Origin of the sequence: Bacillus litorisediminis, assembly GCF_022808645.1 — a bacterium.
Classification (GTDB): Bacteria; Bacillota; Bacilli; order Bacillales; family JC228; genus Bacillus_BF; species Bacillus_BF litorisediminis.
Genome location: NZ_JAKZKT010000023.1, coordinates 1 through 57,504 on the forward strand (window position 1 = coordinate 1; position 57,504 = coordinate 57,504).

Genomic DNA, 57,504 nt, shown 5'->3' on the forward strand with positions numbered 1-57,504 from the left:
TGGTCTCTTTCAATATTATTGTTTCTCGTCATCATAATCCATCACCTCTAGATATCTCATTATAAATATTGTAAATCAAAAAAGACTGTAGGCAAACTCGATATTATCGAGTTTGTCTACAGTCTGATAGGAAGACCTTTTTATTCAAGAAAGGTCTTCCTATTTTTTATTCTGCTGGAACAATAGTTTTTGCCATTTCCAGAAAAGCGTCCCTGTAGTCAGATGAAGGTGTTGTAAACATGGTAATCTTCCATTGGAAGTCTCCCTTTTTAATATAAGAAGTTACCGTTTGTTCGTTGTTACTGGCTTCTAGTTTGATCGCATCTGGAAGTTCCACATTTTCACTTGATTCATCGTGATTCACAACATCTGTAACAACAGCCAGCTGATCAGTAGTAGTTTGTATTAATTGCTCTATATTGACGGTTTTGTCAATCAGCTCTATTCTCATAAAAATAGAAGAATCGTCATTCAGGTATAAAACATCTTTTCCTGGTTCTTCCGAATCCAGCGTAAATCCAGGCAAAACTGATAAAGAGTAAGGCTGTTCAGGACTGCTGATTAAGGAAGCAGTTTCAGAGACCTCACTGCCATTAAATGTATAAGTAAGAGTTTTAGAATTCTCTTCTTCATTTGTATCAGCATCCGGCTCTTCAGCTGCATCAGTTTCTTCAGGATTTTGGGCAGTATTCTCATTTGCTGATGGATTTGTTGTATTTGCAGGCTCTTCCTCAGGTGCAGTACTGCTTGTCCCACATGCAGTGAGTATAACAGATGTTAGAAATAATACCCCAAAAATGTGATTGAATGGTTTCATGCAAGTTCCTCCTGCTGATAATATCTTTCTTTCTCTATTGTAGAACAAAACGATGCAAATGGGGATGCTCGTTTTAACTTTTGATTGTATTGACCTATAAATTAGTAAAATATGTTAAATTTTTCAGTGGTCAAAATTATACAGGAAGATACCAAAAAAGCAGGAGATCGAAAGTCAGATGTGACACTATAAGCAGCGGCATACTTTTTTTCCAATGGTATAGGATATTCCAATATATTCCTGCTCCAATGGCAGCCACTACTAGTATCCATGCTTCTGCATAAATTTGAACAGATGCATAGAGCAGACTTGAAGCCATTATACTATAAATGAGATTGGATTGTTTTTTTAGCTTGGAAAAGACATAGCCTCTCCAAAATATTTCTTCACCTGGCACTACAAATAGGATTAAAGCTAAATACTGCCAGATATTGTTTGGGGCATAATCCCGATAAAGCTTTGCCACATCACGTACGCTTGCTGAATCCAAAGCCTCTAATACAAAATAACCCAAGTAAAATACTCCAAATAGGAGCAGACCTGAAGCCACTCCATATGCTAAAAATAAAGCTGGTGAAAGCTTATCTTCAACCCGGCTATTCAATATCGCATAACTAATCAGGACAAGGGAGCTGGCTGTAAACATGTACCAAAAAACATCCTCATCTTTATAGGTAAAATTTAATAGAAGATGAGCACTGATGACACCGATAAATAGTTTAATTAGTTCCCTTCTTTCTATCTGCATTGAATCCTCATCCTTTCTACAAATACAAAAGGGTTCTATCTATTGAATGTTTTTGTCGATTATGTAAACGATACATAGTGGAGGTGAACCTCCTGTTAACATATAAACGAAACAAATCCCATTGTACCATAAAATCGGGTGGCATCAGGGAATTTTGATGAAGGGAGAAAAATATGACATTTCAAAAGAATGAAAAAGAGAGAATGTGGAATGTGAGAAAGCAATCACAAAACCCACATGGAAAAGTGAAATCATTTAAAGAGCTCGGAAAAGACACGTCAAAATAACTCGGGATATTTTCATGTTCCAGACAATAATGATAAAGGTAAGATAGCCTAGAAAAAGAGGAGAGAACATCATCTCTCCTCTTTTCCATTGTTATCAAAGACTTTCTTTTAGAACTTTATAATTTTTATGATTAACCACGGTTTTTTGTTCTAACTCCAAATCTCTATAGTTACCCATATAGGTTAAATCGACAATTACTGAGTTTTCATTTACTTTCTCTACAATTCCTCTTAAACCGTTCCGAAATTCTATTAAGTTCCCTACTTCAGCTTTTTTCAATAAAAATCTCTCCCTTTTATCTTCTATATCAATAGACCATCTTATTTACACATTAAGGCATAAAGTTATACAGTAATTAGGGGACCCCCTTATAGAAGGTGGGTAAGAAGTCTTATCCATATTTTGCATGATTTTATATCATACGTAAAGGATTTTTCTGAAATTTTCCTAAAATAAAAAACAACTATTGAGAGGATGAGAGAGATGGATCCAAAACAGGTGAATAATTTACTTGAAGAATTAAAAGCGGGAGAGAGAAATGAAATAAGGGTGGAGAAAGACGATTTCATGTCTTTTCGGGAGGTATTGGTAAAAAGAGAGGATTTTAAACATTTTAGAGGAGTGGCTCTGCGAGGTGGAGGGGTTATATATTACTATACCCAGGAACCAAGGAGCTAGGGTAGGAAGAATAAGCAAAATATCGGAATCTAGCAATTTACATAGTGCTGTAATATAAATTTAATAGTTTGTCTTTTTGTTGAAACATTGACAAAAAAGCCGGAACATACAGGGTACATCTATACTTTGGCGTTATAGATCTGGCTTATCCAAGGAAGAAATTACTGACAAAGCCAACTTTTAGTTAATGAATCGACTCTATGAAACTGGTAGCCTATCATTGTAAGAATATTCTGTGGAGGAGAAACATCATGAGAAAGCTTGGATTAACCCTACTTCTTTTAGGAGCTGCAGTGCTGGGATTTAACACCAGTGCATCTGCTCAAAGTAATATTCATGTAGTTCAAAAGGGAGATACACTTTGGAAAATAAGTAATACATATGGTGTATCTTTATTACAAACTATGAAACTCAATCATATTACGTCACCTTTGATTTATCCTGGTCAGAGAGTAACTCTTCCAACCGGAATTACAAGGGAAGAATTAGATTTATTAGCAAGATTAGTTCATGCGGAAGCAAAAGGCGAACCATATGCGGGAAAAGTTGCTGTTGCAACAGTTGTATTAAACCGTGTTGATCACCCTGATTTTCCGAATACAATAAAGGGTGTTATTTATGAAAAGTCGAATGGTTATTATGCCTTTTCACCTGTAGCAAACGGGCAAATCAATATTCCGGCTGATGCTGATGCTTATCGTGCAGTTAAAGAAGCGTTAGCCTTTAGAGGACAAGGAAGCGGATCACTTTTCTTTTATAATCCTGACAAAACTACGAGTCAATGGATCCGTTCAAGAGAAGTAACGGTGACAATAGGAAATCATGTTTTTGCCAGATAAATGAGGACTGCAGCCCGCACATACATAGATGTGCGGGTTTTTTAACGAATGTTATTGAACAGAGCATCATTAAAAGATGTGGTTGAATCAAGAAATAGAATAATTTTTTGATGCGTATACTATTTACGAATCTACATAAAAAATATTCAGAAAAGCAACAAAATAAGACATTAGTTGACTAACGTATAAAAGTTGTATAATTTAAGGGCATGATACTTTTTAAAGGAGAATGATGAAAGATGGTAGAAAAAACATTTACTATTACAGCAGATACTGGGCTGCATGCAAGACCAGCAACCCTTTTAGTTCAAGCAGCAAGTAAATTTGATTCTGAAATTCAGCTTGAGTATAAAGGCAAAAAAGTGAACTTAAAATCAATCATGGGTGTTATGTCACTAGGTGTAGGTAAAGGTGCGTCTATTACCATTAGTGCTGAAGGAAGTGACGAACAAGAGGCGATTAATTCTCTTGAAGATACTCTCAAAAAAGAGGGCCTTGCCGAATAATGCCAAATATTTTAAAAGGGATTGCAGCATCAAGCGGCATCGCAATTGCGAAAGCATACAGATTAGTTGAACCAAATCTGGATGTCTCCAAGAAAACAATTGAAAACACCCATGATGAAATTGAACGCTTTCAAAATGCTATTAGCCAATCCACTACAGAACTTGAAGCACTTAGAGACAATACGAAAAAGAAGTTAGGTGCAGATAAGGCTGCTATTTTTGAAGCACATCTTTTGGTTGCGAATGACCCTGAATTTTTGGGACCAGTAAAAGAAAAGATAGATGCAGAAAAGGTAAATGCTGAATTTGCACTGCAAGAAGTTTCCGCTATGTTTGTTTCCATGTTTGAACAAATGGAAAACGAATATATGAGAGAGAGGGCAAGTGACATCAAAGATGTTACGAAAAGGATTCTTGCACACTTGCTCGGAGTAAAACTGCCTACCCCAAGTTTAATCGCTGAAGAGGTTATTGTGATTGCGGAAGACTTAACTCCGTCAGATACGGCGCAGTTAAATAAAGATTTTGTAAAGGGATTTGCCACCGATATCGGCGGGCGCACATCACACTCTGCAATTATGGCCCGTTCGTTAGAAATTCCGGCAGTCGTCGGGACAAAGGAAGTTTCCAAAACTGTTGAGAATGGAACCATAATAATCGTTGATGGCTTAAATGGTGAAGTCTACATAGATCCGACACCAGAAGTTATTGAAAAGTATAAACGCGATCAAGATGCCTATGAAAAGCAGAAGCAAGAATGGGCCAAGCTTGTTAACGAAAAAACCGTTACAGCAGATGGACATCATGTTGAACTAGCTGCCAATATTGGAACGCCAGCTGACCTAAAGGGTGCCCATGCAAATGGGGCGGAAGGAATTGGTTTGTATCGTACTGAGTTTCTATATATGGGACGGGATGAACTGCCAAGTGAAGAGGAACAATTCGAAGCCTACAAAACGGTTTTAGAAGGTATGGAAGGCAAGCCGGTTGTTGTACGAACCCTTGATATTGGCGGGGATAAAGAGCTGCCTTATTTGAATCTGCCAAAAGAAATGAACCCTTTCCTTGGTTTTAGAGCAATCCGGCTCTGCCTCGAAGAACAGGATCTATTCAGGACTCAACTTAGGGCTTTATTAAAAGCTAGCCCATACGGCAATTTGAAAATCATGTTTCCAATGATTGCAACAATTGATGAATTCCGCCAGGCGAAGTCAATCTTGGAAGATGAAAGTAAGAAACTTATTCAAGAGGGTATTGAAGTATCTGACAATATTGAAATAGGAATCATGGTAGAAATCCCATCTACTGCGGTATTAGCTGATCAGTTTGCGAAAGAAGTAGATTTCTTCAGTATTGGTACTAATGATTTAATTCAATATACTATGGCGGCTGACCGTATGAATGAGCGGGTTTCCTATCTGTATCAGCCGTATAATCCTTCTATTCTTAGATTGATTAAAATGGTGATTGATGCTGCTCATGCAAATGGAAAATGGGCAGGCATGTGTGGAGAGATGGCTGGAGATGAAAAGGCGATTCTCATTTTGCTTGGTTTAGGATTAGACGAATTTTCTATGAGTGCTACCTCCATACTGAAGGCACGTTCATTAATTAAAAAACTATCTTTAGCAGATATGAAGCAATTAGCTGATAAAGTTCTCCAAATGTCATCTTATGAAGAAGTAAAGCATGAAATTGAGCGAGCTATCAGTTTGTAATCAAAATGTAATCAGAAAAGGGTTTCCTTTGTAACAATTGGGGAATAGAATAATAAACACAAGGATAAAGTTGCTTAATATTTTCTCATTCCCCCCTTTTTTGAAAGCCGGCTGTTTAGCCGGCTTTTGTTTTTCTATTCATTACTCAGAATAAAATGGATTCTTCCATTCCATCAATAATCCATAGTTATGGGACTCTTCGTCCTCCAAATAGTTTTTAACGATATGAATCGGCATCCTGCCACACCGGAGTAAGAAGGATATAACAGGATCAAAAATTTCTCCTGCCACAACCTTTTCTACATATTGTTCAATCGTTAGCTTATCCGCATAACGGTAAAAATAAGGAAGCCGCCCTCCTCCGAGTAAACGTTCAAGATTTAACTGTATCACCGTTTCATACATAGCATGCATAAGCCATTTTCCAAGTCCAAATTTACGGTAGGAAGGGCGAACGCAGATATCTACTACATATAGGGTTTTTCCATTTGGATTATGATTTGAAATATATCCATTATCGGTTGCTTCTGCCCAAGTATGATTAGGATGGGATGGATCAAAATCGGTGAGAAGACCTGTCATCGAACCTACAATCATTCCATCCATTTCTACGCATAGGGCACCGTCAGGAAATAAATGAGTATGGTTGTGCAATTGATCAAGATTCCACCAGAGTTCAGATGGAAAGGGTGGAGGAAAAGCTTCTCTTTGTACATCGATTAAGCCATCAAAATCTTTTTTCTGATAGGTTCTAATCACAGCTTTCTTATTTTCCTTACCATTCCAAACGTAAAGTTCTTTTCTGTAAGCCATCTTAAAAAAACACCTCCAAAACTAATAACTAAACAGAACCTGATATGATAAGATAAAGTTGTCTTACCATATTTTCGCAAAATTTTTCTCGATTCACCAGAAAAATATGAAAAGAGGGATCAGATGAGAAGGATTGGATTTATAGGGTTAGGAGTTATGGGGCAAAGCATGGCCAACCGTTTGCTAAATGAATACGGAGAACTATTTATTTATACAAGATCAAAAAATAAAGCGGAGACATTAATTGAAAAAGGTGCTTCATGGTGTTCTTCACCTAAAGAAGTGGCGGGTCAAAGTCAACTTATCATTACGATGGTAGGATACCCTAAAGATGTAGAGGAATTATACTTGGGTGAAGAAGGTCTAATCAAACATGCCCAGCCTGGAACTATTTTTATTGATATGACCACATCAAAGCCCGAACTAGCCGAGCGAATTTATCAGGCTGCGAAAAATTCCGGTCATTCCTCACTAGATGCACCGGTTTCCGGCGGAGATATTGGGGCTAGAGAAGGCACTCTTTCGATAATGGCAGGCGGAGATAAAGCTACTTTTGAGGAGGCTTTGCCAGTTTTACAAATTATGGGCAAAAATATCATGTATCAAGGGGAAGCAGGAAGCGGACAGCATACTAAAATGTGTAATCAAATTGCAATAGCCACCAATATGATCGGGGTTTGTGAGGCATTGGTTTACGGTCAAAAAGCTGGGCTAGACCTAGAGCAAGTATTGAAAAGTATCTCAGGAGGGGCAGCGGGAAGCTGGTCTTTATCAAACCTCGCACCGAGAATTTTATCCAATAATTTTGAACCGGGTTTTTATATCAAACATTTTATTAAGGACATGGGCATTGCACTTGAGGAAGCAAGGCGGATGGAACTGAACTTGCCAGGGCTTTCCTTAAGCTTAGATATGTATCAATCGTTAGCAGAAAAGGGCTACGGTGAAAAGGGAACTCAAGCCTTATACAAATATTGGGATATGTAGAAGGCTATACATTAGATAGGTGTATGCATAAGGGCAAAATCTCTCCGCAAACTAAAACTTGAGGAGGGATTACGTAAATGGCCAAACGAAATAAGAAAGATGATCCAGAGCAAAAAAATAAGCAGGGATTTGATTCAGCAGTCAGCGATGTTGAATTTGGCAAAGAAATGGGTAGTGCAGAGGCAAATAGACTGCACAAAGAAAAAGCTAAACAGGTAAGAGAAGCTGAACGAAGAAATGGCGATTTATCATAATAAAAGGAGCAGCAATTAGCTGTCCCTTTTATTTTTTGATAAGGAAGAGTAAAATTTTGAGGTTGCACGTGATAAGCTTTTTTCGGACATTGGATCCTTTATTTTTGAATAAAAGTTTGGCGGATCCTCATTCCGTTATTAGAACGAAAACCTGCACTTTAGGGGCGGAAGCGGATTCTGATTCCGCTATTCGTACAAAATCGATCAAATATGACATGAAAATAGGCAAATAACGGAACCAGGAACCGGAATCATGGTCCAAACAAAGAATTTTGAAATAATAGCGGAATGAGGATCCGTAAAAAAAGTTTGCGCGGATCCTCATTCCGTTATTAGAACGAAAACCTGCACTTTAGGGGCGGAAGCGGATTCTGATTCTGCTATTCGTACAAAATCAATCAAATATGACGGGAAAAAAGACAAATAACGGAACCAGGAACCGGAATCATGGTGCAAACAAAGAATTTTGAAATAATAGCGGAATGAGGATCCGTAAAATAAGTTTGGCGGATCCTCATTCCGTTATTAGTACAAAAACCTGCACTTTAGGGGCGGAAGCGGATTCTGATTCCGCTATTCGTACAAAATCGATCAAATATGACAGGAAAATAGGCAAATAACGGAACCAGGAACCGGAATCATGGTCCAAACAAAGAATTTTGAAATAATAGCGGAATGAGGATCCGTAAAAAAAGTTTGCGCGGATCCTCATTCCGTTATTAGAACGAAAACCTGCACTTTAGGGGCGGAAGCGGATTCAATGTCCGCCAAACATACATAAAAAACCGAGTTATTTTACTCGGTTTTTTATACAAATATTAGCGTGCACGTGCTCCCGCCAAATATGCCTTAATGCCATTTAATCCTTTTTTAAGCTGAGCCATCGAACAGGCGTATGACATTCGAAAATACCCTTCCCCAAGAGGTGAGAAGGCATCCCCAGGTACGACGGCAACCTTTTGTTCACGAAGGAGGTTGGCAGCAAATTGAAATGAAGGCTCGCCATTTGGAATCGGAACAAAAAAATAAAAAGCTCCGTCTGGCAGCACAACCTCAATCCCCATTTGGCTTAACTCCTGATAGCAATAATCTCTTCTTTTTTGATATTCCTCCCGCATTGGCAGTGCATCATCTATGCCGTTTGTTAATGCCTCTAAAGCTGCCATTTGGGAGATTGAGGTGGCACAGCTTACATTATATTGATGGACTTTTAGTATATGCTGTACGATCTGTTCCGGGCCAAACAATAGGCCAATCCTCCAGCCAGTCATGGCATGGGATTTAGACAGTCCATTAATCAGGATTGTTTGATCTTTCAGAAATTGTGAGATCGAAACATGGGTTCGTCCGTAGGTTAGCTCGCTATATATCTCGTCAGCGATTACGAATATATTTTTCCCCTTTAATAATGAAGCAATAGCTCTTAATTCATTTTCATCTAAACTGACTCCAGTCGGATTGGACGGGTAAGGCAAGATAATACATTTTGTTTGATCCGTTATGTATGTTTCAATAATATCCGCAGTAAGCTTGAAACCATTTTGTCTTACGTCCGCATATATGGGCTGACCGCCGCTTAATTGGACGAGCGGTTCATAACCGGGATATACAGGTCCAGGTAAAATAACCTCGTCCCCTTTATTTAAGATTGTTCGCAAAGCGATATCAATAGCTTCACTAGCGCCGACCGTTACAATTACTTCGTTTTCATTATAATCAAGCTTGTATTTTTGTTTTACAAATTGACAGGCTGCTTTTCTAACATCTAATCTTCCTGCATTGTAGGTATAGGTTGTGATATTCTCCTCAATTGCCCTGATTGCTGCCTTTTTGACGTGATCTGGCGTTGGAAAGTCAGGTACACCAATTGTTAAAGAAACAACATCCTCATATTCAGTAACTAAATTAAAAAACTTTCGGATCCCAGAAATTTGTATATTCTTTACATTCTCATTGATAAGTGTTTCCAAAGATGAACATCCTTCCATATGGATCTTTTGTTATTTCATTTTACTTAATTTAAGACTCCTTGTCATTGTTTTGGGTGAACCGTTTTTTCCGATTCCTTATTGAAAAATTGGATAATTCTCTTTAATGAGGAAATGATAGTTTTTACATAATAAAAAGGAGTGGGATATATGAGTAATCGAAAAGAAGGAGATTTTCAATTGAGTTACGAATCTGATGGTAAAATGGGGAAACAGCAAAAATTAAAAAGAGAGTCAAAAGTAGAAAATAAAAACAAAGAAGAGGAATTTTATTTTAATGTAACGCAAAATAGTGAATGATTTCTATGTTCTCCTCCCATTTCGTGATATAGTAAAGGTAATAAATGGGGAGGAAAGAAAAGAATGGCACAATTGATTCCGACTAGTGAGGCTGTTAAAACTATAGAAATCGTAGAATTTACAGTTGGGAATAAAACATTAGGTGTTATGATAGACGCTGTTCAAGAAATTATTCATTATAGCCCCGTTACACCTATTCCTTTAGCACATCCTTTTATAAAAGGGCTGGTGGCGGTTCGCGGAGATGTACTGAGTGTTTTAAATCTAGAAGTAATTTTGAATGAATCTTCCACATTCAATTCTAAACAGGAAAAAATGATTGTTCTTCAATGTTTAAATCATAAATTAGTGATTCACGTTGACCAGGTGACAGAAATTAAAATTTTGAATAAGACTGATCTGAACAAATCACAATCTCCATATATGAACTATGAAATTGAAACAAATACTGGACCGCTCTATATTTTAGATGTTGAAGATATTCTAACAGAGATTAGGTAAGAATAGGGCAAATGGCTGTAAAGGTAAAACAACCGGAAAAGACAGTAGTCCTTTCCGGTTTATTTTTTTCTTGATATGGGGCCATACGATTCGCCAAGTCTTTTAAAAACAGGCTTTTGGTAACCCTTTCTTGCTTTTTGGTACAGTACATCCAGATTTTCCTTAATGCCTGTATAGGATTGGAGAACCTTTTTAGCCGTGTTGAGTGACATATGAACTTTAGGATTTCTTATAGAGGAATTTAACTCACCTAAATGAGGTAAAGTTTGAAAGTCTTCTTTGGATGGAGGTATATGAAAAGTAAATTCATTACATTCAACGAGGACATCCGATTGCTGCTGACTGTATTTTGGATTATTTGAAAAATGTAATCCTATTTTCTGAGCTTTCCCTTCTTTTATTAATTTGATTAAGGCTTCTTGTTTTAATTTGTATAAATATTTATTATTAGTAGCTGTTTTTGCATGCCGGTTCACGGTAAAAATAGCCTTGGCTATCGTATGGGGTGTCAGCGTGAACGGCTTCGAGTCTGTTGACCTTTGCAAGCGATTAATCTCCTTTCTTATATTTAAACATTGTTTTCTATCCTAATAAATAGATAACATCTGATTTTTATTATACCGTGATTCTTCTTTTATGCAAAGGCAGTTTACAGTTATTTATTTTATAATAAATAGAGGCCATCCCATTGGAAATTCAAATGGAGATGGTCCCTATAAAATAGATTTTCTACTGTATAATCATTAATCTTTAAGAATAGATATTGATTGTTTCTTGAACGGGATAGCCTCCGCCCCCGCCGTAGTATGGCCCATAGGCAGGGTAGGCAGGAGGATATACTGGCGGATACGGATAAGGCGGATAATATGGCCGATAGAAAAAAGGGGCAACCGCTAATCCGGCCAGACCGCCTAAAACAAATGGGAAAAATGGAAAAAAACGAGTGTCATGCTGGCTTCGGCGGAATGATGGATAAACAAATTGAGGATGCATATATCTGTAAACGGAATGCATGTATTCTACCTCCTCTCTTTTCAGACGAATCTTACTTTAGTGTATGGAATAAGGTTAGTCTCGCGCCTGTCCCCTATGAATACGGGCAATCTGCCTAAAGAGGTGAATTCTATTGGTTCGCATAATTGCTGTTGGTGTTGGCGGTGGGATTGGAGCATTAACACGGTTTTGGATATTAGATCCATCAGCCATATTTCCGTTTTCTACCTTACTAATCAATATAATTGGGTCCTTTTTAATTACCTTTTTTACATATGTATGGCTTGACCGCGAAATCATTAAAGCCCTATTGACAACTGGATTTTGTGGGGGATTTACAACTATGTCTGCCTTTTCGGGGGAAGTGTACGCTCTCTTCAGCATTGATATTTGGATCGCTTGGCTCTATATTTTATTGTCTGTAGGATTGGGCATAGCAGCTGCAGTAGCTGGAGAGAAAGCAGCTCGCCTTGTGAAAAAACAATTCAGGGGCAGTCCTCATGTCTCTTAGTCTATTACTTCTCATCTTTATAGGCGGGTTTGTTGGAGCTGTTGCTAGAGATAGAATCATTCAATGGATGCAAAATCTGAAAAACCGCTTTGCGGGAACAGTGTTTGTTAATAGTACTGGCTCTTTTTTATTAGGTGTATTCAGTCATTTAATGGATTCATCCGGTTCGATTTGGGGAGTAGTGATCAGTACTGGAATAATTGGTTCGTATACGACATTTTCCACATATAGCCATGATGCTTACAGCTTGTGGAAGGGAAGAAAAAGTGTTTTTTGGATGTATGCAGCAGGAACGATCATTTTGAGTGTAGCCTTTTTTGGGGTTGGACGATTCATTGCAAGTAGCTTATAGAAAAAAGAGCAATGGATTAGCTGCTTGGCCATTCATTGCTCTTTTGATTATTCGCTTTCAAGCTGGAATACTGTAATCTCTGGTCTGGATAAAAAGCGGAAAGGAAGTCTTGTTGTTCCTAAACCCCGATTTACATAAAGCGTTAGATTCTGATTTTTGTTAATCTCATAAAATCCATCATAATATTCTTCCCCAAAAGGGGGTTTTACCAGCGCACCTATGAAAGGGATTTGTACCTGGCCGCCATGACTATGTCCGCTTAATTGAAAGTGAAATCCAAATGTCGAGGCTGTATCGGCTAAATCAGGTGCATGTGATAAGAGCAGTTTAAACGTATCTGCACCCATTTTATCGGTAATAGCCTGGAAGTCAGGTGTTCCTAACATTGGATCGTCAAGTCCTGCCAGATAAAAAAAATCTGAATTTTTAGCGATCGTAACAACTTCATTTTGTAATAGGGTAAAACCGGATCGTTTCATAATTTGACCATATAGGTTTGTCCCATATCCGCCATGGTCGTGGTTTCCGTACACAGCATACTTACCTAGCGGAGCGGTTAATGATTGAAGTATGGGGATGATTTGTTCTGAATAAGGATAGTTTTGGGGCTCGTCCATCAGATCGCCGGTAAACACAATAATATCCGGCTTTAAAGCCATTATTTTATCCGCAGCTAATGTAAGGTCTTGCAGTTCATAGTGAAAACCTAGATGAGTATCGCTAAATTGCACGATTTTAGTTCCTGTAAATCCCTGCGGAATTGATTGTTTTTTAATGGAATATGAATTTATTTCTAGCCAATAGGGTTCCAAATGTTTGGCATAATAATAACCTCCTGAAATGGAGGCAATCGAAGCACCTACGGTTTTAAATCCGTTTTTTAAAAAGCTCCTTCTCGAAATCTTTTTTTTCATGATAAATCCCAACCTGAAATTCTTTTATTATGAATCTGTTACAAATTACATCAAAGCCGACAATTAAATTGAAACGAACACTTGAAAGTTGTCTTGCTTATATTTCTTAATACTATCAGAGTCTAATGAAAATGGAAATTGTCATTATTATCCTCTTGTTAAAATAAAATTGCTATTACTTAAACTTTGACAAAAAGACCAATTGTCCTTTAAAGTTTGTATAACTGCTATTTTAATAGCTTTAGGGGGAGCCAAAATGAAATCTCAAGCTAAAATGGAAGTACTCGTTTTGCCAACTGTTAATGGTACTGTTAAAGTATGGGTTTATGGCTACCAAAGAGCTGGTGATTTTGGGAAAGCAATTGCTGTTTATGGCAGTACTGCGGTAACGGCAAAAGGATATAACCGAAAAAAAACGATTATCAGATCCTTAACAAAGTTAAATCAATTGCTGATCGATCAGGAAAACGGTCTATAATAAAGCCGTCAGCTACTTCTTGTAACTGACGGCTCTTTTTTCTAAAGCTTCCCAGGATTGAATAAATTGCTCCTTATTTACTTTTGCTTGTTTTACTCCACTTAGAGGGTCGTTAAGGTAAACATTTTCTTGATCATACCCGACTAATACTACAACATGAAGATCCAAGGGTGTTTTGATAGTTTTTCCCTGATGGTCCCAGGATTCCCATCTGTTTGGCAGTTTGTAATCACCTGTTGTCCAAATCACAATAGGAAAACCTTTCCCTACATGAGTTAATAAAGAGGAAAAGGGCATGTTCGTAAGATTAATGGCTTTTCCTTCTAAATATTGGTTAATCAAATCTTCAATAGGCTCATCAAACACCGCATATCCCATTTTCTTTCCAGTCATATCTCCAACAAAACCTTCTGCAGGATTTCCCCAGCTGACAATATCTTTGCTATTCATTACAATCGGGTCAGGATCTTTACTTACTTGCTTGTATAGCTCCATTTTATTAACAGGAACCCCTGCATATTGAAGTATCATCGCAGTACTGGTTACTTCACATCCGTATTTTAATTCTGGGTTTTGTTTAATTAATGGAACATCCAGCATAATCTCTTTTTTAACTTCTTCTTGTTGGACTAATTTTTTTGGTTCATAATTTATTGTATAGGATGTAGCAACATCATGATTGGCGAGATGTTGCTGGCATCCAATGAGCGGAATAAAAATAAATAAGAAGATCAACCACTTCATAAGGTAAGACCTCCCCTAAACTACCGCTTATATATAGAGTGGTCTGATCGAAAGAAATCCATGATGAATAAGTTTTGGAAGAAAAGGGTGGAAATCAGATGAATATTGACCCTCTTGATATAATTTCAAATTTGGATCATTTAGTTCCTTTTTATGAACCATTCTTTAGCGCTGAAGACCTTCAAATTGTCGGATATGAGGCAGTTGGAAAATTTATAAAAGATGATACTGCTTTTGAAATGGATTCCTTTTTTATGGATCAGCAAATACCGGAGGAGTACCGTCTCGAGGCTTATATTCATTTAATGAATCGGGCTATGGATCATTTAATCCAGGAAAAACAATCCGGATTTTTGGCTTTTAGAATGGATCCTGCTATCCTGCTTTATGATGTGGAAGAATCCATTATTAAAACAGTTCTTTCTAAGCAACACGAGGGCTTTTTTCCATCTCAAATTATTTTTGTTTTGCCGGAGGAAAGTCTAAAAGGGATTGAAGGTTCAATTGAACACTCGGTTCAATTTTTCAAAACCTTTGGATTCCGGATTGCGATTGAAAATGCAGAATCCAGCGGCGTGAGGCTAGAGAGGATTGCACCTTTATCACCCCATTTTATTCGGGTTCATCTTTCATCATTAAAGTCACAGACAGGCACGATTGGAATCGATGAAACAATCTATGCGCTTAGTTCATTTGCCCGAAAAATAGGGGCTACCTTAATGTTTGACAAGATTGAAATGGAGCATCAATTAATGTTTGCCTGGAAAAATGGAGGCAGGTATTATCAGGGGCCATTATTGGCAAGGGCCTCTTCCGCATTTGAGAAGAAAGATAAAAGTAAAGAGCTTCTTAAGAAGGAATTATCCAGGTTTATGTCATTTGAAAAGAAAAAACTCGAGGCTTTAAAAGCACTGGAAACAAAGCTTTATGAAGAATTAAACGGTTTATTGGACAAATACAAAAATAATCATGACTTTGAAGAGCTGATCCAAGAAGCAGCTGCTCTTCTAAAGGAACGTGCATTTAGGGTGTATGTCTGTGACGAAGATGGGTATCAGCTGTCATCCAATTTGCTTAGACAGGGCCAAAAGTGGATTCATCAAATGGAGTATCTTCAAAAAAATTGGAGCTGGAGACCTTATTTTCTTGAAAATGTATTTAAAATGAGCCATTCCAAACAAGGTTTACTGTCTGATTTGTATAGTGATATTGAAACGGGGGAATGGATTCGAACTTTTTCGATCCCCATCACTAATCGTTCCTTTTTATTTATAGACTTGTCCTATTCATTCCTTTTCGATGAGGAAAATTTACTTTAAACTGCCAAAAATTTAACAGGGTAATGGAACCGTTGCGGTGGAAAGGTAAGTTTAAAGAAAAATCCGATTTAATATTTTGGGAAGTACAGAAATGCTCACCAATAATTCCCCATTATTAGGAGGAATGAAAATATGTCAAGTTTTATGCTGATTTTAACTCTAGGCGCTGTAGTCATTTCGATTTTTGCGCTGGTGTACACGTATTATGTAGCCAGACAGCAAAGAGTTCTCAGAGGAGAGGTAGACAGTAAAATAGGTGAAGATGTTCAAGATCATCCGTATGCGAGAAATCCTGTATTTTTGGCGTATCTTATTTTTGGCGGCTTAGTTTTACTGTTCATTTTATTTTTTGCTTACCAATACTATTGATCATAAAATCCCTCGTCTTTCCTGTACTGCGAGGGATTTTATTTTTAAAGAACTTTTTTACAGTACTAAACATATTTCTACATTTTTCCATCAATCCAAGGTAGTTTTTTGTTAAAAAATAGCGTGAATTTACGAACGATTACACGTCAATCCCTGCATTTTAGTTGATACAATTTTGGTACAACCCTTGAGGGAGATGATGAATAAAAAATGAAGAAAAAAATTGCTGTTGCGATCATTGCCGTATGTATGTGTTTCATCAGCGTAGAAGCTGGAGCAGAAGCGCGGCTTAGCAGAGGACAAGCCATCACGCTCGTTCAAGATACATTTTCCGCACAAGTCTCATTATCTGAAAAACCACGGACGATAGAAGAGGTAATTGCAATATTGGATCCTTACGCAACCTCTGAATTCAGACAGTCCTTTTTGGAAGCAAATTTAGTCAATGTAGACGGGAAATATCAAACATTTGGATCGGACTTTGCCCCTTTCTATATTCCCTTTTTTGCTTTTAATCAAGATACAAAATTTGCTTTAGCAGATAAAAAAGCATATGTTTATGAGATGTTTGCCGCAAACTCAGATGGACCTGTCAAGTATAAGGAAGGATTCCGCGGAGTTGAATTGCAATTAACCGAGGACGGGTGGAAGGTTCACAACATTTTATCACCAGAAGAAATGTTGCCTGTAATTGAAAAAATAGGAAATTATATGCAAGATTCTTCTAAATGGAATCTGCCGAGTATGCACCTTGCGATTCAAACCCCTGCAGTCATTCCTTCTGTTTATTTTGTTCCGTTTTTTTATTCATCGCTGGTGTTAAGCCACTTAAGTATTGGATTTCTGTAAAGATGTTCAAGATTTATGCTTTAATAAAGAACAATCACCTCGAGCAGTAACGGCTAGAGGTGATTGTTTATTTATGTCTGTTTTATTGCAATCATGTTGCTAAAAAAGGGATGAGTTTTGAGAAGAAAAATAATAGATATTATGTTACACTGTTGTTTGAAGACATTAAATGTAGGGAGTCATGCGAAATGATCAGTCTTCATAGCAGTGAATTTTCAAAGAATACATTAGAACAATTATTAATACCAGCGGAACGTGTTGCTCACGTTCAAATTGGCAATAGCCTTGAACATGCTTTACTTGTTTTAACAAAAACCGGTTATACAGCAGTTCCGGTATTGGATACAGCTTATAAATTACATGGACTTATCAGCACACCTCTTATTCTGGACCATATTACCGGTATTGAAAGAATTCAATTTGAAAATTTAGATCAATCAAAAGTTGAACATGTCATGAAAAAAGAAATTCCTCGGATTCATACAAACGGCCACTTTCAAAAGGCACTCTCTTTATTAGTTGATCACCCTTTTATATGTGTAGAGGATCAAGATGGATTTTTTATAGGGATTATTACGAGAAGAGCCTTATTAAAACAGCTTCAGAAAAATATACGGCAAATAAACGAAACCTGACAAGCGGCTCCGACAAAAATGGAGCCGTTTTCTATACTTTGTGATAAGCGCAACTAGCAATCTTCAGCGTTTTAAGGCTTGGCGCTAGCCAAGTTTTCTTTATGGAAGGAAGAGGGCAAATGCATTTTTCGGATTGTAAGCTTTTAAGTGTGCTGGCTCAAGAAATGAATATGAGAAAGGCTGCAGAAAAATTGTTTGTTTCGCAGCCTGCGCTATCTCAGCGTCTGCAAACAATTGAAAAGGACTGGGGCGCACAATTATTTATAAGATCCCAAAAAGGATTAACCCTCACGCCGGCAGGGGAAAAAGTCGTTGAATATGCCAATATGGTAATCAGACAAGAAGAAAAAGTACGTGAAGAACTTTCTTTATTAGAGTCAAAGGTGTTTGGGACCTTAAAAATTGCCTGTGCAACTATCGTAGGACAGAACTGGCTTCCGCAAATTCTTAAAAGGTACGTAACGAAATATCCTCAAGTTAAAATTTCATTAATCACAGGCTGGAGCAGCGAAATATTAAAATCTGTTTACGATGGAGAAGTACATATTGGAATTATCAGAGGAACCCCAGACTGGAAAGGAAAGAAAATGCATCTCTTTAAGGATCATTTATATTTGGTGGACAAAGAAATACAAAGTGTAGATGAGGTGCTAGAGACAGAGCGTCCTTTTATTCAGTTTAAGAGTGATTCGAATTATTATCAGGAAATTCAGGATTGGTGGCATCGCCAGTTTCAGTCAACTCCGAAAAGAACCATAGTTGTGGATCAAATCGAGACGTGCAAGCAGATGACTTATAATGGGATTGGCTATGCGATATTGCCGGAGATTACATTGCAATCTTATCAAGAGGAGATTTCTAAAATTCCTCTTCTCGATGAGAATAACCATCCTTTAGGACGAGATACATGGCTTTTAGGTTATGATGCAGCCTTTGAACTAAAACAAGTGCAAGCCTTTACCCAGATGCTAAAATAGTTGTCTGACCAATCTTTCTTTGATAAAGTAGACCATAGTACATAATAGGAGGAATACATACATGAAAATGATGGATGCTAACGAAATTATTTCTTTTATTCAAAATAGCAAGAAATCAACACCTGTAAAGGTGTATGTAAAAGGAGCTTTAGAAGGGATTAACTTCGGGGAGTCTTCAAAAAGCTTTATAAATGGCAACACTGGGGTTGTTTTTGGAGAGTGGGCTGAAATTGAAGCCGCTTTACAGTCAAATCAAGATAAAATTGAAGACTATGTAGTAGAGAATGATCGCCGCAACTCAGCGATTCCTTTACTCGATTTAAAGAATATTAAAGCGCGTATTGAGCCTGGTGCCATTATTCGCGATCAAGTTGAAATCGGCGATAATGCCGTTATTATGATGGGAGCAAGCATCAATATAGGTGCTGTTATTGGCGAAGGTACGATGATTGATATGAACGTTGTACTGGGCGGAAGAGCAACAGTCGGAAAGAACTGTCACATCGGTGCAGGCTCAGTCTTGGCAGGTGTAATCGAGCCGCCTTCTGCAAAACCGGTCGTCGTCGAAGATGATGTTGTGATTGGCGCCAATGCAGTTGTTCTAGAAGGAGTTACCGTAGGAAAAGGAGCTGTAGTAGCAGCCGGAGCAATTGTAATTGAGGATGTCCCTCCATATACAGTTGTAGCGGGTACTCCAGCAAAAGTTATCAAAAAAATTGACGAAAAAACAAAATCAAAAACAGAAATTAAACAAGAATTGCGTCAATTGTAATCCAAGAAGGCAGCGCGGGAAATTTTTCGCGCTCCTTCTATTTTTAAATAGGGGAAGGGACTCATATGGACGAAAAACTGAAGCAGCAATTTATTTCGATTAGACGGGATCTTCACCAAATTCCAGAAAAAGGATTTGAAGAATATAAAACGCAAAAGTACTTAATGAACTATTTACAGGAGCTGCCGGCCGAGCGATTAGAAATTAAGGTCTGGAAAACGGGTATTTTTGTAAAAGTAAAGGGCCTCAAACCTAACAAAACATTTGGTTATCGCGCTGATATGGATGGACTCCCAATGCAAGAACTGACCGAACTTCCCTTCTCATCCCAGCATGACGGCATGATGCATGCATGCGGACATGACTTTCATATGGCGATTGGTCTCGGAGTATTAACTGCCCTTGTTTTTAATCCGATTCAAGACGATGTAGTATTTCTCTTTCAACCCGCAGAAGAAGGGCCAGGCGGAGCTAAGCCAATGATCGAAAGTGATATATTTGCCCAGTGGCGGCCGGATGAAATCGTGGCTCTGCATATTGCTCCGGAATACCCTGTCGGAACAATTGCGACAAAACCAGGGCTTTTATTTGCTAACACCTCTGAGCTGTTTATTGATTTAAAAGGAAAAGGGGGACATGCTGCTTACCCTCATCATGCCAATGACATGGTCGTGGCAGCCAGTCAGCTCGTTTCTCAATTTCAGACGGTCATTTCCCGCAACATTGACCCATTAGATAGTGCGGTTATTACTATTGGTAAAATTACAGGCGGTTTCGTTCAAAATGTCATTGCCGAAGAAGCTCGCCTTGAAGGCACAATTCGAACATTGTCAGAGGAATCTATGGGAAGAGTGAAACAAAGAATTGAAGCGATTGTGAAAGGAATTGAGGCAGGCTTCGAATGCAAGGCAGCTATTGATTACGGAAGCATGTATCACCAGGTTTATAACCATGAATTATTAACACAGGAATTCATGAATTTTGCCAATGGCCATGTGGAAGTCATTGAATGTAAAGCAGCTATGACCGGAGAAGACTTTGGATATATGGTGAAAGAAGTGCCTGGCTTTATGTTTTGGCTCGGTGTAAATAGCCCCTATGGATTACATCATCAAAAATTAAACCCAAATGAAGAAGCAATTGAAGTGGCTATTTCTCTTTTGACGTCCTATTTTTCGTTTAAGAGTCAAAGTTCATGAAAAAATGGCCGCTGAAATAAAACGACTAGTCCGTTGGGCTAGTCGTTTTTTATAACAGGGAGAATTCGCAGATATTGTAACGATATCCGTTGAAAAAGCTCAACAAGTTGTTAAAAATAAAGCAAAAAATCCCGATAAGTAGGGAAGGGAGATATGGATAAATTCGCTAGCCTTCATAAATTCCCTTATTTCTCATACTAAAGTTGTAGTAAAACTGCTTTCAAAGTTGGTTGTGATCATCGAATCAAATGTCAAAATTAATAAAAAGGGAGCAAAAATCAAAATTAGAAAAAAATTCTTGCAAAGGGGTAGCCAAATATTTCGAAACCCGATATATTTATATTTACGTGTTAAATATTTACTTTTCATCATGAGAGGGGGATTCACTTGGATATTTTTAAAAAGCTTAAGAATTTTTATTGGCCGTACAAAAGTCATTTTATTATTTCAATCATTTTCCTTTTTGTACTGACCGCTATTACGGTGATCTATCCGATTATCCTTCAATTAACCATCGACGAAGTGGTTTTGTCGGGGAAATACGAATGGGTTCCGTATTTGGCAATAGGGTTTGTTCTGATTATGGCTATTAAGGGAATCGCTACTTATATTCATCAATACCATGGCGATCTTTTTGGAATTAAATCCGTTTTTTCTTTAAGAAATGAACTGTATGAAAAGCTGCAATATTTACCGTTTAAGTATTATGATAACGCAAAGACAGGAGATCTAATGTCAAGATTAACGTCCGATGTTGAAGGGTTTAGATTTTTCCTTTCATTTGGATTTGCTGAGCTGCTGCGTTTCATTTTGCTTGTATCTGTTAGTTTCTCAGTGATGTTTTATTACTCACCAGCCTTAACATTTGTGACATTAGCTACCATTCCTTTCCTTGCCTTTGCTGTGTACCGTTTTGACAAGCGAGTTCATCCGGCTTTTCGAGGTATTCGTAAATCAATGGGGAAGCTGAATACTCGCTTACAGGAAAATATTAGCGGGATCAACACGGTTAAATCACTGTCAAGAGAAGAGTTTGAAATTGACAGATTTAATGTCTCAAATGCGGATTACAAGGATAAGTATTTATTCACCTCAGATATTTGGGCTAAATTTTTCCCGTTTATGGAGGTATTAGGGAATGCCAGTATCGTTTTAATGTTAGGGTATGGAGGCTACTTAGTTATAGACAACCAAATGGATCTGGGAGAGCTTGTTGCTTTTTACAGTTTGCTAGGGTATATTATGTGGCCGATTATGAACCTTGGATTTACAGTCAATATGTTTTCTCAAGCAAAAGCCTCAGGGGAGAGATTATTGGAAATATTAGATGCACCTAATGATATAAAAGAAATTCCGGAGGCGATCCACGCAGACCGTCTTGATGGAGAAGTAGAATTTCGGAACGTCACATTAAAGTATGCTGGGGATCATCACCCGGCACTATCTGATATTTCCTTTCATGTTTATCCAGGGAAGACTATTGGACTGATTGGGGGAACCGGTTCTGGTAAAACAAGTATTACTCAATTGATTACTAGATTTTATGAACCAATAGAAGGGGAAATATTAGTAGATGGAAGGAACGTAAACCAATATACGCTGAAATCCCTGCGTCACAATATTGGATTTGTTCTCCAAGAACCTTTTCTTTTCTCTTCTAGCATTAAAGCTAATATTTCATATGGAAAACCAGAGGCAACTATGGAAGAGATTATGGAAGCCGCCAAGCGTGCTCAGGCACATGATTTCATTTCCGAGTTGCCAGATGGCTACGATACGATTTTAGGAGAACGTGGTCTTGGGCTTTCAGGCGGTCAAAAGCAAAGGATATCAATTGCCCGTGCGATATGTCTGGATCCAAGTATACTGATTCTTGATGACGCAACCAGTGCGGTTGATATGGAAACTGAATTTGAAATTCAAAAGGCGCTAAAAGAAGTAATGAAAGATAGAACCACTTTTATCATTGCCCACCGTATTTCTTCCTTAAAGCATGCGGACGAGATTCTTGTATTAGATGAAGGAAGAATTGTAGAAAGAGGGCGGCATGAAGACCTTATAAAGAATAACGGACCTTATAAACGGATATTTGAAATTCAATATAAAGATCAGGAAGCAGTTCTTCAATCACAATCAGGGTGAGGTGACAACAAGTTGAGTACTCAGGCAGAACAAAAATATACAAAAAATAATAAGGACCACTTAAACAGGAAGGGAAATAATGTCCATCCTAATGCCTTAAAACGTTTTCGCTATTCACAGGACTTGGTGATTGAAAAGCCATTTAACTGGTCGCAGATGTGGAGACTATTAGGTTATTTGAAACCTTATTCAAAATCGTTAGTCCCCCTTTCGATCATCGTAGTATTAATAACAACAGCGATACGTCTGTTTATTCCGGTGATCATTGGAGTCTACATTTTAGAACAGGCGATTACCGAGAAAAACAGCAATTTGCTGGCAACTCTTGTCATTAGCATAACAGTTATGTACCTGATTTCTTACGCGGCCAATATTTTAAGAATCAGATGGCTGAATCGGTTAGGGCAGCAGGTAATTTATGACTTAAGAAAGCATCTCTTTACTCACGTACAAAGTCTATCGCACCGTTTTTTTGATCAGCGTTCGGCAGGGTCTATATTGGTAAGAATCTTAAATGATGTCAATTCGCTGCAAGAATTGTTTACAAATGGGATTATCAATCTCTTAATGGATTGCATCATGTTAGTCGGAATTGTTGTGATTCTATTTACTCTAAGCCCGCCATTGGCTTTAGCCGTAATGATTACAGTTCCTATCATGTTTTTTATATCAACAAAGCTTAGAAGAAGTATCCGCCGGTCTTGGCAAACGGTCAGACACCGTCAATCAAGCCTAAACTCACATTTGAATGAAAGTCTTCAAGGAATTCGTGTGACACAGTCTTTTACACAAGAAAAGGAAAACATGGCATTTTTCGATGGTGTGAACACAGATAACTATGAGGCTTGGAGAGTGGCTACACAAAAAAATGCTACCTTCAGACCGCTCGTAGAAATGACGAATGCAGTCGGTACAGCTATTCTCATTTGGTTTGGGGCTGCTTTAATCAGCAATGGACAAATCTCAATTGGTGAATTTGTATCCTTTGCCTTTTATTTGGGTATGTTCTGGGAACCTATTTCTAGACTAGGTCAGGTTTATAACCAGCTTCTTATTGGAATGGCCTCATCCGAGCGGATCTTTGAGTTTTTAGATGAAAAGCCGCTCATTGATGAAAAGGAACAAGCGGTGCAATTGTCCGATATAAAAGGGCATATTCAATTCGAAAATGTGGAATTCTCGTATGATCAAAAACGTAAAGCTTTAAATGGAATCAATCTTGAAATGAAGGCAGGCCAAACTGTAGCATTAGTAGGGCATACGGGTTCTGGGAAAACTACCATTGCGAATTTAATCAGCAGGTTTTATGATGCAACAGGCGGAAAAGTAAAAATCGATGGCTATGACATTCGGGATATTTCCGTAAAAAGCATAAGAAGTCAAATTAGTATCGTTCTTCAGGACACATTCATTTTTTCAGGCACAATCATGGAAAACATTCGTTTTGGCCGTCCAGATGCTACAGATGAAGAGGTTATCGAAGCAGCAAAAGCAATCGGAGCTGATCCTTTTATTCAAAAACTTCCAAACGGCTATTTTACGGAAGTAGAAGAACGAGGAAATGTTTTATCAGTCGGTGAAAGACAGCTTCTATCATTTGCACGTGCTTTATTGGCTGACCCGAAGATATTAATCTTAGATGAAGCGACAGCAAGTATAGATACAGAAACAGAGGTAAAAATTCAATATGCTTTAAGAACTTTACTGAAAGGGCGAACTTCCATCATCATTGCACACCGATTATCCACAATCCGTGAAGCTGATCAGATTTTTGTACTTGAAAACGGACATATTATTGAATCAGGCAATCATGATCAGCTCATGATGAAAAAAGGGGAATATTACGGATTAATAAGTGCACAATTTAAAATGCTTAATGCTTTAAGCTCATAATGTAAAGCCTTCTAAACTCTATGAATGGGATTAGAAGGCTTTTTTGCCTGCAATAAACTAGACTAATAAAATCCTCTACAAAGTCTAGGTCCATTTGTGTTAAAATGGCTTATAAGTCGTACACTTGACTTGGAGGAAACAAAATGAAAAAAGAATTTGTTGTCATTGGACTGGGACGATTTGGTGGAAGTATTGTCCGGAGCCTGGTCGAGCTGGGAATGGAAGTCATGGCAATAGACCGGGATGAAGATAAGGTTAATGAATATTCTGCGATAGCCACACATGCAGTCGTAGCAGACAGTACTGACGAATCGGTTATTAAAAGTTTAGGGATTCGAAATTTTGACCATGTGATAGTTGCCATTGGGGATGACATTCAATCCAGTATTTTAACAACGTTAATTTTAAAAGAACTGGGTATCAAAAATATTACAGTTAAAGCTCAGAACGATTATCATGAAAAGATTGTTCGCCGGATTGGAGCTGATCATGTCGTGCATCCGGAGCGGGACATGGGCAGAAGATTAGCAAATAATATCGCGTCTAATAGTGTTCTTGACTATTTGGAGCTATCCGATGAACATAGTATCGTTGAAATTGTTGCAAGCGAAAAGTTAGACGGAAATACCATTCTTGATTTAGACATCCGGGCAAAATACGGAATTAATATTGTCGCGATTAAGAGGAATAACGAAATTATTGTTTCCCCTCAAGCTAATGAAGTCATTTTGAGTGGAGATATATTGATTGTTATTGGTGCAGACAATGATATAAACCGTTTCGAGAAAAGGGTCATTCAAGATTAAATGAAAAAAGCTGACTGCAAATATTTCTTTTGCAGCCAGCTTTTTTACTTAAACCTCCATAATGATTGGTAAAATCATTGGACGCCGTTTTGTTTTTTCATATAAAAATGGTGCTAAAGTGTCTGTAATCTCATTTTTAATTTCCGACCATTGAGTCGTTCTTCGTTCCATGACAGAGGTAAGGTGTTTGGTTACGATTCCTTGTGCCTCTTGAATTAAGTCACCAGACTCTCTCATGTATACAAATCCTCTTGAAATAATATCTGGTCCTGCAGCTATCTTAAAGTCCTTCATGTTAATGCTAACCACAACTACCACAAGGCCTTCTTCAGATAGAATGCGGCGGTCTCTTAAAACAATGTTGCCGATGTCCCCAACACCGCTTCCGTCAATATACACATTGCCAGAAGGAATTTTTCCAGCTATTTGTGCTTCATCCTGGCTTAGTGCTAAGACCTCTCCGTTATCCATAATAAAGCAATTTTCTTCAAGTACGCCGCAGTCTACAGCTAGGTTCGCATGCATTTTTTGCATACGGTATTCCCCGTGAACCGGCATGAAAAATTTAGGCTTCATTAACCGGAGCATTAGCTTTTGCTCTTCTTGGCCGCCGTGTCCGGATGTATGGATATTGTTCAATGGGCCATGAATCACATTTGCGCCGGCTTTGAATAATGTATTAATTGTCCGGCTTACGCTAATCGTATTTCCTGGTATAGGGGAAGAAGAAAATACAACCGTATCTCCGGGAATAATTTGGATCTGCCTATGGGTTCCATTTGCAATCCTTGAAAGGGCAGCCATAGGTTCTCCTTGGCTTCCTGTACACAAAATCGTTACCTGATGAGCAGGAAGGCGGCTCAATTGGGCGGCATCGATAAAGGTATTTTTCGGGCATTTTATGTACCCAAGTTCTTGGCCAATTTCAATGGCTGATTCCATACTGCGACCGAAAACTGCGATTTTTCGTCCATTTAAAACGGCAGCTTCTACAACCTGTTGCAGTCGATGAATGTTGGATGCAAAAGTAGCAAAAATAATACGTCCGTCTACTTTACGGAAAATGTCATGGATGCTTTCTCCTACACGGCGTTCTGACATAGTGAAGTGAGGAACCTCACTATTGGTACTATCGGAAAGCAAACATAGTACTCCTTCTTTTCCTATCTCAGCCATTTTCGTTAAATTAGCTGGTTCACCCACCGGTGTAAAATCAAATTTAAAGTCACCTGTATGAACAATGTTTCCAGGCGGTGTTTTTACTACGATTCCAAAAGAATCAGGAATACTATGAGTCGTTCGGAAAAACGTAACAGAGGTTTTTCTGAATTTAATAATGTCTTCTTCCTGTACTTCGATAAGTTTGGCATGTCTTAAAAGACCATGCTCTTCTAATTTATTTCGAATTAATCCTAGAGCAAGTTTTCCTCCATAAATAGGAATATTGATTTCACGCAGTAAATAGGGGATTCCACCAATATGGTCTTCATGTCCATGTGTAACAAAAAGACCCTTTATTTTTTCTTCATTTTTCACTAAGTAAGAGTAATCTGGGATTACATAGTCAATACCTAACAATTCGTCCTCAGGAAATTTAATCCCAGCATCAATTAATATAATTTCATCTTGGAATTGTATACCATAGGTGTTCTTTCCTATTTCACCTAACCCACCAAGTGCAAATATAGCCGTTTGATCATTTTTTACAAATTTCATTATTTATTCTCCACTATTTGAAAGTCTTCGTTTTGCTGCTCATATTCTAAATAAGCACCGGTAGTTGGCTGGATATACTCAATGTTGTAGTTTTTTTCTTTTAAAGCCAAACGAACCTCACGTTCCGATTCAGCTTCAATAAATAAAGTTTTTGTGTGTTCACGTACTGGAACCTCAGTGTTGGATTCTTGATAGTATACTTTATAAATCATTCATCTCTCTCCTTGACTATCTAATAAAATTTACATTGGTTGTGGACTGCCTATTTTGTGAAATCAGTTTTTCTCCTTGGAAGAAAACCTAATAAGACGAAACAGGAGGAAAAAACAACCGGACGAACAGTTATTTCCCCTGTTAAGCTGCTCACTTTGCGAATACCCTGCTCTAGGAATTCAAAAAAGAAATCGTGAGATAAAAAATATAATCCGACTCATCCTCTGCTTCCTTCACTTTACAAAAATAACCCAACAATAGCAAGTGGGCTGATACATCATTTTCAATAAAATTGTTCCCCGTGAGCGAAAAAACCCTCCAAATATAAGGAGGATTCTTGGAAAAGCATGAAATTTCGTTTATATTTGAACAAGATTGTTTTTTTAAAAATACAAACTAAAATGGCAAAGAGCATTCATACAAAATGTAAAGTGACACACTTTTCAAAGGATGCTCTTTATGCCATTAGTTTCTTTTTGACAACATTTCTCCATTGTTTTTTTATACGATTCCTTATTTTTTTCAGCATAATTAGCCCTCCTTTATTGATGGTTCTATTATTCATCAGTCTTCTTTTTTATAGTATATGGAGAGTTTTTGAAATTTTTCATGGGGAAAGCTGGAATTGGGCGAAACTTCATAAAATAAACGATACACTGACAGAGGTGAACAGATGTGAGTAAAATTGTATTTTTTGATATAGACGGGACCTTATTAAATCATGACAAAACCATCCCGGAATCAACGAAAAAAGCAATCAGGCAGCTAAAAGAGCAAGATGTCTTTGTTGCCATTGCAACCGGAAGAGCTCCTTTTATGTTTGAAGATATTCGCAAAGAATTGGATATTGATTCTTATGTCAGCTTCAATGGACAATATGTGGTGTTTGAAAACGAACCTATTTATAAAAATCCGCTAAATCAGGAGGCTTTAATAAAGCTGCATAATAAAGCAAAGAGTCACCATCATCCGCTTGTATTTTTGAATGAAAGTGATATGAAAGCTGATATTTTAGAGGATGTTATGATAGCTGAGGCAATGGGAAGTTTACGTTTTGGACATCCGGAAAAAGATGAAACGTTTTATTTAAAAAATGAGGTGTATCAGTCCCTCTTATTCTGCAAAGATGAATGGCAGCAGGAGTATGAAAGAGAATTCACTGCTTTCACATTTATCAGATGGCATGAATACTCAGTGGATGTTATTCCGAAAGGCGGTTCCAAGGCAGAAGGCATTAAAAAAATGCTGGAAAAGGTTGGATTCCAATTAAAGGATAGTTATGCATTCGGAGACGGCCTAAATGACATCGAAATGATCCAAACAGTGGGTACCGGTGTAGCCATGGGGAATGCAGTGGAAGACTTAAAAATTCATGCAAATTTTATTACAAAGAATGTTGATGAAGAGGGAATAGTTTATGGCTTGAAATCTGTAGGACTGCTTCGTTAATTGCAAAGATGAGATTTGATTTTATACAGTTTCGAAGCTCTAGTTTCTCTATCAACTTGTAAACCATTTTATTCAATCTTAAATAATAGGGTCATATTCATTAAATGGCATGAATAGATTAGGGACAAGTAGAAATTAGGAAAAGGGAATGACCGCTATTTTTCTGACAATATTTACACAAATTTCAAAATAGGACAAGCTATTGTCAAAAAGTGGGGGCAAAGATATAGTAGAGTAGGCAATAGTTTTTTGGGGGTAGGAGCATGAAAAAGAGTTTTACTCAAACATTACTAGTCATAGTTGGAACAGCCGTCATTTTATTGGCTGGATGTACTGAAAAGACCTCACCAGTTGAAACGATGTATACAACTTTGGAAGGTGTTGTTTCTGCAGAAGAAGACTTCAATGAGCAACAGGAACCGCTGCAGCAACTAGAAAAACAAGAGCATGAATTATTTGAACAAATTATTTCATTAAGTATGAATGAATTTGATCAAATCGTGAATTTATCAAAAGAAGCCCTATCCATCGTGGAAAAAAGAAAAGAAAAAATAGAGATTGAGCGCGAAAGCATGATCGAATCTGAAGAAAAATTTAAAGAAGTTCAAGATATTATTGAAACGATTGAAGACGAAGAACTGAAAGCAAAAGCAACTGAACTGTCTAAAACGATGAATTCGCGCTATCAGGTCCATAAAGACTTATACGATGCTTATATGAATGGCCTTCAGCTCGATCAGCAATTATATACAATTCTTCAAGATGAAAACCTTACCCTCGATCAATTAGAAACGAAAATTAATGAAATTAATGATGCTTATAAGATAGTGATGGAAGCAAATAATGAATTTAATAAGATAACGGAAAAATATAATGAATCCAAACAAAGCTTCTATGAAGCTGCTGGAATGGAAGTAACTGTAACAGCAGAGAATTAAGAAGATCTCCCGCGAGGTCACAATTGTGTGACAGGCGGGAGATTTTTTGTTTGGCCAAATTGAAAACCTTCGTTTAAAACAGAGGATTTTGAGGAAACATGCACATAGATGATTCTTTCATTGTGTAAGTTAAGGAGGGTTATTATAAAACAGATTATATGAATTTGGCACTGTTTTATAATACAGACGCATTCATTTTAATAATACAGTTCACTTAATGTCGTGATTTAATAACCTTCAGATTAAAGTAATTGACGGAAAGAATGGCAATCATGTAAACTTGGAACTGAAATTAGTTGTATTAATGTAAATTAGTTTTTCATTGATACAGTTTTTTCTCCCGAATGGAGTTTGATAGCAATCCGGAAGGGAGAAACTGATAAGTATTGATATTATTTATTATGAAATGAAAGGGTGAAGGGAATGGCTTCAAACACAAAGACTCAAATCGATTACAAAAAGCAATTTGAGACCATTAGTGAGCAATTCCAAACATTTCAAATTCTGAATGAAAATGGTGAAGTAGTAAATGAAGCTGCTATGCCAGAATTATCGGATGAGCAACTACAAGAACTGATGAAGCGTATGGTTTGGACGAGAATTCTTGATCAGCGTTCTATTTCTTTAAACAGACAAGGACGTCTTGGCTTCTATGCTCCAACCGCAGGACAGGAAGCATCACAAATTGCTTCTCAATTTGCTTTGGAAAAAGAAGACTGGATTTTGCCGGGTTACCGTGATGTCCCTCAAATCGTGTGGCATGGTTTGCCGCTTTATCAGGCTTTTTTATTTTCTAGAGGTCATTTTCAAGGGAACCAAGCTCCAGAAGGAGTTAATGTTTTGTCTCCGCAAATTATAATTGGAGCTCAATACATCCAAGCAGCTGGAGTTGCCCTAGGCTTGAAAAAACGAGGCAAAAAAGCAGTTGCTATTACCTATACAGGTGATGGTGGAACCTCTCAAGGCGATTTTTATGAAGGAATCAATTTCGCAGGTGCATTTAAAGCACCGGCCATTTTTGTTGTGCAAAACAACCAATTTGCGATTTCTACTCCTCGTGAGCTTCAAACAGCAGCTGAAACATTAGCTCAAAAAGCAGTAGCAGCCGGAATTCCTGGTATCCAAGTCGATGGAATGGATCCATTAGCAGTGTATGCCGCTGTTAAAGATGCACGCGAAAGAGCGATTAATGGAGAAGGACCTACATTAATTGAAACACTTTGCTACCGTTACGGTCCGCATACAATGGCTGGGGACGATCCAACCAGATACCGTACAGCAGACTTAGATAACGAATGGGAGAAGAAGGATCCTTTAGTTCGCTTCCGTAAATTCCTTGAAAACAAAGGACTATGGAATGAAGAGCTTGAGAATGAAGTGATTGAACAAGCAAAAGAAGAAATCAAAGAGGCTATTAAAAAAGCAGATGATGCACCAAAGCAAAAAGTAACCGACTTAATTTCCATCATGCATGAGGAATTACCATATAACTTGAAAGAGCAATATGAAATTTATAAAGAGAAGGAGTCGAAGTAAGCATGGCTCAAATGACAATGATTCAAGCGATCACGGACGCATTGCGTACCGAACTGAAGAACGATGAAAATGTTCTTGTTTTCGGGGAAGACGTTGGTGTTAACGGTGGGGTGTTCCGTGCTACTGAAGGCTTACAAAAAGAATTTGGGGAAGAGCGTGTATTTGATACACCGCTTGCTGAATCCGGGATCGGCGGACTCGCGGTTGGATTAGCTTTACAGGGCTTTCGTCCTGTACCGGAATTACAGTTCTTCGGTTTCGTATATGAGGCAATGGATTCCATTTCCGGGCAATTAGCCCGTATGCGCTATCGCTCTGGCGGACGCTATTCTGCACCGGTTACGATTCGTTCTCCTTTTGGAGGGGGCGTACATACGCCGGAACTCCACGCAGATAGTTTAGAAGGTTTAATGGCACAACAGCCTGGCTTAAAAGTAGTCATCCCTTCTACCCCTTATGATGCAAAAGGACTATTAATTTCTGCGATCCGTGATAACGATCCGGTTATCTTCTTAGAGCATATGAAGCTGTACCGTTCTTTCCGTCAAGAGGTTCCTGAGGAAGAATATACAATTCCGCTTGGAAAAGCTGACGTTAAACGTGAAGGTAAAGACCTTTCCATTATCACCTATGGTGCGATGGTTCAGGAATCTTTAAAAGCAGCAGACGAGCTTGAAAAAGAAGGATACTCTGTAGAAGTTGTAGACTTGCGCACGATTAGTCCTTTAGATATTGATACGATTATAGCTTCTGTTGAAAAAACCAATCGTGCGATTGTGGTGCAAGAGGCACAAAAACAAGCAGGTATTGCTGCCAATGTTGTAGCTGAAATCAACGATCGTGCGATTTTAAGTCTAGAAGCACCTGTATTAAGAGTAGCTGCACCAGATACAGTTTTCCCATTCTCTCAAGCTGAATCTGTCTGGCTTCCAAATTACAAAGACATTATTGAGACGGCGAAAAAAGTCTTAACTTTCTAATGGATTAAGATGAAAGGTCATTGCCTTTCTTCTTAATTATTTTTTGAACTAAAAGGAGGTTGAACCAAGTGGCATTTGAATTTAAATTGCCGGACATCGGAGAAGGAATACACGAAGGTGAAATTGTAAAATGGTTCGTAAAGCCTGGTGACGAAGTAAAAGAGGACGATGTATTATGTGAAGTCCAAAACGATAAAGCAGTTGTTGAAATTCCCTCCCCTGTTGCAGGTAAAGTTACAGAGATTAAAGTGAATGAGGGAGAAGTAGCAATTGTTGGAGACGTTCTGATTACTTTTGATGCTCCAGGATATGAGAACTTACAATTTAAAGGAAACGAAGAAAAAGCGGAGGCTCCAAAAGAAGAGCCAAAGCAAGAAAAGGCTGCACCAGCTGAAGAAACTGTAACTCCTGAAGCGAAAGAAGAATCGAGCGCTCGTGTAATTGCGATGCCGTCTGTACGGAAATTCGCCCGCGAGAAAGGGATTGATATTAGACAAGTTTCGGGTACTGGCAAAAATGGACGTGTCTTAAAAGAAGATATTGAGGCATTTATCAATGGTGGTGCAACACAAGCTGAGGCTGTTTCCGCTCCAGCTGAATCAGAAAAGCCGGATGCACCGCAAAAAGCAGCACCGCAAATTCCAGAGGGTGCCTTCCCTGAAACACGTGAAAAAATGAGCGGTATCAGAAAAGCGATTGCTAAAGCGATGGTTAATTCGAAACACACAGCTCCTCACGTGACGCTAATGGATGAAGTGGATGTCACTAAGCTGGTCGCTCACCGTAAAAAATTCAAGCAGGTGGCTGCAGATAAAGGCGTAAAGCTTACTTTCTTGCCTTATGTGGTTAAAGCTTTAGTAAGTGCCTTACGTGAATATCCAGCGTTAAATACTTCACTAGATGACGAAACAAGTGAAATTATTCATAAACATTACTATAATATAGGTATAGCTGCCGATACTGAAAAAGGCTTGCTTGTACCAGTAGTAAAAAATGCAGACCGTAAATCAATGTTCACGATTTCTGGAGAAATTAATGAGTTAGCCACTAAAGCCAGAGATGGCAAGCTTGCACCAGATGAAATGAAGGGTGCGTCTTGTACGATTACAAATATCGGATCTGCTGGCGGTCAATGGTTCACTCCGGTTATTAATCATCCAGAAGTGGCCATTCTTGGTATCGGCAGAATAGCTGAAAAACCAATCGTGCGTGATGGTGAAATCGTTGCTGCTCCAGTGTTAGCCTTATCTCTTAGCTTCGATCACCGGATGATCGATGGTGCAACAGCTCAAAATGCACTCAATCACATTAAGCGATTACTCAGCGACCCAGAACTATTATTAATGGAGGCTTAAATCATGGTTGTAGGAGATTTTCCAATTGAAACAGATACTCTTGTAATTGGGTCCGGCCCTGGAGGTTATGTAGCTGCCATTCGTGCTGCTCAACTTGGACAAAAAGTAACAATAGTAGAAAAAGCTGAACTAGGCGGAGTATGCTTAAATGTGGGATGTATCCCATCAAAGGCACTAATCACCGCTGGTCATCGATATGAGCAAGCTCTTCATTCTGATGATATGGGGATTAAAGCAGAAAATGTTAGTATCGATTTTTCAAAGGTACAAGAATTTAAAAGTAAAGTCGTTAAAAAGCTAACAAGTGGTGTTGAAGGGCTTCTTAAAGGCAATAAAGTTGAAATTGTAAAAGGTGAAGCCTATTTTGTAGATGCGAACTCAATTCGCGTCATGAATGAGAATTCAGCACAAACCTATACATTTAAAAATGCGATTATTGCAACAGGCTCCCGTCCAATCGAATTAAAAACATTCCCTTATTCAGAAAGGGTCATCGATTCTACTGGCGCATTAAATTTAACTGAGATACCGAAAAAACTCGTCATCATCGGTGGCGGTGTTATCGGGGTTGAACTAGGTACAGCCTACGCGAACATGGGATCCCAAGTTACCATTTTAGAAGGAGCCGATGACATCTTAGCCGGTTTCGAAAAGCAAATGACAACCTTAGTGAAGAAGAACTTAAAGAGCAAGGGTGTTGAGGTTGTTACAAAAGCAATGGCGAAAGGTGCAGATGTTACTGGCGATGGCGTAGTTGTAACGTATGAAGCTGGAGGGTCAGAACAAAAGCTAGAAGCTGATTATGTTCTTGTTACTGTTGGACGCAGACCGAATACAGATGAGCTTGGCTTAGAGCAAGTAGGTATTGAAATGACTGAACGCGGATTAATTAAGGTTGATAAGCAATGCCGCACGAATGTAAGCAATATTTATGCAATTGGCGATGTTGTCGAAGGGCCACAGCTTGCACACAAGGCTTCCTATGAAGGAAAGGTTGCAGCAGAAGCGATTGCTGGAGAACCTGCAGAAGTTGATTATCTGGCAATTCCTGCAGTAGTCTTCTCAGAACCGGAATTGGCGACTGTTGGTTTAAATGAACAGCAAGCTAAAGAGGCCGGTCTAGATGTAATCGGTGCAAAATTCCCATATGCAGCAAACGGGCGTGCACTCGCATTAAACGAAACAGATGGCTTCGTAAAACTAGTTACCCGTAAAGAGGATGGTTTAGTCGTTGGAGCGCAAATTGCTGGTGCAAATGCATCTGATGTTATTGCAGAGCTTGGTCTGGCGATTGAAGCAGGAATGACAGCTGAAGATATTGCCATGACTATTCATGCTCACCCAACATTAGGCGAAATCACAATGGAAGCTGCGGAAGTAGCATTGGGTTCACCGATTCATATTTTAAAATAATACATTCTGCAAGTAAGAGTGTGAAATCCATTCGATTTCACACTCTTTTATATTTGTTGGAAAGAGGAAACTTAAAGAAAACTTGGCTAGCGCTTTAGGTTAGGCTTGAGGCGATTGCCTGGTTGCTCTTATCACGCTCGAAACGCCGCGTCCTGTGGCCTCGCTTGACTCATTCTTCTGCCGGCGCACTTTATTCCTAAAAATTTTGACTGCGTCGAATTTACTTCTTTGCTAAATTTTATACTTTTATAAAGCGCAGGCAAAAAACCGGGCACAGATTGCCCGGTTCTACTCATTTATTATTTAGCTGATAAAAGATGTATAACAGGATCAATAATTTCTTCTTTTGGGGCGGCACCTTTTACACTAAAAATAATGTCATCTCCGTTTGTTATAAGTAAAGCAGGGAATTCGTCAACTTGCAGCTGCTCTTCTAGCCGTTCAAGATCATTAGGTGTAATAACTTTCATTTTATTTACAAGAGTCGGGTATGTTTTTCTTAATTCTAAAATAGCATCATAATAAGAGATTTCTTTTTCAAAATGAGTATCATCGGTAAAAAAAATGAGGTTTACTCCTTCTGTTTGAATCATAAGTTTCTCTTCATTTGAACAAGAACTTAGAATAATACAAGCGAAAAACAAAAATAACAATCGTTTGTTCATACACTCACCGCTCATTTATAAAAGTTCGAAATTTCAAATATCAGTTTAGCATAGAAATAAGGACATTTTGCCTATGTCATTGGAATGTTACAGAATTGATATATCTGATATGGCGCTGTCTTGATTGATCCGTAAAAATATGGGTAAAAGAAATATATAGAGAAAAGGAAAGAGTGGTTGAATGAAAAGCTATGTCGCGGTTCTTTTGCAAATGATGATATGGAGCGGATATAGTCTTGCTGAATGGCTATCCAATCACGACCGGCTTGAATATAATATAGGAATGTTTATAATCTTTGTATTTTTAGCATTTAATATTGCTAAATATGTAGTAAAGTCAACAAAAGCCTCACTGATCATCACGGGCGCTACCCTTTCTTTTTATTTATTCATTCATTGGGGAATGCCGGCTATATCTTCATGGGTATAAAACATCCACTGCCTAAAATAAGACAGTGGATGTTTTCATGTCACCGATATTTGAGAAAGAAAAATTAGGTCAAATATCCGTTTTAATCAATATTTCTTTGCGTTTTCTGCCCCTTCGGAATCTCTTCCATAAAGGATTTTATCAGCGAGTATACGATGAGGAGCATAATCACTGTAAATGGCAGTGCAGCAATTATAGATGCTTTTTGTAATGCAGCGAGCCCTCCAATATAAAGTAAGATGGTGGCTGTTCCAGCTTGAATCAGACCCCATACCAGTTTTACAATATTCGGCGGATTTAAGCTCCCATTCGTGGTCTGCATTCCCAAAACAAAGGTTGCTGAATCGGCAGAAGTTATAAAGAATGTGCAAATAAGCAAGATTGCCAGTATAGATAAGAATGCTGAAAACGGAAAAAAATTAAAAAGCTCGAATAAAGCTACTTCTTCACCTATACTCTCAATTGCTCCAAGGATTGATTTTCCCTGAAAGAAGTCGAGTCCAATTGCACTTCCGCCAAATACAGAAAACCATAAAGCACCGAATAAGGTTGGTACGAGCAAGACTCCGATCGTAAATTCTCGGATCGTTCTTCCGCGTGATACGCGTGCAATAAAAGTTCCGACAAATGGTGCCCAAGAAATCCACCATGCCCAATAGAAAATCGTCCAATCTTCATACCAGGTGTTTTCAGGGTCAAAAGGTGCTAACCGAAAACTCATGGAAGGGAGATTTTGAATATACGAACCAAGTGTAGTTGAAAAAACGTCCATAATAAAGTTCGTTGGCCCAGTAAATAAAACAAAAAGCATTAAAGCCATGGCCAAAACAATATTAGCATTACTAAGATATTTAATACCTCGATTTAAGCCAGTCTGGGCAGAAATTATAAATAGTATCGTTACAACAATTATAATAATCAATTGCGTAAAGAACGTATTCTCAATCCCTTCAAAGGTGTATGAAAGCCCGCCGCTTATTTGTGATGCTCCTAAACCTAGTGAAGTTGCGACTCCAAATACGGTTGCAAAGACTGCAATAAAATTAATAAGAATGCCCAAGCCGCCGTCAACTCGGTCACCAAATATGGGTCTGAGCAATGAACTAAATACCCCCGGTGACTTTTTTCTGAACTGAAAATAGGCGAGTGCTAATCCAACCACTGTGTAAATGGCCCATGGGTGTAAGCCCCAATGGAAAAATGAATATCGGAGTGCTGCTCTTGCCGACTCTTCGGATGCAGGCTTCTCTAATGGAGGATAGTAATAATGAAACATGGGTTCTGCGGCGCCCCAAAATACTAATCCGATTCCCATACCTGCACTAAACAACATCGCAAACCATGTTAAATAGCTGTATTCAGGCTGATCCCCTTCTTTACCTAGCCGAATGTTTCCATACTTTGTAAAAATAAGTATGATAGTAAAAGCAAGAAAAATCGATGCAGAAATCAAGTAAAACCAGCCGAACTTTTCTAAAATGAAACTATGTACCGCTGTCGTTACTGCATCCAGACTGAAATTATTTAGAATCCCCGCTGGGATGGCTCCCCAAATAATAAAGAACAAAGTCACAATCACTGACAAGGTAAATACCGGTGTAACTTTTTTCAAAGTATCCCCCCTATTAAATGGTTCTATCAATAGTTTGAAATGAAATGTTCAAAAATATGATAGGAAATAAATTTATTCTCACGTATAATGAGAACAAGTACGAGTATCCGGAATTTTAAGGTAAATAGATGTCGAGGAAGCAGTGCAGACTAAAACGGATCTTGTTGTTAGTACGGGATAGAATGATAGCATACTAGATTTTGGAAACGCAACTATTACTTAATACCCAGACAAGAGACCATTTAAACTGGAAATTTTAAATAGTTATTTATTGTGTACATACAACATAGGGGGAGCTATCATGAAACAAGTTTTGATTATGCTTTTATTACTAGGCACACTAACTGCATGCACCTCTACGGTTTCAAAAAATCTAAGTGAACCTGGGGAAAACTCACAAAGCGAACCGGAGCAAAGTAAAACCGAAGATACATCGACAGATGACCTGACTGAACCAGAGCCAGAAAAGGAGCAGCCAAAAGAAGAGGATCCAGCACAAGTAACAGACGAACCTCCTTCAGAAACGGTGGCAAAGCCGCAGTATGTTGTGAATCCAGCTAACTGGACCATTGAGCCGATTGACTCTGCCAATGATAAAGTGGTTCTATTGACGTTCGATGATGCCCCGGATGAGCACGCAGTTGAAATCGCTAAGTTGCTTAAACAGCTCGGCGTTCAGGCAATCTTTTTTGTAAATGGTCATTTTATTGATACCGAGGAAGAGCAGCAGAAGTTAAAAACAATCCATGAGCTAGGTTTTGAAATTGGAAACCATACATATAACCATGCATTGCTCAGAGATTTAAGCGAAGAAGAACAACGAGACGAAATTATCAAATTGAATGAGTTAATAAAAGATATTATCGGTGAGAAACCGGTATTTTTTCGTGCACCACATGGGGTCAATACAGACTACAGTCATCAGGTCGTTAAAGAAGAAGGGATGATTGCCATGAATTGGACTTATGGATATGACTGGGTCGATGGCTATCTGGAAAAGGATGCGTTAACAGATATCATGGTAAATTCGCCGTACTTGACGAATGGCGCTAATCTCTTGATGCATGACCGAAGCTGGACCTATGAGGCAGTAGAGGGGATTATTGAAGGGCTTCGCAATAAAGGGTATGAATTTGTTGACCCTGATACAATTACAAAAATTGAAAACGTAAAATAAAAACAAAACCCACTGTCAAAATTGAACTGCACCCCAATTATCAGTTATCTAACAATTGGGGTGCAGTAAAAAGACAGTGGGTTTTCATTTTCTTTTATCGAAATACATTACCCGATTATTAAAAAGCTTTAACTCTGCCTCCCATTTTTTTGCAATAAATCTGCATAGTTCATTTGCTTTTCCTTTATCCGCTAATGTTGAACTTGGTGGTAATGTAATACGCAGTAAAGTTGAAGGTGAGTCATCTGATGTATTTGGTATATCGATCAAAATGGAATGATAATGAGGATCTTCTTTACTCTTGAGCAGGAGATATGTACCTTCAGAAGTTTTTGTTTCTATAACTGTGTAAGGGAATGCCATTTGATCATAATCCCAACTTAATTGTTCACCTGTCTTATGTGTAATTTCCTGATAGTATTCTAAGATCTCTTTTACATCTTCATACGAAATCGATTCTTTTTGGGAGTGGGGAGTTACCTTTATTAAAGCTGCCTCATTCATAGAAACACCTCGAAACGTTAAAATTTTCAATTTTCAAAAATAATTATATCACAGTGTCATCATTTTTGAAGTTTCAGGTAACATAGGAATAATAAAATACAAAATTAGACAAATATGACATACAATTAGGGCTTGAAATTCTAAATGTGTCATAATATTATTATATTAAGTTAAGCGTTTTCAAATTATAGGGCAAAGGAGAAGGGGAACAATGGGGACAATTATTTGTCAAACCTGCAATGCCACAATTACTCACTTTGAGGATGAGAAAGTTTCTGTACTCTATGCCAAATGTGATCATTGCCATGATTGTAATAATGAGGAAGAAACAGAGTAGTTTATAAATATAATAATAAAACCATCGATTCAACATTAAATCGATGGTTTTTTTTACTTATTTGATCGCGTGGTGCTCTTTAATGACTCTGATTGATTTTAATTCAAAATCTTCCGGCCCCTGAACAGGAAGTCCAACTTCAAGATTTTTCTTAATATAGGCAAGGTTTTCCTCAGTAATGATCTCCCCAGGGATAAAAATAGGAATGCCAGGCGGATATACCATAACAAATTCAGCAATAATTCTTCCGGCTGATTCATTTAAAGGAATTACTTCTGTATCTGCGTAAAATGCATCTCTTGGAGATAATGCAAGTACGGGTATATCTGGAAGCAATACTTCAATTTTCTCACCCTCTGTATAGTCTTTGCAAATATGGGATAATCGCTTGAGCGCTTCGACTAAATGATTGGTTTCGGCTTCCGTATCCCCAGGTGTAATAATACAAAGTAAGTTATATAGGTCAGAAAGTTCCACTTCAATCCGGGCTTCTTCTCTTAACCATTTTTCTGCATCATAACCGGTAATGCCTAAATCGCGAACATGAATAATTAATTTGGTCGGATCATAATCAAATGTAGCTTTCGAACCCAGGATTTCTCTGCCGACACAATAGAGTCCCTCGATTTCATTGATTTGTTTTCGAGTCTTTTCTGCTAATTCAATTGTCTGATCTAATAGAGCCTTGCCTTCAGTTACTAATCGCTTGCGGGCAACATCTAAAGAGGCAAGCAATAAATAAGAAGTTGACGTAGTTGTCAGCATACTTAAAATCGATTGTACACGTTTTGGCGAGACTAACCCTTCTCTTACATTTAAGATTGAACTTTGTGTCATTGAACCGCCGAGCTTATGCACACTAGTTGCGGACATGTCTGCGCCGGCTTGCATGGCTGAAAGGGGCAGTTCTTCATGAAAGTGAATATGAACACCGTGAGCTTCGTCCACTAATACAGGAACTGAGTATGAGTGAGCAATCTCAACAATTTTTTTGAGGTCAGCTGAAATCCCAAAATAAGTGGGGTTGATTACAAATACCCCTTTTGCATCCGGATGCTGTTCTAATGCTTTCTCAACTGATTCTGTCGTTATTCCATGGGAGATTCCTAATTTAGGGTCAATCTCAGGATGGATAAAAATTGGAGTAGCCCCAGAGAAAACAATCGCTGACATGACAGATTTATGAACATTTCTTGGAACGATGATTTTATCTCCAGGTCCGCAGACAGCCATGATCATTGTCATAATGGCTCCTGATGTCCCTTGGACAGAAAAAAAGGTATAATCTGCTCCAAAAGCCTCACTAGCGAGCTTTTGTGCTCTCTTAATTATTCCTCTTGGTTGATGTAAATCATCTAATGGGCTAATATTGATTAAGTCAATGGATAAAGCATTTTCACCAATGAATTCTCGAAAGTCGGGATCCATTCCAGTTCCTTTTTTATGGCCAGGTATGTGAAATTGAATCGGATTTTTTTTTGCGTGTTCAAGTAAACCAGTAAATAACGGAGTTTCATATTGAGACAACGATGTAACACCTCTTTTTAAATACTTGCAAAATTGTTTACGGGAACGCATTTCTATATCAATCAGAAACAGTCTCTGTTTATAAGCTAATTAAACAAGCTTCTATGCGTTTGACATAAAACAAAAGAATTATAGCACCTTGCTATCTCTTTGCATAGTGGTTGATGCGGAATTTTTATTTCTGAGTTCTTAGTTTATACTGATTTGTTCATAATACACAGAAAGATGATGAAATCAATACATAAAAACTGGATGTATTGGAAATAGCCATTCAAATAGCAGGAGGGTACGAAATGGAATATCATTATCCAATTGATTATGATTGGTCAACAAAAGAAATTGTGGATGTGATCCATTTTTACGAAGGGATTGAAAAAGCATACGAGCGCGGGATCAAACGGGAAGAAATCATGAAATTATATCGGAGGTTTAAAGAAATTGTTCCAGGAAAAGCGGAAGAGAAAAAATGGTTTAAAGAATTTAAAGAGGAAAGCGGCTATGATCCATATCCGATTGTTCGGGATATGAAGCAGCTGGAAGACGGAACGACTATAAAAGGATCTAGATAAATAAAACTCGCCGCCGAAGGGCGGCGTCAGATTATCGAGAAAGGGTATTTTTCTCGGCAATTCTTTATTTTGTGTAAACAAAATTACCGATTATTTAATAATTAATTGTCTCTGCTAACGGCCAGTTGATTTCCGCTTCGGGCCGGGCACTCGCTTTCCGCGGGGAGGTCCGGGAGCCTCCTCGGAGTTTTTGTGCCTGCGGGGTGTCCCGTGACCTCTCTATCCCACTTTCCACTGCAACAATATAGATTTTATAAGGCAGTGGAAATGAGTTGAGTGCCCTCCGCTCTAATCACCAGGGGCAAATCAACCTAAAAGCATTGCAACAAACCTATTCTAACCTCCAGATTTAGATAAGCGATTTAATCATAGCTTTACTTAGTGTTCCTCCCCAAAGTGACGTCTTGCAACTTTCACCTTATTTTTGATTGTAAGCTAATTTGTATAATGGCATCAGTGTAGCAAAGGTTTCCTTAGCTAATGCTACAAATTCGGTTCCGTTTTGCAAAATAGGGTTGTCTGATTCTATATGGCGCCCAATTAGGAATTCTGCTTTTTTAACATCACGGAATCTTTCCAGTGTTTGCTTTAAGCCTTTCTTTCCAAGCTCTTGAACAGAGAATGCCTCTTTTTTCATATGATCCTGCGAGATGACATAATCTTCGGGTACAATTGTTTGCACTTGTTTCAGTTTCTTTAAAAAGGTCTGGGCAATTTCTGCTTTATTCGGAAGTTCATAAATAAAGGCTAGCCATATAAAGACATGATCGTCAAAAAGCCCGATTTGGAAATGGGGATGCTGTTTATATCCGCGTTTATTATTGGCTATAGCCAGCCATGTGTCCTTTGGAGGATTTACTGTTCTTCTGGCATGTTTGGCGATATGTAAATACATTTCATTTCCAGCTAATGCGGAGAGATCATTGGTCAGGATTTCGCCAATCTCTCTGAATTTTGGCCGGATTCGACTCTCGATTGCCTCCATTCTCGCCTCAAGTCCTTCAATATGAAATGTGTCAAAATCAGATTGTGTAAATCCGGTAAATGGCATAAGTCTCTAACTCCTTTTTCAGTCCTCGTAAGAAAGTACATCATCCTCCCTTATTATACTAGCAGAACAGGTATATTAACGGCAAAAAAGAAGCCTATTTTTATGATTTAGAGGATGAGGATTCTTGTCCGTTCATAGGGAAATAGTAATATTTGGGTACGAGCACAAATTAGTTGCAGGAGAAATTATTTTAACATAGAATATATAAAACTAACTGAAAATTTCGATTTTGGCTCATTTCATGATGAGAGGAGTGGCAGATATGAAGCAACTCGTACAAACGATTAAGAAAAAGGATCAGCAGCAGAAAGAAAGACTGGCGGTTTTAAAATTAGAAATGAATTATGAGTTAGCGGTCTTATACGAAGCCATGCAGGAAAAAGATGCAGATAAAATAAAGAAGTGTAAAGAAAAGCTTGAAGGGATTCGTAAAGAATTGGTTCAATTAAATGGATTATAAAAGGACGGAAAAATGAATAGCTTAATACAAAGAATAAACATAAAACAGAAAGAATAAAAAAACGGGTCTGCAGCAATAACCGAACAGATCCGTTTTTTTCGTTTTATCAGTCAGTAAGGGATATTGGCATAAGAAGGGTGCATACTTGAATAGGCTCTATTTTTTTTAGTAAGCTAAGTAAAGACGAATGAATGGTGGGGGATTAGGATGACAAACTGGACTAATATAGCTCAAGCAGCAAAAGAGTGGGTACTTGAGGCAGGGCAAAGAATTAGAGAATCTCTAGATGAAGAGCTTCTGGTTGAGACAAAATCAGATGCTAATGATCTCGTCACAAATATAGATAGAGAAACTGAAAAATATTTTATTGAAAAGATTAAAGATTACAACCCTGATTATAAAATAATGGGTGAGGAAGGCTTTGGTGACCAATTAGATTCATTGGACGGGGTAATTTGGATACTAGATCCGATTGACGGTACCATGAATTTCGTCCACCAGAAAAGAAATTTTGCGATTTCATTAGCTGTTTATGAAAATGGAGAGGGTCGTTTAGGCATCATTTATGATGTAATGGCTGACGATTTTTATCATGTATTGCCGGGAAACGGGGCTTTTTTAAATGATGTAAGGCTTAAACGATTGAATAATGTCCCTATAGAAAAAGCAATCATTGGGCTTAATGCTACTTGGATTACGCCCAACAAACGGATTGATTATCAAATCCTTTCCCCATTAGTCAAAGCTGTTAGAGGGACCCGTTCATATGGAGCAGCTGCGATTGAATTGGCCTATGTGGCAGCTGGAAGATTAGACGGTTACATAACAATGCGATTAAATCCATGGGATTACGCCGCAGGTAAGCTGTTGGTAGAAGAGGTTGGCGGAAAAACGTCGAATTTGAAAGGCGAGCCTCTTTCTTTGTTAAACCCTTCTTCCTTGTTAGTTGGGGCACCTACTGTGTATGAGAAGATTAGAGAAAATTATTTAAAAGAGTATACAGGAATATAAGATGGCAATCACTGTGATTTGTTTTTTTGATAGAAAAGAAAACTGCAAAGCGGAAAGCAAAAAAGACTGTTTTAGGATTCTAGATCCCGAAACAGTCTTTTTATTGGAATTACTGATTGGAATGTTCGTTTTTACGAAGCTTTCGTTTCGTATTAAAACCAACCCCCATTATGATAACAGTTCCAATTATACAAGCGAAGATACCTAGTGAACTTCCCTCACTTATAAATATCCCAATACCAGAAATACATAGAACTGCTAAACAAGCATATACCATAAAAATTTTATTTGCTGAAGCCACTGATTGGTCCTCTCTTTCAAAAATAAAAAATAGGATTAACCATATTGTAACGAACCTTTGTGTTTATTTCTAGTAACGTGTGATATAATGTTCTAGTTGTAAAATAAAAGACCCACATTTTTCGTAATAGTGGTAAAAATAAATGAATTGATATCACAATAGAAAGCAGGTTGACATCATGTCTATACGTAATATAGCCATTATTGCTCACGTTGACCACGGAAAAACAACATTAGTAGACCAAATGTTAAAACAATCCGGTACATTCCGTGAAAATGAGCATGTTGAAGAAAGAGCAATGGATTCGAATGATATTGAAAGAGAACGCGGGATTACAATTCTAGCCAAAAATACAGCAATCCATTATAACGGGTACAAAATTAATATTTTGGATACTCCGGGACACGCCGACTTTGGCGGAGAAGTAGAACGAATTATGAAAATGGTGGATGGCGTTCTGCTAGTTGTAGATGCCTATGAAGGCTGTATGCCGCAAACTCGATTTGTTTTGCGAAAAGCGTTGGAACAAAATCTTCAGCCAATCGTTGTTATTAATAAAATCGATAAACCTTTTGCACGGCCAGAAGAAGTTTTGGATGAAGTGATTGATTTATTTATTGAGCTTGGTGCAAACGAAGACCAGCTTGAATTTCCAGTTGTCTATGCATCCGGGATTAATGGAACATCCAGTTTAGATCCAAATAAACAAGAGGATAATATGGAACCATTATTAAATCAAATCATCGAGTCAATCCCACAGCCTCCAACAAATGAAGATGAGCCGCTGCAGCTGCAAGTTGCGCTTCTCGATTATAACGAGTATGTCGGCCGAATTGGAATTGGCAGAATATATCGCGGAAGAATTAAGACAGGACAATCTGTCACGTTAATGAAACGAGATGGGTCATCCGAATCTCATCGGATTACAAAGCTATATTCTTTCCTTGGTTTAAAGCGTTATGAAGTGGAAGAAGCAGTGGCTGGGGATATAGTAGCGATTTCCGGGATTGAGGAAGTAAATGTAGGGGAAACAGTTTGTGACAGAGAACATCCTGAAGCCCTTCCCGTTATGAAAATTGACGAACCAACCTTAAAAATGACATTCCAGGTTAATAACAGCCCGTTTGCCGGAATGGAAGGAAAGTGGGTTACAGCTCGTAAAATTGAAGAACGTCTAGAAGTCCAATTAAAGACAGATGTAAGTTTGAGAGTTGAGCCAACTGACTCACCTGATGCATGGATCGTATCTGGACGAGGTGAGCTTCATCTTTCCATTTTAATTGAAAATATGAGACGAGAAGGCTATGAACTTCTCGTATCCCGACCAGAAGTTATATTAAAAGAAATCGATGGCGTTCTCTGTGAACCTGTTGAAAGAGTTCAAATTGATGTTCCTGAAGAGTACACGGGAAGCATTATGGAATCTATCGGTGAGAGAAAAGGCGAAATGCTTGATATGTCTCACACAAGCACGGGCCAAGTCAGACTTATCTTTTTAGTTCCTTCAAGAGGATTAATCGGTTACCGTACTGAATTTTTATCTATGACAAGAGGATATGGAATAATCCATCATACCTTTGACTCGTATAAGCCCGTATTCTCAGGTCATGCGGGAGAACGCCGCCAAGGTGCCCTCGTATCAATGGAAAGAGGAAAAGCTACCCAATACAGCCTTATCGCTTTGGAAGACCGTGGAGTTATGTTTATTGAGCCAGGAACGGAAGTATATGAGGGAATGATTGTTGGAGTTAATAACAAGGACAATGATCTGAATGTAAACGTGACGAAGGCTAAGGCGCAAACGAACGTTCGTTCAGCAACAAAAGACAATACTGTAACGATGAAAAAACCTAAAATTCTTACGTTAGAAGAAGCTTTAGAATTCCTTAACGACGACGAATTCTGTGAGGTAACACCTGAATCCATTCGTTTGCGCAAAAAAATTCTTAACAAAGCAGAGAGAGAAAAACTAGCGCGTAAAAAGAAATACGAACGGGTATAAAAAGTTTAGGTGGTGTAAGCAGTGGTGGACGTAGCGGAACGACTTACCTTTTTTGCAGCTTTATACAAGGTAGATGAGAATCCAAAAGAAGGCATGTGGTGGTTATATCTAACTATCATCATTCTTAGCATTATTGTTTACAAATTGGGATTCGCTAAAAAATTGCCGCCTCTTAAATCGTTTATTATTTACGCCTTCTTAATTCTTGGCTGTACGATTTTAACGTTTTTCGGTGTTTTCTTACCTGTAGCAGAAGGATTAATCGTGGCTTCTGTCATATTAATAATATATAAAATCCGTCTGAAACAGCAGAAAAAGCAAGAAAAGGCAGATGGAATAGGTTAAGAGGTGTGCGATGAGGTCTTTACAAGAAGCCTTTTACAATTGGCTCACGATTCGAGAGGTTGCGCTCGAGCGACCTAATGATGAAGCAGCCAATGAGACAGCCGACATGTTTTACGATATCCTAAGGAATCAGTTCAGAGTTGCAGAGATTCGTGTGGAAAAAGATGAACAAAAGGTGACGGTAAACTACGTGCTAGAAGGAGAGCAAAAGCAGTTACAGCTTCCTCGCAATTATGTGGAATCTATGATCAACCAAATGAATAAAGACCCAGAAAAATACAAATAACTCGCTTTCATAAGCGAGTTATTTGTATTTAATATGGTTGAATGGCTATATCCAATCATCTTCTACTTTTTTAGGTTCATACAGTCTAAATTGACCAGATTGCTTACGAATTTCGGTTCTCTCTGTGATCCGGTGATTACAGTCATCACACAGGTATGTATGGATCGGGCGGTTTCGCAATTTTTTAGCTAAAGGAGAATCATCATCTATTGTATCTATTTTTTCACAGATAAAACACTGTACTCTCAAAATTCAGTCACCTCACGCCCTTAAGTATACCATGTGCCTTTTTTTTGTTGAAGAATATCTTTTCCAAAACTGCTAAGGGCAGCCAATATTTTACACCGCAGGAAACGAGTCATCATATGATACATAAAGGGATTATAAGAATCAAGCGTATTAAAACAGCCTCTCGTTTCTGGAGAAGGCAATGCTAAACTAAATGAAAAAAGGAGGCAGATTGCCCCCCCATCTTTTATTTCTGCTGATTTGATTGATCTCTTTGTTCTTTATTTAACTGTTGTTCTTCTGGCTGAGTAACTTGATTCTTTGGCTTTTCGGTCGCGTTTTTTGGCGTGGTTTCTTCTAAATGTTCCGGTATATCTGGCATAACACGTCCAGTAATATCAGATAACTCATTTAAAATTCCCTGAATAGGTTCACCATTTTCAATATCAGCTCTGATTTCTCTCAGTCTTTGAACAATATCAGGGTCGGCTACAACTATCGCCTGTGCACCATAAGGATCATCTTTCAGAGCTTCTAAAACAGAATACTTGACGGTGCCTACTTGCGAACGTTCCATATTTCCATCAACATTAATGCCGACAAACGCATATCCCCCTAAAACAACTGCAGTTGCATTTTCTACATTAGGAACTCTTGTCGTCAACTCAACTAAATGTGAAGCAATCTCCTGGCCAGATTTACGGTCTACATTCTCATCAAAGGTACTATTTTTGACACGAACCAAATTTTCGTTATCAGCCGCCCTATTTTCGTTGGCATTTTGATTTGCGTTACAGCTTACCAGCCAAGTTAAACAAAAAAGAAGTATACCCAATTTTTTAACCATGTCGTGTTCACCCTTTTAAACTCAAGTTTTTTCGACTTGCTACAGCTTGTCGTAAAACGATCTAACGTTGCATTGCGACATTGCAACTTTAAAAAAGCAGCTTAGCAAGACTCCTGCATTTTCTAATTAGTTTGCAAATCTTCTTCTAACTTTATGCATTAGGACATATATTTTAGCGAAGCTTCTACCCTGAATAACATCGCGAAATGCTTCTCTGACAATACTTCTTGCGACTTTGAGACGAGCTGAAGGTAATCTTCTTCGAATAACCACTGGTGCAGGAGTACAAGACCACAAACCTAAGTAAGGTGATAGAAGGCTTCACTGGCTTTGCGACGAGCTGAAGGTTAGCTTCGATAGTTGGTGAGAACAAGAAAATTTAAACGTGATCCGGGCAAACGCCCAATCGCTTTTTGAAAAAACTGAATAGCAAATACTTCTAGCAGGAGGCGGCGGTTTGAATAAAATTTATGTGTTAGATACCAATGTCTTATTGCAGGATCCGTATTCGATCTTTTCGTTTGAAGATAATGAAGTAGTAATACCAGCTGTAGTATTGGAGGAGGTCGATTCCAAAAAAAGATATATGGATGAAATTGGTAGGAATGCAAGGCAGGTATCTAAACTTATCGATAGCTTGAGGCAAAATGGGAAATTACACGAGAAAATCCCATTAGAAAATGGCGGTACACTGAGAATTGAACTAAATCACCGTTCCTTTCAGCAATTACAAGAAATATTCATAGAAAAAACCAATGATAATCGCATTTTAGCGGTAGCGAAAAATTTATCCTTGGAGGAAGAAGCCAAAGAGAATGGCAGCCCAGTCATATTAGTATCAAAAGATGCCCTGGTTAGGGTAAAGGCAGATGCAATCGGTCTATATGCAGAAGATTTTTTGAGTGATCGAGTTGTTGAGGTAGACCATATTTACCCTGGCTTTAATGAAATCTTTGTCAATGACACGATTTTAAAGAAGTTTTATGAACAAGGGGAAATACCTGTTTCGGATTTAGCCAATCCGTTTACCTGCTGCCCGCATCAATTTTTTATCATGAAGGATGTTTACGGGGGTTCTTCGTCAGCGATTGGAATGGCGGATGCGTCTGGTATTAAAATTAAAAAGCTGTCACACAAAGAAGACCATGTTTGGGGGATCAAACCGAGAAATGTCCAGCAAATCATGGCGATTGAGCTGCTTCTTCGCGATGATATTCAACTGGTCAGTATGATAGGGAAAGCTGGAACGGGCAAAACATTGTTAGCACTGGCTGCTGGTTTATGGCAAACCGAGGACTTAGGCATTTATAAAAAGCTATTAGTAGCGAGACCTATCGTACCTGTAGGCAAAGATATCGGCTATCTTCCCGGTGAGAAGCAGGAAAAGCTGCGACCTTGGATGCAGCCAATCTATGATAATCTGGAGTACTTGTTTAATACGAAAAAGCCTGGAGAATTAGATGCCATTTTAGCGGGAATGGGTTCCATTGAAGTGGAAGCTCTTACCTATATACGCGGCCGCAGCATTCCAGAGCAATTTATAATTATTGATGAAGCTCAAAACTTAACCAAGCATGAAGTCAAAACGATATTAACCAGGGTTGGGGATAGAAGTAAAATCATATTAATGGGGGATCCTGAACAAATCGATCATCCTTATTTGGATGAGTATAATAATGGCCTTACTTATGTAGTCGAAAAGTTTAAAGATCAATCCATTGCCGGCCATATTAAGCTTGTAAAAGGTGAAAGATCGAACCTTGCTAAATTAGCGGCGGAATTGCTTTAGGCAAAGCATTAAAAGGGCCCACAATTGCAGTTGTGTTATAGCAAGAACCGAGGGTTTTACTTATTGTGGGCTTTCTATTCTCTTATTGAACTCAATTCCCTCAGGTGATAGAGGTCATATGATCCGGTAGTTCACAAATAACCGCTGTTTTTGTGAACTGATCGGACATGCGATCCGTTATTTGACCAAAATCATAAAAAATAACCGGGATTTCATCAAATAACGGACCTGATGTACTCATAATTTTCTAAAACTGGCCTTTTTGTTAAATAACGGATCTTATGTCCGCCATGAAATGCTCGGGTTAATTTTGAGTAATCTATCCTTCTAAAAACCAGTTATTTAACAATAAAGGCTTTAACATTTTTGATAGGATTTTCAAAATTGGAACGGTCACCGTAAATAACATGTACTGGACCATCTTCTTTAAGCGGTTTTCCCTGGTGCGAAAATTTCAGAAGGATGTTATTGGCCTCTGCTAAGGGAAGAGCTATTTCTCCGTCTTTAGTTTCTACAATTAACTGGCTGGCATCTTTATTAGGCTCAGCATTTTCCAAGAATGGTTTAAAGGGCATCGCAAAGGTCCCATTTAAAATTTTCTCTTTTAAAAATTTCTTTTCGGATTTAATAGTAGGGGGAGAAACGGCTCCTTCCATGATTTCTTTTTCCCAGTTTTTAGATAACACTTCTGTAAAATCTTTTTCTTCTTTTGTTTCTTGTGTTGTTTCGTCCAAGTCCAATTTTCTATCATCAAAAATCCAAACGGTCGGATCTAATGTTAATGGGAAACGGACATTTCCTTTTAATTGAATGATAAAATCCATAGCTCCCAAATCCTTTCGTACAAAAATTTTTAACCTGTCAGTCTGTTGAATCAATCTTTACTTATAGGAAATTCTATGTAAAAGAATATACGTGTAAAGGGTGTTCAATTTGACGTGTCAGGTAAGCCGTGAGCTCGAACAATTAGTATTGCAGGCTAGACCATATAGTGCGCATGGGAATCTTGCTTCCTATATACCAGCATTAGAAAAAGCAAACCCTAACCATTTATCGGTGGCGATTTTCGATTTAGACGGTAATTGTATCTACGCTGGTGATTATAAACAAAAGTTCTCGCTACAAAGTATATCAAAAGTTTTAAGCTTAGCATATGTTTTGGCTCGAATTGGGGAGGAGGAAGTATTCCAAAGAGTGGGGATGGAGCCGACTGGCGATCCATTTAATTCAATCGCCAAGCTTGAAACAGTCAAGCCATCGAAGCCACTGAACCCTATGATCAATGCCGGCGCTTTAGTTGTAACGAGTTTAATTCCAGGGACAAATCCAAGGGAGCAATGGGACGGCTTCCTCGCCTTTGTCAGAACATTAACAGGTAACCAGAAAATCGATTATAGTCAAGAATTGCAAGAATCTGAATTTACTACGTCCTACCTCAATCGAGCCCTTTGTTTCTTTATGAAGCAACATGGAATCATAGTTGGTGAAGTAGAAGAGATTATGGAGCTTTATACCAAACAATGTTCTATTGAAATGAATTGCCTCGAGCTTGCCCAATTAGGGGCTGTTTTCGCAAACAATGGCCGTAATCCTGTTACAGGGGAGCAGTTGATTCCAGTGCAAATTGCACGAATTTGTAAAACATTTATGGTAACATGCGGGATGTATAATGCCTCTGGGGAATTTGCGATGAAAGTAGGTATACCGGCAAAAAGCGGTGTATCTGGAGGGATCCTTGGTGTGATTCCGAATCGCTGCGGGATCGGGGTGTTTTCGCCAGCCCTGGATGAAAAAGGGAACAGTCTGGCAGGGTGGAAACTATTAGAACTTATGAATGAAAAATATAATTTTAGTATCTTCTAAATGTTCATATCCTCCCCTTCGTTTCCCTTTTAATCCTTGCAATTTTAAAGAATTGAAGGTAAAATTTAAAGATAGAATCGGCAATTAGAGGTTGTTCAAAAAGTCCGTTAATGTTGTCAAACTTTTTGAACAAATATCTTTAATGGACGTAATTGGGGGGATCTCCGTGGCACAAGAGACAACCGTACAGCATAGTGAAAAAGCGTATGAATTGCTTAAGGCAGACGCCGATAAGATTTTTAAATTAATAAAAGTGCAAATGGATAATTTGACGATGCCACAATGCCCTCTATATGAGGAAGTATTGGATACACAAATGTTTGGACTGTCTCGAGAGATTGATTTTGCTGTCCGGCTGGGATTAGTTGATCCTAAGGATGGTAAAGAACTCTTAGATGCTTTAGAGCGACAATTGTCCGTCCTGCATGAGGCATCACAAAAGAAATAAGTTGAAAAACTCAAACAATCATATAGAGCTGTTTGAGTTTTTTTATTTTAATGATAGCAGGAAACTCACTTTTTTTATTGAAATGTAACATACATACAAAATGGTATTAGATGGGGTAGATTACATGCTAAAAAACATTATAAAGTCCTATGATTACTCGATTGTCATTGTATATATCCTGTTATGCTTTTTTGGATTGGTCATGATTTATAGTTCGAGTATTGTGTGGGCGGTACAACAGTTAGATCCTCCTAGACCAAGTGACTTTTTCTATCAAAAACAAAAATTAAATATTCTCCTCGCATTTATTGCTTTTTTTCTGGCAGCGATTTTTCCATATAAAATTTTTCAAAATAAAAAAGTTTTAGCTTTTATTATGTTAGCCACCTTGGCAAGTCTCGCTGCACTATTTTTATTTGGCCAGGTATACAATAATGCCCAAAGCTGGTTTCAGATGGGAGCCAGAAGCTTTCAGCCCTCTGAGTTTGCCAAATTAGGGATTATTATCTACCTTGCTGCTGTTTATGGAAAAAAACAATCCTATATAAATGATTTTAATAAAGGGGTTGTCCCTCCACTTTTATACTTATTATTAGTCTGCTTTCTTGTTATGGTCCAGCCTGATTTCGGAACAGCAGCCATTATCTTTATGATTGGGGCTTTTATGATTATTTGCTCTGGTATGAATGTAAAAAGCCTAGCGAAACTTTTTTTGCTTGGAGTGGTTTTTGTAATACTGGTTTCTCCCTTTATTTTAATGAAGAAAGATGAAATCTTTTCTGAAGAGCGACTTGGTAGATTTGAAGGATTCCTAGACCCTTTTTCAGATGTTCAGAACGATGGCTATCACCTTGTCAATTCCTATTATGCGATTGGACTCGGGGGTTTAACTGGAAAGGGACTTGGAGAAAGTACGCAAAAACTTGGGTACCTTCCTGAGCCTCATACTGATTTCATTATTGCGATTATCTCTGAAGAACTTGGCGTATTCGGGGTTGGGTTTGTGATCCTTTCGCTTGGTTTTATTGTTCTTCGCGGTATAAGAATCAGTACAAAATGCAGAGATCCATTCGGAAGTTTACTTGCCATAGGTATATCGAGCATGATTGGGATTCAATCTTTTATTAACCTGGGAGGCGCCTCAGGATTAATTCCGATTACAGGTGTGCCGCTTCCTTTTATCAGTTATGGGGGAAGTTCTTTGCTTTTATTATCTTTATCTTTGGGGCTACTCGTAAATGTCTCATGTTTCACGAACTACGAAAGAAGGTATAAAGAGAAAAAAGATATTCCTTCTGCCGAAGAGGTTCAAAATCAAAAGCTTTACACAATTAGCGGGAATAAGAGAGTGATTAATCGATCATAAAAATGAATGGAGTGATAGGTATGGGGAAAATTACAAAACTGCTGGTTGCAAACAGGGGTGAAATTGCCATTCGTATATTCAGGGCCTGTACGGAATTGGATATTCGGACGGTTGCCATTTATTCAAAAGAAGACACGGGATCGTATCATCGTTATAAAGCAGATGAAGCTTACTTAGTCGGGGAAGGAAAAAAGCCCATTGAAGCTTATTTAGACATAGAAGATATTATAAGAATAGCTAAGCAAAGCGGGGTAGATGCAATTCACCCTGGCTACGGATTTTTATCCGAAAATATTGAATTAGCAAAACGATGTAAAGAAGAAGGGATAACATTTGTAGGTCCTCATCCAGAGCATCTTTATATTTTTGGCGACAAAGTGAGAGCACGCGAGGCTGCCAAAAAGGCCGGTGTCCCAGTCGTTCCGGGAAGTGAAGGACCTGTTCAAAGATTGGAAGATGTCATTCAATTTACGAAGCAATATGGTTTTCCCATTATTTTAAAAGCGTCCCTTGGCGGCGGGGGCCGCGGAATGAGGGTCGTTCGTTCCCAAGAGGAAATCAGACAGGCTTTTGAACGCGCTAAATCTGAGGCGAAAGCGGCATTCGGCAACGATGAAGTATATGTTGAAAAAATGATCGAGGCTCCAAAGCATATCGAAGTTCAAATATTGGGTGACCATGAAGGGAACATTGTTCATTTATTTGAACGAGACTGTTCTGTTCAAAGACGCCATCAAAAAGTTGTTGAGGTTGCACCTTCTGTTTCGTTAAAGGAAAGTGTAAGGAATGAAATCTGTACAGCAGCTGTCGAACTTATGAAGAGTGTTGGATACATCAATGCCGGAACAGTTGAGTTTTTAGTCCAAGGAGATCAGTTTTATTTCATTGAGGTTAATCCGCGGATTCAAGTTGAACATACGATTACTGAACTAATTACCGGAATTGATATTGTTCAGTCACAAATCCTGATTGCACAAGGCTACGGTTTACATAGCTCACTTGTGGGGATTCCTCAGCAGAACCATATAAAACCAAATGGATATGCGATCCAGTCCAGAGTGACAACAGAGGACCCGCTTAATCAATTTATGCCGGATACTGGCAGAATTATTGCTTATCGCTCAGGCGGAGGCTTTGGTGTTCGATTAGATGCGGGGAACGGGTTTCAGGGTGCTGTTATAACGCCTTACTATGATTCATTATTAGTAAAGGTATCGACTTGGGCATTAACCTTTGAACAAGCAGCAAAGAAGATGGTCCGGAACCTTCAGGAATTCAGAATAAGGGGGATTAAAACCAATATTCCGTTCCTGGAAAATGTAGTAAAGCACAAAAAATTCCTTTCAGGTGAGTATACGACCCATTTCATCGACGAAACACCTGAATTGTTCAATTTTCCAATCAGCAAAGACCGCGGCACTAAGATGCTCACCTATATTGGGAATGTTACAATCAATGGGTTTCCGGGCATCGAAAAAAAGAAAAAACCAGTCTTTCCAAGAACGAGAATACCGCAAGTACCAGCAGAGCTTGCTTTTATAAACGGAACGAAGCAGATTCTCGAAGAAAAGGGAGTGGAAGGCTTAACGAAGTGGGTTAAAGATCAGAAAAAAGTATTGCTGACTGATACTACGTTTCGCGATGCCCATCAATCATTGCTTGCTACAAGAGTCCGTACTATTGATTTAAAACACATTGCTGAACCTACGGCTAAACTCTTGCCAAATTTGTTTTCAGTAGAAATGTGGGGTGGTGCAACCTTCGATGTTGCCTACAGGTTTTTAAAGGAAGACCCATGGAAAAGATTGCTTGTTTTACGTGAAAAAATGCCTAATATTTTATTCCAAATGCTCTTGAGAGCGTCAAATGCAGTAGGATATAAAAATTACCCCGATAATGTGATTCGTGAATTTGTTGAAAAGTCTGCTCAAGCAGGGATTGATGTCTTTCGAATCTTTGACAGTCTAAACTGGGTCAAAGGGATGGAAGTAGCGATTCAGGCAGTTCGTGACTCAGGAAAAGTGGCAGAAGCTGCAATCTGTTACACAGGCGATATTTTAGATCCTGCACGGGCTAAATATGATCTGAATTATTATAAACAGATGGCAAAGGAGCTTGAAAATCAAGGGGCTCATATGCTTGCAATTAAGGATATGGCTGGACTTTTAAAGCCAGAAGCAGCTTATCGCCTTATTTCTGCTTTAAAGGAAACAGTTGATATTCCAATCCATCTTCATACTCATGATACAAGCGGCAACGGTATCTTTATGTATGCACGAGCGATAGAAGCCGGTGTCGATATTGTAGATACAGCTGTATCCACAATGGCTGGTTTAACGTCTCAGCCTAGTGCCAATAGTCTTTATTACGCGCTGCAAGGAAATGAAAGACAACCGCAGCTTTCCATTGAAAATTTAGAGGCGCTATCGAATTATTGGGAAGATATTCGCAGAATGTATAAAGATTTTGAAAGCGGCATGATGGCTCCTCATCCAGATGTCTATACACATGAAATGCCAGGCGGTCAGTATAGTAACCTTCAGCAGCAGGCGAAAGCCGTTGGTTTGGGAGATCGATGGGATGAAGTCAAAGAAATGTATGGCAGAGTCAATCAATTGTTTGGGGATATTGTAAAAGTTACACCTTCCTCAAAAGTGGTAGGGGATATGGCTCTGTTCATGGTACAAAATGATCTGACAGAAAGTGATGTAATAGAGAAAGGACTTACCCTAGACTTTCCTGATTCAGTTGTAGAGCTATTTGAAGGATATCTTGGACAGCCGTATGGAGGGTTCCCTGAAGAGCTGCAAAAGGTCATTCTCAAAGGCAGAGAACCGATTACGGTACGTCCTGGAGAATTACTGGATGATGTTGATTTTAATGAAATTAGAGAAAAACTTGTTCATGAATTGGATAGAAAAGTAACAGACTTTGACGTACTCTCCTATGCACTCTACCCAAAAGTTTTTGAGGAATATAACCAAACAGTCAATCAGTTTGGAGATGTTTCGGTATTAGACACTCCAACATTCCTTTATGGAATGAGACTTGGTGAGGAAATTGAAGTCGAGATTGAAACTGGAAAGACGCTCATTGTGAAACTGGTTTCAATCGGCCAGCCGCAAGTTGATGGAACGAGAGTGGTATATTTCGAGTTAAACGGCCAGCCGCGGGAAGTTGTTATAAAAGATGAAAATATAAAAACCGCTGTTGCAGCAAGAATAAAAGCGAACCCAAAAACTGAATCTCATATTGGTGCGACAATGCCCGGAACGGTCGTTAAACTATTAGTAGAAAAGGGAGAAAAGGTCAAAAAGGGAGACCATCTTCTTATTACAGAAGCTATGAAAATGGAAACGACGGTTCAGGCGCCATTCGATGGTATTGTCCAATCGATTTATGTACAAAATGGTGATTCTATTAATACCGGAGATCTTTTGATCGAGCTAGGCAGGGAATAGAAAAAGTGCTGCTTTTTAAGCAGCACTTTTTTGTTATACTTTGAATTATATATTTTTAGCTATGAAGTATGTCTAAATTCTCAGGAATAAAGTACAACGGTCAAAGGATACCCTATTCGAGCGAGGCCACAGGACGTGCGTTTCGAGCGTGATAACGAAAGCTTGCTGTCGCCTGCGCCTCAAGACTTGGCGTGAGACAAGTTCTCTCTATTGAAGATTGATTTGCTGGCTCGTT

63 protein-coding genes (1 of these 63 only partly in view) are annotated in these 57,504 nt (G+C 38.4%); 42 read left to right on the forward strand and 21 right to left on the reverse strand.

The annotated features are described in order from the left end of the window. Positions 1–166: 166 nt before the first annotated feature. Positions 167–817, reverse strand: a complete 651-nt coding sequence (locus MLE14_RS12740; protein WP_243298763.1) for a hypothetical protein — start codon at positions 815–817, stop codon at positions 167–169. Between the two features lie 136 nt (positions 818–953). Continuing rightward, positions 954–1,565 carry a CPBP family intramembrane glutamic endopeptidase gene (locus MLE14_RS12745; protein ID WP_243298764.1) on the reverse strand — a complete coding sequence of 204 codons (612 nt, stop codon included), beginning with the start codon at positions 1,563–1,565 and terminating at the stop codon, positions 954–956. 173 nt (positions 1,566–1,738) lie between these two features. Between MLE14_RS12745 and MLE14_RS12750 the strand changes: the two genes are divergently transcribed. Further along, a complete protein-coding gene (locus tag MLE14_RS12750; protein WP_243298765.1) occupies positions 1,739–1,852 on the forward strand; it encodes a DUF6254 family protein in 114 nt (37 codons plus the stop codon). Positions 1,853–1,946: 94 nt separating this feature from the next. Here the strand turns inward: MLE14_RS12750 and MLE14_RS12755 are convergent, their stop codons facing one another. Next, positions 1,947–2,132 carry a YkvS family protein gene (locus MLE14_RS12755; protein ID WP_243298766.1) on the reverse strand — a complete coding sequence of 62 codons (186 nt, stop codon included), beginning with the start codon at positions 2,130–2,132 and terminating at the stop codon, positions 1,947–1,949. A gap of 204 nt (positions 2,133–2,336) precedes the next feature. Here MLE14_RS12755 and MLE14_RS12760 point away from each other — a divergent pair, with 204 nt between their 5' ends. From MLE14_RS12760 to ptsP, 4 genes are all read left to right on the forward strand, one after another. Beyond that, positions 2,337–2,531 (forward strand): hypothetical protein, encoded by a 195-nt coding sequence (locus MLE14_RS12760; RefSeq protein WP_243298767.1) that lies wholly within the window; start codon positions 2,337–2,339, stop codon positions 2,529–2,531. 251 nt (positions 2,532–2,782) lie between these two features. Beyond that, positions 2,783–3,370 carry a cell wall hydrolase gene (locus MLE14_RS12765; RefSeq protein WP_243298768.1) on the forward strand — a complete coding sequence of 196 codons (588 nt, stop codon included), beginning with the start codon at positions 2,783–2,785 and terminating at the stop codon, positions 3,368–3,370. Positions 3,371–3,609: 239 nt separating this feature from the next. Further along, complete coding sequence (locus MLE14_RS12770) at positions 3,610–3,876, forward strand: phosphocarrier protein HPr (RefSeq protein ID WP_243298769.1); 267 nt, start codon at positions 3,610–3,612, stop codon at positions 3,874–3,876. Beyond that, complete coding sequence (gene ptsP / locus MLE14_RS12775; RefSeq protein WP_243298770.1) at positions 3,876–5,594, forward strand: phosphoenolpyruvate--protein phosphotransferase; 1,719 nt, start codon at positions 3,876–3,878, stop codon at positions 5,592–5,594. Before MLE14_RS12770 ends, ptsP begins: the two co-directional genes overlap by 1 nt. 141 nt (positions 5,595–5,735) lie before the next feature. Here the strand turns inward: ptsP and MLE14_RS12780 are convergent, their stop codons facing one another. Beyond that, complete coding sequence (locus MLE14_RS12780; RefSeq protein WP_243298771.1) at positions 5,736–6,407, reverse strand: GNAT family N-acetyltransferase; 672 nt, start codon at positions 6,405–6,407, stop codon at positions 5,736–5,738. A gap of 123 nt (positions 6,408–6,530) precedes the next feature. Here MLE14_RS12780 and MLE14_RS12785 point away from each other — a divergent pair, with 123 nt between their 5' ends. Beyond that, the gene (locus MLE14_RS12785; protein WP_243298772.1) at positions 6,531–7,394 is read left to right on the forward strand and encodes an NAD(P)-dependent oxidoreductase; all 864 of its coding nucleotides are present in this window, start codon (positions 6,531–6,533) and stop codon (positions 7,392–7,394) included. A 77-nt stretch (positions 7,395–7,471) separates the two neighbouring features. After that, positions 7,472–7,648: a hypothetical protein gene (locus MLE14_RS12790; RefSeq protein WP_243298773.1), complete on the forward strand. Its 177-nt coding sequence runs from the start codon at positions 7,472–7,474 to the stop codon at positions 7,646–7,648. An 818-nt stretch (positions 7,649–8,466) separates the two neighbouring features. On the opposite strand, the gene MLE14_RS12795 is transcribed toward MLE14_RS12790, so the two are convergent. Next, a complete protein-coding gene (locus MLE14_RS12795) occupies positions 8,467–9,618 on the reverse strand; it encodes an aminotransferase A (protein WP_243298774.1) in 1,152 nt (383 codons plus the stop codon). Positions 9,619–9,786: 168 nt separating this feature from the next. Between MLE14_RS12795 and MLE14_RS12800 the strand changes: the two genes are divergently transcribed. Both MLE14_RS12800 and MLE14_RS12805 read left to right on the forward strand, forming a co-directional pair. After that, positions 9,787–9,936: a hypothetical protein gene (locus MLE14_RS12800; RefSeq protein ID WP_243298775.1), complete on the forward strand. Its 150-nt coding sequence runs from the start codon at positions 9,787–9,789 to the stop codon at positions 9,934–9,936. A gap of 63 nt (positions 9,937–9,999) precedes the next feature. Beyond that, on the forward strand, positions 10,000–10,437 hold the full coding sequence (locus tag MLE14_RS12805) for a chemotaxis protein CheW (protein WP_243298776.1): 438 nt from the start codon (positions 10,000–10,002) through the stop codon (positions 10,435–10,437). Positions 10,438–10,496: 59 nt separating this feature from the next. Here the strand turns inward: MLE14_RS12805 and MLE14_RS12810 are convergent, their stop codons facing one another. Further along, a complete protein-coding gene (locus MLE14_RS12810) occupies positions 10,497–10,982 on the reverse strand; it encodes a YkyB family protein (RefSeq protein WP_243298777.1) in 486 nt (161 codons plus the stop codon). Positions 10,983–11,187: 205 nt separating this feature from the next. After that, positions 11,188–11,451, reverse strand: coding sequence for a hypothetical protein (locus MLE14_RS12815; protein WP_243298778.1), 264 nt, complete (start codon positions 11,449–11,451; stop codon positions 11,188–11,190). Between the two features lie 112 nt (positions 11,452–11,563). Here MLE14_RS12815 and MLE14_RS12820 point away from each other — a divergent pair, with 112 nt between their 5' ends. Both MLE14_RS12820 and MLE14_RS12825 read left to right on the forward strand, forming a co-directional pair. Then, entirely contained in the window at positions 11,564–11,941 is a 378-nt protein-coding gene (locus MLE14_RS12820; protein ID WP_243298779.1) for a fluoride efflux transporter FluC, read from the forward strand. Beyond that, positions 11,931–12,293, forward strand: coding sequence for a fluoride efflux transporter FluC (locus MLE14_RS12825; protein WP_243298780.1), 363 nt, complete (start codon positions 11,931–11,933; stop codon positions 12,291–12,293). The genes MLE14_RS12820 and MLE14_RS12825 overlap by 11 nt, the downstream gene beginning before the upstream one ends. Positions 12,294–12,340: 47 nt before the next feature. Here the strand turns inward: MLE14_RS12825 and MLE14_RS12830 are convergent, their stop codons facing one another. Then, the gene (locus MLE14_RS12830) at positions 12,341–13,207 is read right to left on the reverse strand and encodes a metallophosphoesterase (RefSeq protein ID WP_243298781.1); all 867 of its coding nucleotides are present in this window, start codon (positions 13,205–13,207) and stop codon (positions 12,341–12,343) included. Between the two features lie 256 nt (positions 13,208–13,463). On the opposite strand from MLE14_RS12830, the gene MLE14_RS12835 reads away from it, so the two are divergent. Continuing rightward, positions 13,464–13,685, forward strand: coding sequence for a hypothetical protein (locus MLE14_RS12835; RefSeq protein ID WP_243298782.1), 222 nt, complete (start codon positions 13,464–13,466; stop codon positions 13,683–13,685). A 12-nt stretch (positions 13,686–13,697) separates the two neighbouring features. Here MLE14_RS12835 and MLE14_RS12840 read toward each other — a convergent pair whose 3' ends face one another. Beyond that, positions 13,698–14,429, reverse strand: a complete 732-nt coding sequence (locus MLE14_RS12840; RefSeq protein ID WP_243298783.1) for a C39 family peptidase — start codon at positions 14,427–14,429, stop codon at positions 13,698–13,700. 98 nt (positions 14,430–14,527) lie between these two features. Between MLE14_RS12840 and MLE14_RS12845 the strand changes: the two genes are divergently transcribed. The 10 genes from MLE14_RS12845 to MLE14_RS12890 all read left to right on the forward strand — a co-directional run bounded on the left by MLE14_RS12845 (position 14,528) and on the right by MLE14_RS12890 (position 25,390). Beyond that, positions 14,528–15,748: an EAL-associated domain-containing protein gene (locus MLE14_RS12845; RefSeq protein ID WP_243298784.1), complete on the forward strand. Its 1,221-nt coding sequence runs from the start codon at positions 14,528–14,530 to the stop codon at positions 15,746–15,748. A gap of 132 nt (positions 15,749–15,880) precedes the next feature. Further along, the gene (locus tag MLE14_RS12850; protein ID WP_243298785.1) at positions 15,881–16,117 is read left to right on the forward strand and encodes a hypothetical protein; all 237 of its coding nucleotides are present in this window, start codon (positions 15,881–15,883) and stop codon (positions 16,115–16,117) included. Between the two features lie 210 nt (positions 16,118–16,327). Beyond that, entirely contained in the window at positions 16,328–16,966 is a 639-nt protein-coding gene (locus MLE14_RS12855; RefSeq protein WP_243298786.1) for a DUF3993 domain-containing protein, read from the forward strand. Between the two features lie 188 nt (positions 16,967–17,154). Continuing rightward, a complete protein-coding gene (cbpB, locus tag MLE14_RS12860; RefSeq protein ID WP_243298787.1) occupies positions 17,155–17,601 on the forward strand; it encodes a cyclic-di-AMP-binding protein CbpB in 447 nt (148 codons plus the stop codon). A 119-nt stretch (positions 17,602–17,720) separates the two neighbouring features. Then, a complete protein-coding gene (locus MLE14_RS12865; protein ID WP_243298788.1) occupies positions 17,721–18,578 on the forward strand; it encodes a LysR family transcriptional regulator in 858 nt (285 codons plus the stop codon). Between the two features lie 61 nt (positions 18,579–18,639). Further along, positions 18,640–19,350, forward strand: coding sequence for a 2,3,4,5-tetrahydropyridine-2,6-dicarboxylate N-acetyltransferase (dapD, locus tag MLE14_RS12870; RefSeq protein WP_243298789.1), 711 nt, complete (start codon positions 18,640–18,642; stop codon positions 19,348–19,350). A 65-nt stretch (positions 19,351–19,415) separates the two neighbouring features. After that, positions 19,416–20,549 carry an N-acetyldiaminopimelate deacetylase gene (locus tag MLE14_RS12875; protein ID WP_243298790.1) on the forward strand — a complete coding sequence of 378 codons (1,134 nt, stop codon included), beginning with the start codon at positions 19,416–19,418 and terminating at the stop codon, positions 20,547–20,549. Between the two features lie 387 nt (positions 20,550–20,936). Beyond that, a complete protein-coding gene (locus MLE14_RS12880; RefSeq protein WP_243298791.1) occupies positions 20,937–22,691 on the forward strand; it encodes an ABC transporter ATP-binding protein in 1,755 nt (584 codons plus the stop codon). A gap of 126 nt (positions 22,692–22,817) precedes the next feature. Then, positions 22,818–24,584, forward strand: coding sequence for an ABC transporter ATP-binding protein (locus tag MLE14_RS12885; RefSeq protein ID WP_243298830.1), 1,767 nt, complete (start codon positions 22,818–22,820; stop codon positions 24,582–24,584). 143 nt (positions 24,585–24,727) lie between these two features. Then, positions 24,728–25,390, forward strand: coding sequence for a potassium channel family protein (locus tag MLE14_RS12890; RefSeq protein WP_243298792.1), 663 nt, complete (start codon positions 24,728–24,730; stop codon positions 25,388–25,390). Between the two features lie 48 nt (positions 25,391–25,438). Here MLE14_RS12890 and rnjA read toward each other — a convergent pair whose 3' ends face one another. Together rnjA and MLE14_RS12900 are read right to left on the reverse strand one after the other, a co-directional pair. Then, positions 25,439–27,106 (reverse strand): ribonuclease J1, encoded by a 1,668-nt coding sequence (gene rnjA, locus MLE14_RS12895; protein WP_243298793.1) that lies wholly within the window; start codon positions 27,104–27,106, stop codon positions 25,439–25,441. After that, positions 27,106–27,318: a DNA-dependent RNA polymerase subunit epsilon gene (locus MLE14_RS12900; protein WP_243298794.1), complete on the reverse strand. Its 213-nt coding sequence runs from the start codon at positions 27,316–27,318 to the stop codon at positions 27,106–27,108. Before MLE14_RS12900 ends, rnjA begins: the two co-directional genes overlap by 1 nt. Before the next feature lie 676 nt (positions 27,319–27,994). Between MLE14_RS12900 and MLE14_RS12905 the strand changes: the two genes are divergently transcribed. From MLE14_RS12905 to lpdA, 6 genes are all read left to right on the forward strand, one after another. Further along, positions 27,995–28,768 carry a Cof-type HAD-IIB family hydrolase gene (locus MLE14_RS12905; RefSeq protein ID WP_243298795.1) on the forward strand — a complete coding sequence of 258 codons (774 nt, stop codon included), beginning with the start codon at positions 27,995–27,997 and terminating at the stop codon, positions 28,766–28,768. 263 nt (positions 28,769–29,031) lie between these two features. Beyond that, complete coding sequence (locus MLE14_RS12910) at positions 29,032–29,706, forward strand: YkyA family protein (RefSeq protein WP_243298796.1); 675 nt, start codon at positions 29,032–29,034, stop codon at positions 29,704–29,706. Between the two features lie 423 nt (positions 29,707–30,129). Beyond that, a complete protein-coding gene (pdhA, locus tag MLE14_RS12915) occupies positions 30,130–31,242 on the forward strand; it encodes a pyruvate dehydrogenase (acetyl-transferring) E1 component subunit alpha (protein WP_243298797.1) in 1,113 nt (370 codons plus the stop codon). 2 nt (positions 31,243–31,244) lie between these two features. Then, positions 31,245–32,222, forward strand: coding sequence for an alpha-ketoacid dehydrogenase subunit beta (locus tag MLE14_RS12920; RefSeq protein ID WP_243298798.1), 978 nt, complete (start codon positions 31,245–31,247; stop codon positions 32,220–32,222). 68 nt (positions 32,223–32,290) lie between these two features. Further along, complete coding sequence (locus tag MLE14_RS12925) at positions 32,291–33,577, forward strand: dihydrolipoamide acetyltransferase family protein (protein ID WP_243298799.1); 1,287 nt, start codon at positions 32,291–32,293, stop codon at positions 33,575–33,577. Positions 33,578–33,580: 3 nt separating this feature from the next. Continuing rightward, positions 33,581–34,990 carry a dihydrolipoyl dehydrogenase gene (gene lpdA, locus MLE14_RS12930; protein ID WP_243298800.1) on the forward strand — a complete coding sequence of 470 codons (1,410 nt, stop codon included), beginning with the start codon at positions 33,581–33,583 and terminating at the stop codon, positions 34,988–34,990. Positions 34,991–35,289: 299 nt separating this feature from the next. On the opposite strand, the gene MLE14_RS12935 is transcribed toward lpdA, so the two are convergent. Further along, the gene (locus MLE14_RS12935; RefSeq protein WP_243298801.1) at positions 35,290–35,583 is read right to left on the reverse strand and encodes a hypothetical protein; all 294 of its coding nucleotides are present in this window, start codon (positions 35,581–35,583) and stop codon (positions 35,290–35,292) included. A gap of 253 nt (positions 35,584–35,836) precedes the next feature. On the opposite strand from MLE14_RS12935, the gene MLE14_RS12940 reads away from it, so the two are divergent. Further along, positions 35,837–36,085: a hypothetical protein gene (locus MLE14_RS12940; protein ID WP_243298802.1), complete on the forward strand. Its 249-nt coding sequence runs from the start codon at positions 35,837–35,839 to the stop codon at positions 36,083–36,085. Positions 36,086–36,167: 82 nt separating this feature from the next. Here MLE14_RS12940 and MLE14_RS12945 read toward each other — a convergent pair whose 3' ends face one another. Continuing rightward, a complete protein-coding gene (locus MLE14_RS12945; RefSeq protein ID WP_243298803.1) occupies positions 36,168–37,697 on the reverse strand; it encodes a glycine betaine uptake BCCT transporter in 1,530 nt (509 codons plus the stop codon). 301 nt (positions 37,698–37,998) lie between these two features. Here MLE14_RS12945 and MLE14_RS12950 point away from each other — a divergent pair, with 301 nt between their 5' ends. Then, the gene (locus MLE14_RS12950; RefSeq protein WP_243298804.1) at positions 37,999–38,874 is read left to right on the forward strand and encodes a polysaccharide deacetylase family protein; all 876 of its coding nucleotides are present in this window, start codon (positions 37,999–38,001) and stop codon (positions 38,872–38,874) included. An 84-nt stretch (positions 38,875–38,958) separates the two neighbouring features. On the opposite strand, the gene MLE14_RS12955 is transcribed toward MLE14_RS12950, so the two are convergent. Further along, positions 38,959–39,378, reverse strand: a complete 420-nt coding sequence (locus tag MLE14_RS12955; RefSeq protein ID WP_243298805.1) for a DUF1885 family protein — start codon at positions 39,376–39,378, stop codon at positions 38,959–38,961. A gap of 211 nt (positions 39,379–39,589) precedes the next feature. Between MLE14_RS12955 and MLE14_RS12960 the strand changes: the two genes are divergently transcribed. Further along, positions 39,590–39,715, forward strand: coding sequence for a GapA-binding peptide SR1P (locus tag MLE14_RS12960; RefSeq protein WP_243298806.1), 126 nt, complete (start codon positions 39,590–39,592; stop codon positions 39,713–39,715). A gap of 57 nt (positions 39,716–39,772) precedes the next feature. Here MLE14_RS12960 and MLE14_RS12965 read toward each other — a convergent pair whose 3' ends face one another. Beyond that, complete coding sequence (locus MLE14_RS12965) at positions 39,773–41,242, reverse strand: aminotransferase class I/II-fold pyridoxal phosphate-dependent enzyme (RefSeq protein WP_243298807.1); 1,470 nt, start codon at positions 41,240–41,242, stop codon at positions 39,773–39,775. A 293-nt stretch (positions 41,243–41,535) separates the two neighbouring features. Here MLE14_RS12965 and MLE14_RS12970 point away from each other — a divergent pair, with 293 nt between their 5' ends. Next, positions 41,536–41,811, forward strand: a complete 276-nt coding sequence (locus MLE14_RS12970; RefSeq protein WP_243298808.1) for a UPF0223 family protein — start codon at positions 41,536–41,538, stop codon at positions 41,809–41,811. A gap of 418 nt (positions 41,812–42,229) precedes the next feature. On the opposite strand, the gene MLE14_RS12975 is transcribed toward MLE14_RS12970, so the two are convergent. Then, positions 42,230–42,862, reverse strand: a complete 633-nt coding sequence (locus tag MLE14_RS12975) for a YktB family protein (protein WP_243298809.1) — start codon at positions 42,860–42,862, stop codon at positions 42,230–42,232. A gap of 262 nt (positions 42,863–43,124) precedes the next feature. Between MLE14_RS12975 and MLE14_RS12980 the strand changes: the two genes are divergently transcribed. Continuing rightward, positions 43,125–43,322: a hypothetical protein gene (locus MLE14_RS12980; protein WP_243298810.1), complete on the forward strand. Its 198-nt coding sequence runs from the start codon at positions 43,125–43,127 to the stop codon at positions 43,320–43,322. 207 nt (positions 43,323–43,529) lie between these two features. Then, positions 43,530–44,333, forward strand: coding sequence for an inositol monophosphatase family protein (locus MLE14_RS12985; RefSeq protein ID WP_243298811.1), 804 nt, complete (start codon positions 43,530–43,532; stop codon positions 44,331–44,333). Positions 44,334–44,442: 109 nt separating this feature from the next. Here the strand turns inward: MLE14_RS12985 and MLE14_RS12990 are convergent, their stop codons facing one another. Beyond that, on the reverse strand, positions 44,443–44,634 hold the full coding sequence (locus MLE14_RS12990) for a YlaF family protein (RefSeq protein WP_243298812.1): 192 nt from the start codon (positions 44,632–44,634) through the stop codon (positions 44,443–44,445). A 178-nt stretch (positions 44,635–44,812) separates the two neighbouring features. Between MLE14_RS12990 and typA the strand changes: the two genes are divergently transcribed. The 3 genes from typA to MLE14_RS13005 are packed head-to-tail and all read left to right on the forward strand — an operon-like array spanning position 44,813 to position 47,267. Beyond that, a complete protein-coding gene (typA, locus tag MLE14_RS12995; RefSeq protein ID WP_243298813.1) occupies positions 44,813–46,636 on the forward strand; it encodes a translational GTPase TypA in 1,824 nt (607 codons plus the stop codon). Between the two features lie 21 nt (positions 46,637–46,657). Further along, a complete protein-coding gene (locus MLE14_RS13000) occupies positions 46,658–46,981 on the forward strand; it encodes a YlaH-like family protein (protein WP_243298814.1) in 324 nt (107 codons plus the stop codon). Between the two features lie 10 nt (positions 46,982–46,991). Further along, a complete protein-coding gene (locus MLE14_RS13005; protein ID WP_243298815.1) occupies positions 46,992–47,267 on the forward strand; it encodes a hypothetical protein in 276 nt (91 codons plus the stop codon). Between the two features lie 45 nt (positions 47,268–47,312). Here the strand turns inward: MLE14_RS13005 and MLE14_RS13010 are convergent, their stop codons facing one another. Both MLE14_RS13010 and MLE14_RS13015 read right to left on the reverse strand, forming a co-directional pair. Further along, positions 47,313–47,516, reverse strand: a complete 204-nt coding sequence (locus tag MLE14_RS13010) for a YlaI family protein (RefSeq protein ID WP_243298816.1) — start codon at positions 47,514–47,516, stop codon at positions 47,313–47,315. A 226-nt stretch (positions 47,517–47,742) separates the two neighbouring features. Further along, the gene (locus MLE14_RS13015; RefSeq protein ID WP_243298817.1) at positions 47,743–48,342 is read right to left on the reverse strand and encodes a YhcN/YlaJ family sporulation lipoprotein; all 600 of its coding nucleotides are present in this window, start codon (positions 48,340–48,342) and stop codon (positions 47,743–47,745) included. Between the two features lie 457 nt (positions 48,343–48,799). Here MLE14_RS13015 and MLE14_RS13020 point away from each other — a divergent pair, with 457 nt between their 5' ends. Next, a complete protein-coding gene (locus MLE14_RS13020; RefSeq protein ID WP_243298818.1) occupies positions 48,800–50,131 on the forward strand; it encodes a PhoH family protein in 1,332 nt (443 codons plus the stop codon). Positions 50,132–50,469: 338 nt separating this feature from the next. Here the strand turns inward: MLE14_RS13020 and MLE14_RS13025 are convergent, their stop codons facing one another. Further along, the gene (locus tag MLE14_RS13025) at positions 50,470–50,955 is read right to left on the reverse strand and encodes a peptidyl-prolyl cis-trans isomerase (RefSeq protein WP_243298819.1); all 486 of its coding nucleotides are present in this window, start codon (positions 50,953–50,955) and stop codon (positions 50,470–50,472) included. Between the two features lie 109 nt (positions 50,956–51,064). Here MLE14_RS13025 and glsA point away from each other — a divergent pair, with 109 nt between their 5' ends. The 4 genes from glsA (at position 51,065) to pyc (ending at position 57,269) form a co-directional block, all read left to right on the forward strand. Next, entirely contained in the window at positions 51,065–51,994 is a 930-nt protein-coding gene (gene glsA / locus MLE14_RS13030) for a glutaminase A (protein ID WP_243298820.1), read from the forward strand. A 166-nt stretch (positions 51,995–52,160) separates the two neighbouring features. Beyond that, entirely contained in the window at positions 52,161–52,442 is a 282-nt protein-coding gene (locus tag MLE14_RS13035) for a YlaN family protein (RefSeq protein WP_243298821.1), read from the forward strand. A 124-nt stretch (positions 52,443–52,566) separates the two neighbouring features. Further along, positions 52,567–53,808 (forward strand): FtsW/RodA/SpoVE family cell cycle protein, encoded by a 1,242-nt coding sequence (locus MLE14_RS13040; protein WP_243298822.1) that lies wholly within the window; start codon positions 52,567–52,569, stop codon positions 53,806–53,808. Between the two features lie 20 nt (positions 53,809–53,828). Next, complete coding sequence (pyc, locus tag MLE14_RS13045) at positions 53,829–57,269, forward strand: pyruvate carboxylase (protein ID WP_243298823.1); 3,441 nt, start codon at positions 53,829–53,831, stop codon at positions 57,267–57,269. A 207-nt stretch (positions 57,270–57,476) separates the two neighbouring features. Here pyc and MLE14_RS13050 read toward each other — a convergent pair whose 3' ends face one another. Continuing rightward, positions 57,477–57,504: the end of a COX15/CtaA family protein gene (locus MLE14_RS13050; protein WP_243298824.1), read on the reverse strand. Its footprint extends 923 nt past the window's final position; the window shows 28 of its 951 coding nt (coding positions 924–951); its start codon lies beyond the right edge, outside the window — the gene reads right to left on this strand; it ends in the stop codon at positions 57,477–57,479.

Excerpts from the sequence above, each read along its gene's own strand:
- MLE14_RS12740 (WP_243298763.1), bottom strand. The coding sequence starts at position 817 with ATGAAACCATTCAATCACATTTTTGGGGTATTATTTCTAACATCTGTT.
- MLE14_RS12745 (WP_243298764.1), bottom strand. The coding sequence starts at position 1,565 with ATGCAGATAGAAAGAAGGGAACTAATTAAACTATTTATCGGTGTCATC.
- MLE14_RS12750 (WP_243298765.1), top strand. The coding sequence starts at position 1,739 with ATGACATTTCAAAAGAATGAAAAAGAGAGAATGTGGAATGTGAGAAAG.
- MLE14_RS12760 (WP_243298767.1), top strand. The coding sequence starts at position 2,337 with ATGGATCCAAAACAGGTGAATAATTTACTTGAAGAATTAAAAGCGGGA.
- MLE14_RS12765 (WP_243298768.1), top strand. The coding sequence starts at position 2,783 with ATGAGAAAGCTTGGATTAACCCTACTTCTTTTAGGAGCTGCAGTGCTG.
- MLE14_RS12770 (WP_243298769.1), top strand. The coding sequence starts at position 3,610 with ATGGTAGAAAAAACATTTACTATTACAGCAGATACTGGGCTGCATGCA.
- ptsP (WP_243298770.1), top strand. The coding sequence starts at position 3,876 with ATGCCAAATATTTTAAAAGGGATTGCAGCATCAAGCGGCATCGCAATT.
- MLE14_RS12780 (WP_243298771.1), bottom strand. The coding sequence starts at position 6,407 with ATGGCTTACAGAAAAGAACTTTACGTTTGGAATGGTAAGGAAAATAAG.
- MLE14_RS12785 (WP_243298772.1), top strand. The coding sequence starts at position 6,531 with ATGAGAAGGATTGGATTTATAGGGTTAGGAGTTATGGGGCAAAGCATG.
- MLE14_RS12790 (WP_243298773.1), top strand. The coding sequence starts at position 7,472 with ATGGCCAAACGAAATAAGAAAGATGATCCAGAGCAAAAAAATAAGCAG.
- MLE14_RS12800 (WP_243298775.1), top strand. The coding sequence starts at position 9,787 with ATGAGTAATCGAAAAGAAGGAGATTTTCAATTGAGTTACGAATCTGAT.
- MLE14_RS12805 (WP_243298776.1), top strand. The coding sequence starts at position 10,000 with ATGGCACAATTGATTCCGACTAGTGAGGCTGTTAAAACTATAGAAATC.
- MLE14_RS12815 (WP_243298778.1), bottom strand. The coding sequence starts at position 11,451 with ATGCATTCCGTTTACAGATATATGCATCCTCAATTTGTTTATCCATCA.
- MLE14_RS12825 (WP_243298780.1), top strand. The coding sequence starts at position 11,931 with ATGTCTCTTAGTCTATTACTTCTCATCTTTATAGGCGGGTTTGTTGGA.
- MLE14_RS12830 (WP_243298781.1), bottom strand. The coding sequence starts at position 13,207 with ATGAAAAAAAAGATTTCGAGAAGGAGCTTTTTAAAAAACGGATTTAAA.
- MLE14_RS12835 (WP_243298782.1), top strand. The coding sequence starts at position 13,464 with ATGAAATCTCAAGCTAAAATGGAAGTACTCGTTTTGCCAACTGTTAAT.
- MLE14_RS12840 (WP_243298783.1), bottom strand. The coding sequence starts at position 14,429 with ATGAAGTGGTTGATCTTCTTATTTATTTTTATTCCGCTCATTGGATGC.
- MLE14_RS12845 (WP_243298784.1), top strand. The coding sequence starts at position 14,528 with ATGAATATTGACCCTCTTGATATAATTTCAAATTTGGATCATTTAGTT.
- MLE14_RS12850 (WP_243298785.1), top strand. The coding sequence starts at position 15,881 with ATGTCAAGTTTTATGCTGATTTTAACTCTAGGCGCTGTAGTCATTTCG.
- MLE14_RS12855 (WP_243298786.1), top strand. The coding sequence starts at position 16,328 with ATGAAGAAAAAAATTGCTGTTGCGATCATTGCCGTATGTATGTGTTTC.
- cbpB (WP_243298787.1), top strand. The coding sequence starts at position 17,155 with ATGATCAGTCTTCATAGCAGTGAATTTTCAAAGAATACATTAGAACAA.
- MLE14_RS12865 (WP_243298788.1), top strand. The coding sequence starts at position 17,721 with ATGCATTTTTCGGATTGTAAGCTTTTAAGTGTGCTGGCTCAAGAAATG.
- dapD (WP_243298789.1), top strand. The coding sequence starts at position 18,640 with ATGAAAATGATGGATGCTAACGAAATTATTTCTTTTATTCAAAATAGC.
- MLE14_RS12875 (WP_243298790.1), top strand. The coding sequence starts at position 19,416 with ATGGACGAAAAACTGAAGCAGCAATTTATTTCGATTAGACGGGATCTT.
- MLE14_RS12890 (WP_243298792.1), top strand. The coding sequence starts at position 24,728 with ATGAAAAAAGAATTTGTTGTCATTGGACTGGGACGATTTGGTGGAAGT.
- rnjA (WP_243298793.1), bottom strand. The coding sequence starts at position 27,106 with ATGAAATTTGTAAAAAATGATCAAACGGCTATATTTGCACTTGGTGGG.
- MLE14_RS12900 (WP_243298794.1), bottom strand. The coding sequence starts at position 27,318 with ATGATTTATAAAGTATACTATCAAGAATCCAACACTGAGGTTCCAGTA.
- MLE14_RS12910 (WP_243298796.1), top strand. The coding sequence starts at position 29,032 with ATGAAAAAGAGTTTTACTCAAACATTACTAGTCATAGTTGGAACAGCC.
- pdhA (WP_243298797.1), top strand. The coding sequence starts at position 30,130 with ATGGCTTCAAACACAAAGACTCAAATCGATTACAAAAAGCAATTTGAG.
- MLE14_RS12920 (WP_243298798.1), top strand. The coding sequence starts at position 31,245 with ATGGCTCAAATGACAATGATTCAAGCGATCACGGACGCATTGCGTACC.
- lpdA (WP_243298800.1), top strand. The coding sequence starts at position 33,581 with ATGGTTGTAGGAGATTTTCCAATTGAAACAGATACTCTTGTAATTGGG.
- MLE14_RS12935 (WP_243298801.1), bottom strand. The coding sequence starts at position 35,583 with ATGATTCAAACAGAAGGAGTAAACCTCATTTTTTTTACCGATGATACT.
- MLE14_RS12940 (WP_243298802.1), top strand. The coding sequence starts at position 35,837 with ATGAAAAGCTATGTCGCGGTTCTTTTGCAAATGATGATATGGAGCGGA.
- MLE14_RS12950 (WP_243298804.1), top strand. The coding sequence starts at position 37,999 with ATGAAACAAGTTTTGATTATGCTTTTATTACTAGGCACACTAACTGCA.
- MLE14_RS12955 (WP_243298805.1), bottom strand. The coding sequence starts at position 39,378 with ATGAATGAGGCAGCTTTAATAAAGGTAACTCCCCACTCCCAAAAAGAA.
- MLE14_RS12960 (WP_243298806.1), top strand. The coding sequence starts at position 39,590 with ATGGGGACAATTATTTGTCAAACCTGCAATGCCACAATTACTCACTTT.
- MLE14_RS12970 (WP_243298808.1), top strand. The coding sequence starts at position 41,536 with ATGGAATATCATTATCCAATTGATTATGATTGGTCAACAAAAGAAATT.
- MLE14_RS12975 (WP_243298809.1), bottom strand. The coding sequence starts at position 42,862 with ATGCCATTTACCGGATTTACACAATCTGATTTTGACACATTTCATATT.
- MLE14_RS12980 (WP_243298810.1), top strand. The coding sequence starts at position 43,125 with ATGAAGCAACTCGTACAAACGATTAAGAAAAAGGATCAGCAGCAGAAA.
- MLE14_RS12985 (WP_243298811.1), top strand. The coding sequence starts at position 43,530 with ATGACAAACTGGACTAATATAGCTCAAGCAGCAAAAGAGTGGGTACTT.
- typA (WP_243298813.1), top strand. The coding sequence starts at position 44,813 with ATGTCTATACGTAATATAGCCATTATTGCTCACGTTGACCACGGAAAA.
- MLE14_RS13005 (WP_243298815.1), top strand. The coding sequence starts at position 46,992 with ATGAGGTCTTTACAAGAAGCCTTTTACAATTGGCTCACGATTCGAGAG.
- MLE14_RS13015 (WP_243298817.1), bottom strand. The coding sequence starts at position 48,342 with ATGGTTAAAAAATTGGGTATACTTCTTTTTTGTTTAACTTGGCTGGTA.
- MLE14_RS13025 (WP_243298819.1), bottom strand. The coding sequence starts at position 50,955 with ATGGATTTTATCATTCAATTAAAAGGAAATGTCCGTTTCCCATTAACA.
- MLE14_RS13040 (WP_243298822.1), top strand. The coding sequence starts at position 52,567 with ATGCTAAAAAACATTATAAAGTCCTATGATTACTCGATTGTCATTGTA.
- pyc (WP_243298823.1), top strand. The coding sequence starts at position 53,829 with ATGGGGAAAATTACAAAACTGCTGGTTGCAAACAGGGGTGAAATTGCC.